The sequence below is a fragment of the Pseudomonas sp. JQ170C genome (assembly GCF_035581345.1).
Classification (GTDB): Bacteria; Pseudomonadota; Gammaproteobacteria; order Pseudomonadales; family Pseudomonadaceae; genus Aquipseudomonas.
The window spans coordinates 3,034,808-3,092,478 of the sequence record NZ_CP141608.1; the positions used below are offsets into that span (position 1 = coordinate 3,034,808).

General features: G+C 61.8%; 42 protein-coding genes and 2 pseudogenes (1 of these 44 cut by a window edge). 9 read left to right on the forward strand and 35 right to left on the reverse strand.

Annotated elements, in window-relative coordinates:
* Nucleotides 1–149 precede the first annotated feature (149 nt).
* Nucleotides 150–236, reverse strand: a pseudogene (locus U9R80_RS27330) (P-type ATPase); the annotation flags it as partial.
* 552 nt (nt 237–788) lie between these two features.
* Here U9R80_RS27330 and U9R80_RS13975 point away from each other — a divergent pair.
* The 3 genes from U9R80_RS13975 to U9R80_RS13985 are packed head-to-tail and all read left to right on the forward strand — an operon-like array spanning nt 789 to nt 6,589.
* Nucleotides 789–1,949 (forward strand): efflux RND transporter periplasmic adaptor subunit, encoded by a 1,161-nt coding sequence (locus U9R80_RS13975; RefSeq protein ID WP_301837682.1) that lies wholly within the window; start codon nt 789–791, stop codon nt 1,947–1,949.
* A 6-nt stretch (nt 1,950–1,955) separates the two neighbouring features.
* Complete coding sequence (locus U9R80_RS13980) at nt 1,956–5,024, forward strand: efflux RND transporter permease subunit (RefSeq protein ID WP_301837681.1); 3,069 nt, start codon at nt 1,956–1,958, stop codon at nt 5,022–5,024.
* Nucleotides 5,025–5,062: 38 nt separating this feature from the next.
* Nucleotides 5,063–6,589 carry an efflux transporter outer membrane subunit gene (locus U9R80_RS13985; protein WP_301837680.1) on the forward strand — a complete coding sequence of 509 codons (1,527 nt, stop codon included), beginning with the start codon at nt 5,063–5,065 and terminating at the stop codon, nt 6,587–6,589.
* Nucleotides 6,590–6,631: 42 nt separating this feature from the next.
* Here U9R80_RS13985 and U9R80_RS13990 read toward each other — a convergent pair whose 3' ends face one another.
* Nucleotides 6,632–7,108 carry a LysR substrate-binding domain-containing protein gene (locus tag U9R80_RS13990; protein WP_301837679.1) on the reverse strand — a complete coding sequence of 159 codons (477 nt, stop codon included), beginning with the start codon at nt 7,106–7,108 and terminating at the stop codon, nt 6,632–6,634.
* 189 nt (nt 7,109–7,297) lie between these two features.
* On the opposite strand from U9R80_RS13990, the pseudogene U9R80_RS13995 reads away from it, so the two are divergent.
* Nucleotides 7,298–7,915, forward strand: a pseudogene (locus U9R80_RS13995) (hypothetical protein); the annotation flags it as partial.
* Nucleotides 7,916–8,227: 312 nt separating this feature from the next.
* Here U9R80_RS13995 and U9R80_RS14000 read toward each other — a convergent pair.
* From U9R80_RS14000 to U9R80_RS14055, 12 genes are all read right to left on the reverse strand, one after another.
* Complete coding sequence (locus tag U9R80_RS14000) at nt 8,228–9,685, reverse strand: mannose-1-phosphate guanylyltransferase/mannose-6-phosphate isomerase (protein ID WP_301837678.1); 1,458 nt, start codon at nt 9,683–9,685, stop codon at nt 8,228–8,230.
* Between the two features lie 95 nt (nt 9,686–9,780).
* The gene (locus tag U9R80_RS14005; protein WP_442964909.1) at nt 9,781–10,887 is read right to left on the reverse strand and encodes a mannuronate-specific alginate lyase; all 1,107 of its coding nucleotides are present in this window, start codon (nt 10,885–10,887) and stop codon (nt 9,781–9,783) included.
* Between the two features lie 9 nt (nt 10,888–10,896).
* Nucleotides 10,897–11,544, reverse strand: coding sequence for an alginate O-acetyltransferase AlgF (locus U9R80_RS14010; RefSeq protein ID WP_274113784.1), 648 nt, complete (start codon nt 11,542–11,544; stop codon nt 10,897–10,899).
* Between the two features lie 10 nt (nt 11,545–11,554).
* Nucleotides 11,555–12,715: an alginate O-acetyltransferase gene (locus tag U9R80_RS14015; protein WP_301837677.1), complete on the reverse strand. Its 1,161-nt coding sequence runs from the start codon at nt 12,713–12,715 to the stop codon at nt 11,555–11,557.
* A 12-nt stretch (nt 12,716–12,727) separates the two neighbouring features.
* Entirely contained in the window at nt 12,728–14,215 is a 1,488-nt protein-coding gene (locus tag U9R80_RS14020; RefSeq protein ID WP_301837676.1) for an MBOAT family O-acyltransferase, read from the reverse strand.
* An 82-nt stretch (nt 14,216–14,297) separates the two neighbouring features.
* Nucleotides 14,298–15,710 (reverse strand): alginate O-acetyltransferase, encoded by a 1,413-nt coding sequence (locus U9R80_RS14025; RefSeq protein WP_301837675.1) that lies wholly within the window; start codon nt 15,708–15,710, stop codon nt 14,298–14,300.
* 11 nt (nt 15,711–15,721) lie between these two features.
* Complete coding sequence (gene algG, locus U9R80_RS14030; protein ID WP_301837673.1) at nt 15,722–17,278, reverse strand: mannuronan 5-epimerase AlgG; 1,557 nt, start codon at nt 17,276–17,278, stop codon at nt 15,722–15,724.
* Between the two features lie 36 nt (nt 17,279–17,314).
* The gene (locus U9R80_RS14035; protein ID WP_442964910.1) at nt 17,315–18,748 is read right to left on the reverse strand and encodes an alginate export family protein; all 1,434 of its coding nucleotides are present in this window, start codon (nt 18,746–18,748) and stop codon (nt 17,315–17,317) included.
* A complete protein-coding gene (locus tag U9R80_RS14040; RefSeq protein ID WP_301837672.1) occupies nt 18,745–20,130 on the reverse strand; it encodes an SEL1-like repeat protein in 1,386 nt (461 codons plus the stop codon). Before U9R80_RS14040 ends, U9R80_RS14035 begins: the two co-directional genes overlap by 4 nt.
* A complete protein-coding gene (locus tag U9R80_RS14045; protein WP_442964911.1) occupies nt 20,127–21,293 on the reverse strand; it encodes an HlyD family efflux transporter periplasmic adaptor subunit in 1,167 nt (388 codons plus the stop codon). Before U9R80_RS14045 ends, U9R80_RS14040 begins: the two co-directional genes overlap by 4 nt.
* A 64-nt stretch (nt 21,294–21,357) precedes the next feature.
* Nucleotides 21,358–22,839, reverse strand: coding sequence for a glycosyltransferase family 2 protein (locus tag U9R80_RS14050; protein WP_274113775.1), 1,482 nt, complete (start codon nt 22,837–22,839; stop codon nt 21,358–21,360).
* An 89-nt stretch (nt 22,840–22,928) separates the two neighbouring features.
* Nucleotides 22,929–24,239, reverse strand: a complete 1,311-nt coding sequence (locus U9R80_RS14055; RefSeq protein WP_301837671.1) for a nucleotide sugar dehydrogenase — start codon at nt 24,237–24,239, stop codon at nt 22,929–22,931.
* Between the two features lie 706 nt (nt 24,240–24,945).
* Here U9R80_RS14055 and U9R80_RS14060 point away from each other — a divergent pair.
* A complete protein-coding gene (locus U9R80_RS14060; protein ID WP_301837669.1) occupies nt 24,946–25,500 on the forward strand; it encodes a YdeI/OmpD-associated family protein in 555 nt (184 codons plus the stop codon).
* A gap of 104 nt (nt 25,501–25,604) precedes the next feature.
* Here U9R80_RS14060 and U9R80_RS14065 read toward each other — a convergent pair whose 3' ends face one another.
* Nucleotides 25,605–26,534 (reverse strand): malate dehydrogenase, encoded by a 930-nt coding sequence (locus U9R80_RS14065; RefSeq protein WP_301837668.1) that lies wholly within the window; start codon nt 26,532–26,534, stop codon nt 25,605–25,607.
* Nucleotides 26,535–26,760: 226 nt separating this feature from the next.
* Here U9R80_RS14065 and U9R80_RS14070 point away from each other — a divergent pair, with 226 nt between their 5' ends.
* The gene (locus U9R80_RS14070) at nt 26,761–27,483 is read left to right on the forward strand and encodes a lytic transglycosylase domain-containing protein (RefSeq protein WP_301837667.1); all 723 of its coding nucleotides are present in this window, start codon (nt 26,761–26,763) and stop codon (nt 27,481–27,483) included.
* Between the two features lie 2 nt (nt 27,484–27,485).
* Here the strand turns inward: U9R80_RS14070 and U9R80_RS14075 are convergent, their stop codons facing one another.
* The 6 genes from U9R80_RS14075 to U9R80_RS14100 all read right to left on the reverse strand — a co-directional run bounded on the left by U9R80_RS14075 (nt 27,486) and on the right by U9R80_RS14100 (nt 34,278).
* Nucleotides 27,486–28,196, reverse strand: coding sequence for a murein L,D-transpeptidase catalytic domain family protein (locus U9R80_RS14075; protein WP_442964975.1), 711 nt, complete (start codon nt 28,194–28,196; stop codon nt 27,486–27,488).
* 159 nt (nt 28,197–28,355) lie between these two features.
* On the reverse strand, nt 28,356–29,390 hold the full coding sequence (locus U9R80_RS14080) for a L,D-transpeptidase (protein ID WP_301837665.1): 1,035 nt from the start codon (nt 29,388–29,390) through the stop codon (nt 28,356–28,358).
* 80 nt (nt 29,391–29,470) lie between these two features.
* Entirely contained in the window at nt 29,471–30,727 is a 1,257-nt protein-coding gene (locus U9R80_RS14085) for an OprD family porin (protein ID WP_301837664.1), read from the reverse strand.
* 47 nt (nt 30,728–30,774) lie between these two features.
* Nucleotides 30,775–31,488 (reverse strand): sulfite exporter TauE/SafE family protein, encoded by a 714-nt coding sequence (locus tag U9R80_RS14090; protein WP_301837663.1) that lies wholly within the window; start codon nt 31,486–31,488, stop codon nt 30,775–30,777.
* A 21-nt stretch (nt 31,489–31,509) separates the two neighbouring features.
* A complete protein-coding gene (locus U9R80_RS14095) occupies nt 31,510–32,907 on the reverse strand; it encodes an amidohydrolase family protein (RefSeq protein ID WP_301837662.1) in 1,398 nt (465 codons plus the stop codon).
* A 21-nt stretch (nt 32,908–32,928) separates the two neighbouring features.
* Nucleotides 32,929–34,278, reverse strand: a complete 1,350-nt coding sequence (locus U9R80_RS14100) for a uracil-xanthine permease family protein (RefSeq protein WP_301837661.1) — start codon at nt 34,276–34,278, stop codon at nt 32,929–32,931.
* A 252-nt stretch (nt 34,279–34,530) separates the two neighbouring features.
* Between U9R80_RS14100 and U9R80_RS14105 the strand changes: the two genes are divergently transcribed.
* Nucleotides 34,531–35,553, forward strand: a complete 1,023-nt coding sequence (locus tag U9R80_RS14105) for a substrate-binding domain-containing protein (RefSeq protein ID WP_301837660.1) — start codon at nt 34,531–34,533, stop codon at nt 35,551–35,553.
* Between the two features lie 44 nt (nt 35,554–35,597).
* Here the strand turns inward: U9R80_RS14105 and U9R80_RS14110 are convergent, their stop codons facing one another.
* The 5 genes from U9R80_RS14110 to U9R80_RS14130 form a co-directional block, all read right to left on the reverse strand.
* Nucleotides 35,598–37,061, reverse strand: coding sequence for a DUF1254 domain-containing protein (locus tag U9R80_RS14110; RefSeq protein WP_301837659.1), 1,464 nt, complete (start codon nt 37,059–37,061; stop codon nt 35,598–35,600).
* Between the two features lie 192 nt (nt 37,062–37,253).
* The gene (locus U9R80_RS14115) at nt 37,254–39,647 is read right to left on the reverse strand and encodes an efflux RND transporter permease subunit (RefSeq protein ID WP_301837658.1); all 2,394 of its coding nucleotides are present in this window, start codon (nt 39,645–39,647) and stop codon (nt 37,254–37,256) included.
* A gap of 3 nt (nt 39,648–39,650) precedes the next feature.
* Nucleotides 39,651–40,601: a YCF48-related protein gene (locus U9R80_RS14120; RefSeq protein ID WP_301837657.1), complete on the reverse strand. Its 951-nt coding sequence runs from the start codon at nt 40,599–40,601 to the stop codon at nt 39,651–39,653.
* A gap of 71 nt (nt 40,602–40,672) precedes the next feature.
* Nucleotides 40,673–42,016, reverse strand: coding sequence for a DUF1329 domain-containing protein (locus U9R80_RS14125; protein ID WP_301837656.1), 1,344 nt, complete (start codon nt 42,014–42,016; stop codon nt 40,673–40,675).
* Nucleotides 42,017–42,040: 24 nt separating this feature from the next.
* Nucleotides 42,041–43,915 (reverse strand): DUF1302 domain-containing protein, encoded by a 1,875-nt coding sequence (locus U9R80_RS14130; RefSeq protein WP_301837655.1) that lies wholly within the window; start codon nt 43,913–43,915, stop codon nt 42,041–42,043.
* A gap of 276 nt (nt 43,916–44,191) precedes the next feature.
* Between U9R80_RS14130 and U9R80_RS14135 the strand changes: the two genes are divergently transcribed.
* A complete protein-coding gene (locus tag U9R80_RS14135) occupies nt 44,192–45,220 on the forward strand; it encodes an AraC family transcriptional regulator (protein WP_301837654.1) in 1,029 nt (342 codons plus the stop codon).
* Here the strand turns inward: U9R80_RS14135 and U9R80_RS14140 are convergent.
* The 4 genes from U9R80_RS14140 to U9R80_RS14155 form a co-directional block, all read right to left on the reverse strand.
* Complete coding sequence (locus tag U9R80_RS14140; protein WP_301837653.1) at nt 45,211–46,290, reverse strand: zinc-binding dehydrogenase; 1,080 nt, start codon at nt 46,288–46,290, stop codon at nt 45,211–45,213. The genes U9R80_RS14135 and U9R80_RS14140 overlap by 10 nt on opposite strands.
* Before the next feature lie 52 nt (nt 46,291–46,342).
* A complete protein-coding gene (locus tag U9R80_RS14145) occupies nt 46,343–47,365 on the reverse strand; it encodes an NAD-dependent epimerase/dehydratase family protein (RefSeq protein ID WP_301837652.1) in 1,023 nt (340 codons plus the stop codon).
* A gap of 58 nt (nt 47,366–47,423) precedes the next feature.
* Nucleotides 47,424–47,942 carry a 2,4'-dihydroxyacetophenone dioxygenase family protein gene (locus U9R80_RS14150; RefSeq protein ID WP_301837651.1) on the reverse strand — a complete coding sequence of 173 codons (519 nt, stop codon included), beginning with the start codon at nt 47,940–47,942 and terminating at the stop codon, nt 47,424–47,426.
* 203 nt (nt 47,943–48,145) lie between these two features.
* Nucleotides 48,146–49,699 (reverse strand): arylsulfatase, encoded by a 1,554-nt coding sequence (locus U9R80_RS14155; RefSeq protein ID WP_301837650.1) that lies wholly within the window; start codon nt 49,697–49,699, stop codon nt 48,146–48,148.
* 1,286 nt (nt 49,700–50,985) lie between these two features.
* Here U9R80_RS14155 and U9R80_RS14160 point away from each other — a divergent pair.
* Nucleotides 50,986–52,281 carry a DUF1254 domain-containing protein gene (locus U9R80_RS14160; RefSeq protein ID WP_301837649.1) on the forward strand — a complete coding sequence of 432 codons (1,296 nt, stop codon included), beginning with the start codon at nt 50,986–50,988 and terminating at the stop codon, nt 52,279–52,281.
* A gap of 34 nt (nt 52,282–52,315) precedes the next feature.
* On the opposite strand, the gene U9R80_RS14165 is transcribed toward U9R80_RS14160, so the two are convergent.
* The 5 genes from U9R80_RS14165 to U9R80_RS14185 form a co-directional block, all read right to left on the reverse strand.
* Nucleotides 52,316–53,101 carry an enoyl-CoA hydratase/isomerase family protein gene (locus U9R80_RS14165; RefSeq protein ID WP_301837648.1) on the reverse strand — a complete coding sequence of 262 codons (786 nt, stop codon included), beginning with the start codon at nt 53,099–53,101 and terminating at the stop codon, nt 52,316–52,318.
* 128 nt (nt 53,102–53,229) lie between these two features.
* Nucleotides 53,230–54,597 (reverse strand): DUF1329 domain-containing protein, encoded by a 1,368-nt coding sequence (locus tag U9R80_RS14170; protein WP_301837647.1) that lies wholly within the window; start codon nt 54,595–54,597, stop codon nt 53,230–53,232.
* 26 nt (nt 54,598–54,623) lie between these two features.
* Entirely contained in the window at nt 54,624–56,531 is a 1,908-nt protein-coding gene (locus U9R80_RS14175) for a DUF1302 domain-containing protein (protein WP_301837646.1), read from the reverse strand.
* Nucleotides 56,532–56,703: 172 nt separating this feature from the next.
* Nucleotides 56,704–57,480, reverse strand: a complete 777-nt coding sequence (locus U9R80_RS14180; RefSeq protein ID WP_301837645.1) for an SDR family NAD(P)-dependent oxidoreductase — start codon at nt 57,478–57,480, stop codon at nt 56,704–56,706.
* Nucleotides 57,477–57,671: the 3' portion of an acyl-CoA dehydrogenase family protein gene (locus U9R80_RS14185; RefSeq protein ID WP_301837644.1), read on the reverse strand. It continues 981 nt past the right edge of the window; the window shows 195 of its 1,176 coding nt (coding positions 982–1,176); the start codon falls outside the window, past its right edge; it ends in the stop codon at nt 57,477–57,479. Before U9R80_RS14185 ends, U9R80_RS14180 begins: the two co-directional genes overlap by 4 nt.

A 57,671-nucleotide genomic window follows, 5' to 3' on the forward strand; every position in this document is an offset into this window, starting at 1 on the left:
ATTCCGGTCAGGTGTCCCTGGGACAGTGAGCCAAAGCTTCAAATCTGACCACCACCGGCCCCCGTGCCTCTGTAGGAAGATTCGCATAATGTATATTATGTTAAATTATATGTCACGGCGCCCTCACTTGTATCCGCATTCAGTGATCCCCCGGTACCGACCATGATCGAAGTCGGTGTGGCCAAACCCATGGCGCATGGGCAAGCGATAATCAGCACCGCTACAGCATTGACCAGGATCGCTGCCGCCTGCCACGTGGCATAGCGCTACAGCGCTACAGGTATTCGTGTAAGCCTGTGCGGGAGCCTATGCCAGGGTCCCGCGCGCATCACCCGCGTCTTGCACCCTGCGGGTTATGGCTGCCCGGGTAATGCTCTAATGCGTCTATCCTTGCGCATCCGATCAACAGCCACATCAGTAATTGACAGCTTGGCTAATCGCGTCACTTCCACGGCAAGCTGTACGCCTTTAACACCTGCTAGGCACTCTAAAAACCCGCTCATCCAAGGCACCCCGGCCTTGTCGCGGCACGTACGCGCCCCGAATCCCCGCCACTCAAAGGTTTAGAAAAACTATCCTGAAAGCTCAGGAGATATCGTTTTTCCTTTTGCAAATAGCTCAATAGTATCCGGACACCACACGCTATCAGGCTTTAGCAAATCTTACCTTTAGACTGGGAAAATCATGTCCACGACATCTGTCATCCAAGCACCCCCTCGATACCGGCACGCTGCGCATTCGATTAAGCCTGGCTCATGCCAGAAGCCCATCCTGAGCCGAGGCAAATCATGAGCACTCAATCCCATCGTGCCCCACGCTTCTCTAAACCGCTGGCACTGACACTCCTCGCCCTGCTCTGCGCTATCGGCGGGCTCTATCTCTATGACAATCATCGCAAGCAAGCCGCTGAAGAAGCCGCGTTGGCGACCGGGGAAGCAGATCCAATTCCGGTGGAAGTAGCCTCGGTTCGCAGCGAGGTGTTGCCGGCTACGGTGATGACCATTGGAACAGTGGTTGCCGATCATCAAGTTCTGGTCGCTGCCGAGGTCGACGGACGCATCACCAAAGTGCATTTCACCAGCGGCCAGACCATCACCGCCGGCACACCCTTGGTTCAATTGAACGACGGGCCACTGCGCAGTGAGCTCGAACGTCGCCGGGTGGCCTTGCGCCTGGCCCAGACCCACCTTGAACGCGCCAAGCGCTTGCACGGCCAGACCATGTCCAGGGCCGAATTCGAACAGCACGTAGCGGCCTATGACGAAGCCCGAGCACTGGTTGCTCAATCGGAAGAGGACATATCCCAACGCCTGGTGCGTGCCCCGTTCACCGGGGAGCTTGGCTTGCGACGCATCAACCTTGGCCAGTACGTGGAAGCGGGTACCCCGATTGCCACGCTAACTGACAACCGCGTGTTGCACATTGATTTCACCGTCCCCGAACGCCATCGCGCAGCGCTGAAGACCGGCCTGCAAGTGCGAGTCAAAGGTGATGGCGACAGCGGCAAGACCATGGCCGGGCAAATCTCGGCAATCGACCCGCAGGTGGATAAGGAAAATCACGCCATACGCGTGCGCGCCACGCTGCGCAAAGAGGCACAGGGCACCCTGTGGCCAGGGAAATTTGCCCATGTTGCACTCGAACTGAGCCCCGGCCCCGCCGTCACCACCATCCCTACCGTGGCGCTGGAGTCATCGTTGTCCGGCGAGCGCATTTATGCCCTGCGAAAAACCGATGGCGCACTGCGCGCCCAGCTGGTTTCAGTACGTACGGGCGCGCAATCGGACAGCCGGACCGAAGTGCTGGGCGGCACCCTCAATGAAGGGGATCTGGTGGTAGTGGCCGGCCAGATCAACCTGCAGGACGGCGCCCTGGTTGCGCCCCGTCAACCCGAAGCGCTCGCTTCAGGGACCGATACTGTCGGGTCCTACATCGGTAAAAAGGAATAGACCGCCATGGCTTTCACCGACATTTTCATTCGCCGCCCGGTGTTGACGCTGGCGTTTGCCCTGCTGATTGCCCTGGTGGGCATTCGCGCATTGATGGACCTGCCGCTGCGTCAGTACCCCAAAATTGAAAGCGCCGTGATCACCGTCACAACTGAGTACCCCGGTGCCCCCGCAGACCTGATGCAAGGGTTCGTCACCACCACCCTCGCCCAAGCAGTTGCCACCACCCAAGGCGTGGAGTACTTGAGTTCATCCTCGGAGCAGGGGTTGAGCACCATTACCGCCTACCTGCGCCTGAACGCTAACTCAGATGCGGCGCTGACCGAAGTACTAGCCAAAGTCAACGAGGTGCGCTACCTGCTCCCCGAAGAAGCCTACGACCCCGTCGTCGTGCGCCAGGCTCCCGGTGCGATTGGGGTTATTTACGCCGGTTTCAGCCCTCAGCAAGGCGAACCGCTGACCGGCATCACCGACTACTTGATGCGCGTTGCGCGACCGATGCTGACCACCGTCGAAGGCGTTGCAGCAGTCAACGTGCTGGGCGGCCAGAACCTGTCGATGCGTATCTGGCTCGACCCGTTGCGCATGGCGGCTCACGGCATCACCGCTGGCGACGTTGACCGCGCCATCGAAGAAAACAACTATCAGGCAGCCCCCGGCCAGATCAAAGGCGCGCTAGTGGTTGCCAACGTTCGTATCGACACCAACCTCAACACGGTGGAAGGATTCAAGCGGCTGGTGGTGAAGAAGGGTGAAAGCCTGGTCCGCCTCGAAGATATTGCAACGGTCGAAATCGGCACGCAAAGCCGCGACCAGATCACCGGCATGAACGGTGACGCAGCGGTGTACCTCGAGGTAATGGCAACGCCAGGGGGTAACCCGCTGACTATTTCACGTCAGGCCAGACAGGTACTCGACAAACTGAACCTGCCACCTGGGGTGAAGATGGCCATCCCCTACGACGTCACCGTGTTCATTGATGCGGCGATTGACAACGTACTGGTCAAGTTCGTGATTGCCGGCCTGGAAGTGGTACTGGTGATCTTCCTGTTCTTGGGCTCAATGCGCGCGGTCGCCGTGCCTGTGCTGAGCATCCCGCTGTCGCTGCTCGGCGCTGCCGCCATCATGCTCGCCCTGGGCTTCAGTCTCAATCTACTGACACTGCTGGCCATGGTTCTGGCCATCGGCTTGGTGGTCGATGATGCAATTGTGGTGGTGGAGAATGTCCATCGACGCATGGAAGAAGGCGAATCTTCCTTGCAGGCAGCCAAGAACGGCGCTCGTGAAATTGCTGGCCCAGTGTTAACCATGGCGGCAACCCTGGTTGCAGTCTATGCGCCGCTGGGCCTGATCGGTGGACTGACCGGCGCACTGTTTAGCGAGTTCGCCTTCACCTTGGCAGCCGCCGTCGCAGTATCAGCAATCGTCGCTCTCACCGTCTCTCCGACGGTGGCTTCCAAGCTGCTCCAGCATGACTCACCCAGTCGTTTTGCGCGCATCGTCGAGTCCATCACCAACCGCCTGGTGAGTGCTTATGACCGCTTGCTGGGCAAGGTCCTCAAGGATGTTCGCTTAGCGCTGATGATTGGCCTGGGGGCAATGCTGAGCCTGCCCGTGCTGTTCAACGGCCTACAATCGGAGCTGGCCCCAGCCGAAGACCAGGGCGAAATCGTCGTCGACATGAAAGCGCCGCAAGCCAGTAGCCTGGAGTTTCTTGAAGCCCAGGCCAAGCGCGTCGAGGCAACCTTGCTGGCAATACCAGAAACCGGCACTGTCTACATGGTGGCAGGTGTAGGCGCCTCGTTGAACAAGGGCTGGGCCGGGGTAATGCTAAAACCTTGGGGTGAGAGAGAACGTTCGGCGGAAGAGATCATGGCCGAGCTGCAGGGCAACCTGGCTTCTGTGGAAGGCATTGCAGGTTCGGCCTTTCTGCCTGCCCCCCTGCCGGGATCTGTGGGTGGATTCCCCGTGCAACTGGTCGTGACGTCTGCAGCCAAGCATGAGGACGTCTACGAAAACATGGAGAAGGTCAAGGCCGCCGCTCGGAACAGTGGGTTGTTTGCCTTCGTCGACTCCGACCTGACCTTTACCAACCCCACCGTACTGGTTCGTGTCGACCGCTCCAAAGCCCATGACCTGGGCCTGGATATGAAGGAAATCGGCGACACCTTTGCCCGCCTGGTGGGCGAGTCCTATGTCAACCGGTTCGGTGCCCAAGGCCGCTCCTACGATGTTATTCCACAAGCGCCGCGAGACCAGCGCCTGACAGCGGAATTTCTCGAAAGCTACTACATCCGCACAGCCAGCGGCGGGCAAGTGCCAATTTCCACAGTGATCACGCTGGAGCAAGGGGTCGAGGCCAACGCCCTTACCCAGTTCAATCAACTCAACAGTTCGACCCTGGTAGCGATTCCAGCGCCTAACGTCACCCTCGGCCAGGCCGTGGCGTTCCTACAGCAACAAGCAGCCAAGTTACCAGCGGACTACCAGCATGACTTCCTGGGTGAATCACGCCAGTACTTGCAGGAACAGGGTGGCTTTGCGATTACCTTCGCCTTTGCCCTGGCCTTCATTTTCCTGGTGCTGGCGGCTCAGTTTGAAAGCGTGCGCGACCCGCTGCTGATCCTGACCACCGTCCCCCTCGCTGCTTGTGGTGCGCTGACGGCGATGTTCTTCGGCTTCGCGACGCTGAACATCTATACCCAGATCGGCCTAGTAACGCTGATTGGCTTGATTGCCAAGCACGGAATCCTGATCGTGGAATTTGCCAACGCCGCACAACGCAACTTGAACCTGGACCGGGTCGAGGCCGTACAAGCCGCCGCCCGCATTCGCCCGATCCTGATGACCACTGCAGCAATGATTGGCGGGCTGCTACCGCTACTGTTCGCCAGCGGCGCAGGCGCGGGCAGTCAACGCTCGATCGCGGTAGTGCTGGTGGCAGGCCTGATGGTCGGCACCTTGTTTACCTTGTTCGTCCTGCCAGCGGTGTACGCCCGCTTTGGCCGACAGTTAGCCAACAAACAACCGCAGGCGAACGAACAACCGCTGCATGCAACCCCTGACCACCTCTGACCTATGCACTCAGGAACGCTCAGCGAAAAGGATACCCAATGACAACCCTTAATAAGACGCTCGCCCTCCACTACACGCGAGTACCGATGACCTTGAGTCTGCCGTTCGCCCTGGTGATTCTCAGCGGCTGCTCGCTCACACCCGATTACTCAGCGCCTGACGAACCCGGAAGCTGGGTATACAAGGAAGCACCAGCACTTGCGCAGAGTCAGGTGGGCTCCTGGAAGCAGGCGCAACCGGCTGAAGAGCAACTCCGCGGCCAGTGGTGGCGAGTGTTTGGCGACCCGCGCCTCGATCAGTTGGAAGAACAGGCAGCACTGGCCAACCCGGGATTACAGGCCGCTGCTGCCCGACTCAAGCAATCACGCGCACTGCAGCGCGATGCATGGGCAGAGAAAATGCTACGCGTCGACGCCGCGTCCGGGCCGTCGCGCCAGCGCGAATCCCCGGCCTCCCAGGGCCTGCCCGGCGGCGGCTCAGCCAATACCTTCACGCTTTGGCGCGCAGAGCTGGGCATCAGCTACGAAGTCGATTTGGTCGGACGGGTCGACGCGCAAGTCGGAGCAGCCACTGCTGAGATGGAGAAAAGCGGTGCACTGTATCGAACCGTGCTACTGGCGCTGCAGGCCGATGTTGCCGAACATTACTTCCAGATTCGCGAGCTGGACACACAGCTGTATGTCTATCGGCGCACCCTGGAATTGCGCAATGACACTTATCGCCTGATCAAGCATCGCCACGACAATGGCGATGCCGGCGAACTCGATTTAGTGCGCGCGCGCAGTGAACTCGAAGCCGCACGCTCAGAAGCCCTGGGTGTCGAGCGCGAGCGCGTCTCAGCAGAGCACGCTCTTGCTGTTTTGCTAGGGCTTGCGCCGGCGAAATTCAGCCTCGAACCCCAGTCACTTGGCGCAAAGGACATCGACATCCCTCCCGGCTTGCCTTCTTCACTGCTTGAACGTAGGCCGGATATCGCCGCCGCAGAGCGTTCCATGGCAGCCGCCAATGCGCGCATCGGGATAGCCAAAGCGGCGTTCTTTCCGAAGCTGGAGCTCACCGCCTCGGGGGGCTTCGAGTCCAACGAACTGGGCAATCTGTTCGAGTGGTCCAGTCGAACGTTTCTGCTCGGCCCACTGGCTGGCGCCGTCATGACACTGCCATTGTTCGATGGCGGGCGACGCCAGGCGGGCGTGGACTACTCACGTGCAGCCTACGAGGAGGACGTGGCCCGCTATCGGGAAGTGGTACTCAAGGCGTTCGCAGAAGTCGAAGACAATCTCGCACTCCTGCGCATTATGGGCGAGCAGAGCCGTGCGCAGCAGATAGCGCTGTCAGCGTCAGAGCGAGCAGCACAGCTTTCCCATCTGCAATATCGCGAAGGCTCACACACCCAACTCGACACCATTGATGCCGACCGCACCATGCTCACCCAGCAACTGGCCAGCGCTCGCCTCAATGGGGACAAAGCGCGCTCGACCGTGCGTCTTATCCGGGCCCTGGGTGGCGGCTGGGAAGACGCCCAGCAAAGGCAGCAGAGCATTGTCAGCAACACCCGAGGGGAATGACCGAACGCCGCTCCGGTCAACAACTGGGGCGGCTCTCTCAGCTCACAATGCAGGCAGCGTCGATATACTTTGGGCCTCGGCAACGATCCAGTCGACGAACGCTTGCACTTCTGGACGCTGCCTGGCATCAGGACGGGTGACTGCGTAATAGGCGAAGCGTGAAGGCCAGGGCTTGTCCAAGGCCACAACCAATCCTCCGGCATCAATGTCTTCCTGGGCATGGGTGTCCTGGACCAGGGCAATTCCCTGCCCCGCTGCTGCCGCACGTAGCAGCAACAGGTCCTCTTCAAAGCTCATCCCACGCCGTCCCTCGTCCCCCACTTGCACGCCATGGGCTTGCAACCACAGCACCCAGTCAGCTCGATCACCATCCTGCAGCAGGGGATAATTGAGGCAATCGACCGGCTCACGAATCAAAGGCCCTTGGGCGAGTAACTGTGGGCATGCAACCGGTAACAATACCGGCGCCATCAACCGAATCGACTCCAACCCCTTGTAGTTGCCCAGCCCGTGTCGCAACGCTAACTCCTGGTGATCAAGGACTGATGTCCGTCTAGAGTACATTTGTACTCCAGCACCAATAGACGTTTGTACAGAGTGATACACGACAGCCCTTTCCGGACATATCCCGGATAAAGCCCGTTGGCACCATGGCGCTTCAAACCGCGGTGGCATCCCGCACGCCGCGTTCAAGCTGTGGAGCCACCCATGAACCCTCCCACCGAAAACGCCAACCTCAAGGGTTGGCGATTGTTCTTCCTGCTTTCATTGCTGGTGCTGATCGTCACTTCGCTCGCCCTATGGGCCCAACCACAGTGGCTGGAGGCGCTGCGCAGCGCGATCCGCACCACGGCACGTACTTCATTCGTGCTGTTCCTCGCCACCTTCCTCGCGTCATCTCTGGCAGTTCTGGTGCCGAGTAGTTTCACCCGCAGACTATTGAGCGAACGGCGCTTTCTGGGCCTGGCCTTTGCCTTTTCCCACGCCGTTCATGCGGTGCTGATATTCCTCTATGTGAAGTTTTTCCCAGAAACCTTCTGGCATGGCCGTAGCGCTGCCGCGAACATTCCCGGTTCCATCGGTTATGTATTCATCATCTTGCTGACCATCACGTCCTTTCCCGCTGCGGTGAAGATGCTCGGCGCCCGGCTTTGGAAAGGTCTGCACAGCACCGGCAGTTGGGTGATTGCCGGGGTGTTCTTCCTGTCGTTCTACAAGCGCATTCCCTTGGGTTCCTGGTACCCGCTGGGCTTTGCACTGATCTTCAGCGCCATTGCCTTCAAGCTCATCGCCAAGCTGGCCGTACGCATGCGCCGAATCGCCCGCCCGGCCGTGATCGCGCAGCGAACGGGCGTCGTTGGCAATGTAGACAAACAGAACGCGCAGACGATCATCCATCGGACATTTCCTCGGTCTGTTGGAGGTCTCCACCCGCTTGGACTTCCCTCCCCCTCGGCAATTTCTGTAAGGAAAATTTAATCCGCTGGGTGGCCAGGCCGACGACAGAACGCAAAAAGCCGGGTACAGCTGCAACGCTGCGCGCGCTCAAGCGCTGCATTGAGCAGCACCTGACGCGCAGCGGTATTCAGCCAAGGGTTCGGCGTGCACGAGCCTGCTGGCTCGCTCCAGTGCTTTGGCTCAAGCGCCGGCGACCAGTTTGGCAGCCACGAGCGCCTCGCCGGTCCGTCCATAGACATCCTCCAGGCGCTCGATGTCGTCCTCGCCCAGGTAGCTGCCGGACTGCACCTCGATGATCTCCAGCGGGATCTTGCCGGGGTTGGCCAGACGGTGCACCGAGGCGATCGGGATGTAGGTGGACTGGTTCTCGGTCAGCAGGAACACCCTGTCGTCACAGGTCACCCGGGCGGTGCCGGATACCACGATCCAGTGCTCGGCGCGGTGGTGGTGCATCTGCAGCGACAACTGCGCGCCGGGCTTCACGGTGATGCGCTTGACCTGGTGGCGAATGCCGTTGTCCACCGAGTCGTAGCAGCCCCAAGGACGATTTACCGCACAATGGCTCTGGGTTTCCGTGCGCCCCTGCAGATCCAGGCTATTGACCAGTGCCTTGACGTCCTGAACCGAATTCTTGTGGGCGATCATCACGGCATCCTTGGTTTCTACTACCACCAGATCGTCCACGCCGACCAAGGCCACCAGCTTGCCGCTGCTGTGTACAAAGCTGTTGCGGCTGTCGTGGCTCATCACATCGCCCTTGAGCACGTTGCCAGCCTGGTCCTTTTCATGCACTTCCCACAGGGAGGACCAGTTGCCCACGTCGTTCCAGCCGGCGGCAAGCGGCACCACGCAGGCGTGGGAGGTCTTCTCCATCACCGCGTAGTCGATGGAGTTGTCCGGGCAGCACTCGAAGGCGTCGGTATCGATGCTCATGGCATTGCCGAAGCGATGACTGCGCTCCATGGCCAGCGCACAGGTGTCATAGATGTCCGGCGCGTGCTTGAGCAACTCGTCCAGGTACCGGCTGGCACGGAACAGGAACATGCCGCTGTTCCAGTAATAGCCACCCGCGCGGACGAGCTCGCGGGCCAGTTCTGCATTGGGTTTCTCAACGAAGTGGCTGACCCGGTAGGTGCCGGGATAGGCGCCGCCGGCGTCACCTGCGCGGGTCGCCTTGATGTAGCCGAAGCCGGTATCGGGACGCGCGACCGGGACGCCGAACAACACCATCTCCCCTTCTTCGGCCGCCCCGCGCGCCACTTCCAGTGCCTGGTGCAGCGCTGGCGTGTCTTCGATCACATGGTCGGCCGGCAGCACCAGCATCAGCTCGTCGCGACCTTCGGCCAGCAGTTGCAAGGCAGCCATCGCCACGGCTGGCGCGGTATTGCGGCCGAAAGGTTCGAGCAGTGTCGAGTGCCCCTCGACGCCGATCGCCTTTAGTTGCTCGTTGACGATAAAGCGGTGCTCATGGTTGCACACGATCAGCGGGCTCTGCATACCTTCAAAGGCCAGGCGCTGCAGGGTCTGCTGGAACAGCGAGAGCTCGCCGGTCAGGGCGAGGAACTGCTTGGGGTACTGCTTGCGCGACAGGGGCCACAAGCGGGAACCACTGCCACCAGAAAGGATTACCGGAATCATGGGAGACGCCTCCATTAAAGTTCCATTTCAAATTCATACGTGTCCCCGCCGAGGCCGTGCCTCGGAAAACCGGGAAATTGGATGCATCGATGCAATCAGGGGTTGAACAGCTGGGTGACATTCCCTCCTAGCCGATAGGTCTCCAGGGGTTCCAGGGATCGCCGCCAGGCGTCGGTCTCGGCCGAGCAGCGATAAAGTGTGCAATAGGGTTCCAGCCAGGCGAACTTGCCGTCCTCCTGCAAATCTTCCAGCTCCTGCAGGTAGCCGGTCCGGGCCTGGAAAAGGCGTGGGTTGTGCACGCCCGTTTCGACCCGCCGGGCGAGCCGCTGCAAGGCGCCGCCGTTGACGCCACGCAGGTCTACTCCATTGGCCTGGGCGAATGCCGAGATCATCATCAGCGGCCCCAGGCTGTAGTTGTGGTAGGCCAGTGCCCGGGTGTGCCGGGACAGTTCCAGCGGCAGGTAGCCCTCGACGTCGACCTGCTCCACGCCATGGCGGTACTGCTCTACCGCCCAGTCGAACAGGTCCTGGCGGTCGAGCACCACGGCACTTGCCATCACCGCCCAGGCGGCCCAGTACTGGTGGTTGTTACGCCGCTCGCGCGGTTGCTCGTTCCAGTCCTGCACCACCTGGTCGGCGAGCCGGGCGAACCACTGCTCGATGGCGCGCGTTTCGGCCTCATGCCCACGCAAGGGTTCGGAGCCGGAGAACTGCAGCCGCAGATAGGCGGCGGACAGACTTCCCAGCGCCCATTTGCGCACCGACTTGCCGGTGTGGTTGTAATTTCGGCTGAGCAGCGCGTCGGCTTCGGCCCATGTGTTCAACCAGGCCAGGGCGCAGTCGGCGTATTCCTGGCGGCCGTCCTCCAGATACTTGCCGACCAGTTTGTTCACGCCGCTTTCCAGCGCACGCACCTCGCCGGTCAGCCGCTTGTAGCGCGCCGCGGCCTGCGGGTTCAGCTTGTCCCTGGCCGAGTCCGAGCCTTCGTACTTGCTCGGAAACTGCAAGTCACCCGTGTAGGGCTCGGGTGCCCCGGCACAGGCCGGTTTCTTGCCCGTGGGGGGCGGCGCGGCCAGGTAGTAGCCGCTGGGCGGCACCAGGCGGGCACCAGCGTTGTCTTCCAGGGGCTTGCTGCAGCCGGCGACCAACAGCAGGCCCAGGCCGGTCAGCGCCATCCGCGAACAGATCAGGCTGGGTTTCATAGCCATTCCTCAGTTGGTCGCGACCGGACGCTTGACCCAGGCCGGTGACAGCTTGTCGGCGGAACCGGTGACGAACAGGCTGACCACTTCGCCGCGCTCCAGCACCAGCGGGTCAAGGTCACGAATCTTGCGGTCGCCGGCGTACAGCGTCAGGCGCACCTTGACCGGGTTGATCTCGCGCTCGCCTCGGGCGTTGGCCGATACCGGGCGGATGACCTCGGTACGACCGTCGGCGGTTTTGATCGACAAGGCGGTGTCAGAAAGATTCTGCAGGCGCAGCAGCGACTTCTGGCGATTCTTGAACGGCGGCTCCTCCACCAGCTCCAGCTTTCCACTCGGCATCTGCACCAGTGTGTAGTAGCGCTCGGCGTCGAGCTTCACGGCCAGGCTCTTGCCGTCCGCGCTGGCGGTGTAGCTGCCGGCCGGCAGAAAGGCGAAATCGCTGCTGCTTTTGGCGCCCAGGTCGTTGATGCGGACAGGGCCGAGGTTGGCGTCAAAACTGCTGCTTGCGGCGTTGAAGCCGCGCACGAAGGCCGAGCCGTTCGGTGCCGCCGGACCGTAGAGCGCCGCTTCGTCAGCCATCGCCCACGGGGCGGACAGGCCAAGCAGCAGGCTGCCCAGGCGCAGGGTGTAGGACATCGAGGAAAAAAGGGACATACAGGTTCTCCTAAGGTTGAGGGCCAGTGGCGGTTTGCAGCGCTGCGCGGCTGGCCGCTTTCTCGTCGTTGCGCAGCCGGGCGAGCCAGGCCGCGTCGAGCTTGGACAGGTCGCTGGGTAGCATCAGATAGCGCTCGGGAAACTCCCAGATCACCAGGCGCAGCCCGGCGAGCTCTTTATCCCCCTGTTGCAGCAGGTTCAGCATGGGCACCAGCGGGCCCCTGCCCTCCTCGGCGTAATTGAGCAGATCGCTGCCCAGGGCCTGTTTCAGGGCACCGGCGAAGTTCCAGTTCGCGTTGGCGCTGTAGCTGGTCCCGACCAGGGCGATCGCCGGTTGGGCGTCGACGAACAGCGCATCCTCGGCGCTCTCCTCCTGCCCCTCGGCGGCCCGGGTCAGGCGCAGGCGCAACTGCTCGGCCGGTAGCTGCCGGTCGGCGAAGTACGGCTCCAGGGGCAGGAAACTCAGCAGGTCACCTTTGTGCTCCCGGCTGTCGACAGCCTCGGTGACGAAGGTCTGGTCGCCATGCTGCCAGATACCCTGCCGCGCCAGATGCTCCGCCAGACTCCTGGCCGCGACCTCTGCGCCGAACGGAGTCCAGTGGGTATCGGTGCGCAGGAACACCGGTTCCTGCGCCTTCGCCTCCCGCAGGGCAGGCAACAGATCCGGCCCGTTCACCCCGGTTTGGCGCATCATCTCGTGGGCCTTTGGGTACAGGCGCTGCTGGGCCAGCGCGGGGCGATCGTCGTTCAGATGCTCCGGATAGAGCCGGGCCTTGGCTGGCAGGAGCGCCAGCACCAGTGTTACCCCACGACGCTCGAGTTCCAGCCGTACCGCGTTCACCAATCGCCAGTTGTCCTGCAACTGATCGGGTTGGGTCGCAGGCTTGAACTCCTCGTCCGAGAAGAGCCAGCCGTCCTGGCCGATGACCACGCCCTGGCGGCCTTCGCCGAACAGCGTGTAGCTCGCCAGCGCCCAGAGGTTGGTGCCCAGTTGCTTGACCGGGAATTCGGCGTCGTAGTGCTTCTCGAAGGCCTGCGTCAGTTTGCCGTCCAGCACGCTGGTTTCGCTGGCTGCGGAAAAGCCCAATACCGCGCGCAGCGACCACAGGCACAGCGCCAGCAACAAACTGCAGAAAAGCAGGCTGTAGAGCAGGTTCAGGGTTCTGTTCATCGTCGGTTCCCCTCAGAACTGGAAATACAGGAAGGGCGAGAAGCTTTGCGCCGAGAGCTTTAACACCGAGACGGTGAACAGCAGCAGCACGGCAGTGTGGAAGGCCACGGCGCCGATCCGCAGACGCGCCACGGCGGCGCTGCCGTTGGCGTTGATGGCGATGCCGTCGTGGTCTTCACGGATGCTGGCTTTGGGCGCGCCGGCCAGTGGCTGGGCGTGGAACTGGCGGATGCCGAAGATGGCCAGCACGACATAGGCCAGCACCAGGGTGGCGATCTGCAGGCTGGTGAGCTGGGCGCGCAAGAGTTCGGAGAGCTGCCAGTCGGCAAAGCTGAACATGGCCGCGTACATGCGCCAGGCCACGTCGAGGTTCTCGGCGCGGAAGATCACCCAGCCGATCACCACCAGCAGGAAGGTGAAGGCCCACTTCAGCGGGTAGAGCACCCGTGGCGCGGCGTCCACGCCCAGGGCACGCTCAATGGCCAGCCAGGCGCCGTGCCAGGCGCCCCAGAGGATGTAGGTGAAGTTGGCGCCGTGCCACAGGCCGCCCAACAGCATGGTCAGGAACAAGTTGCGGTAAGTCTGGAAGGTGGTGCCGCGGTTGCCGCCCAGGCTGATGTACAGGTAGTCGCGCAACCAGGTGGAGAGGCTGATGTGCCAGCGTCGCCAGAACTCGGTAATCGACTGGCTGATGTACGGCTGGTTGAAGTTCTCGATGAAGCGAAAGCCCATCATCAGACCGAGGCCGATGGCCATGTCGCTGTAGCCGGAGAAGTCAAAGTACAGCTGCGCGGTGTAGGCCAGCGCGCCAAGCCAGGCGTCGCCCATGCTGGGGTCGGAAAGCGCAAAGCAGTGGTCGGCGATGGGCGCGATGCTGTCAGCAATAAAGACCTTCTTGATGAAGCCTTGCATGAAGCGCGTACAGCCTTCGGCGAACTTGTCCACCGTGTGGGTACGGTGGTTGAACTGGTCCACCAGGTCGCGAAAGCGCAGCACGGGGCCGGCGATCAGGTGCGGAAAGATCGCCACGAACGCGGCGAAGTCGATCAGGTTGCGGGTGGCCGGGGTGTCGCCGCGGTACACGTCGATGATGTAGCTGATGGACTCGAAAATATAGAACGAGATCCCGATCGGCAGCAGGATGTGCGTGAGCACGAAGGGCTCCATGCCGAACGAGGTAATGATGGCATTGAGGCTGTCGACGCCGAAATTGGCGTACTTGAAGTAGCCGAGGACGCAGAGGTCCACCGCCACGCCGAGGAGCAGCCATTTCTGCGCCGTTTTCGTGCGCACCCCGGCCGCGCCGATGCGCAGGCCGATCCAGTAGTTGAACACGGTCACCACCGCGAACAGCGCCAGAAAGTCGATGCGCCACCAGGCATAGAAGATGTAGCTAGCGACCAGCAACAGCAGGTTTCGATAGCGCGTCCCGACCAGGTAGTACAAGCCGAGGAAAATCGGCAGGAACAGGAACAGGAACACGTTGGAAGAAAAGACCACGCCCTCAATCTCCGTTTGAATGATCATCGTTGCCCTGAGGAGCCCATGCGCCAAGCACAACCCGGCGCAAGGCGCCCTCGGGTCAATTGGCCTTGGCTTGCATCACGTTTTCAGGTTTGTCCGCCCTGCGGCAGATCTTCGCTTCGACCTGCAGGCCCTGGGGCATGTCTGCCGGCATGTCGATTTCAAGGGAGAGCAGCGTCTGCCCTGCCCACTCGGCGTCCTCACGCAAGCGAAAAACAAAGCGGCCGTTGGGCTCGACTTCCCGTGCCCGGCTGATCAACAGGTTTTCCCTGGAGCCGGTCATGTACCAGATGGTGCTGCGCAACTCATTGATCACGGGTTTGCTGAACTGGATCTCGACGACGGAGTCCTCACTGCGGATCGGCTTGACCCCGGTGTTGACCAACACCTCGTTCTTGCCGGGCCGCAGGGCCATCTTCTGGCCCAGGGTCGCCGCTACGTTCCGGCAACCGTTATCCAGCAGGGGCATGACCTGGCGGTAGAACGTCGCCATGGCCAGGTCGTAATAGCTGTTGACCTCCCAGATGAGCACCTTCGGCGGCTTGTGCTGGAAGTCCTGGCTGCCGAGGTACTGCAGCATGGCACTGTGGAAGCCACCGCCTGTCACCGAGCGGTTGTCGACGTCGACGCGGGCGTACTGCTTGAGGAAACCGTCGAAGTTGTACTGCGCGGAACTGAAACTGGTGCCAACCAGCACCACATCGGGCGTTTCGGTATCGCCAAACAGCTCGGCGCTCTCCTCCTTGGGCTCGGTCACTGCGCGAGTGAAATACTCGTTGGCGTAACCACTGCCACAGATTTTGCCGAATGCCTGGTTAAGGGAGCCGACCTTGTACAGGTTACCTTCCGTGCGCGTGGCAAACTCCTTGCGCGCAATCCCCATGAAGACGTCCGACTTACTCAATTCAGCGGCCAGCAATTGCGCGGCCAGCTCAGCACCTTGCGGGGTCCAGTGGTTGTCGCGCTTGAAGAAGAATTTGCTGCGCACCTCGGCCGGATGGGCCAGCAGCGCGGAGAGGTCCGGCACACGTATGCCCAGGCCGCGCAGATGCTCGATGGTCGCCAGGTAATTCTTGCGCGACAGTTCGGCATTGAAGCTGCTGCGGTCCTGGGGGCGGAGCATTTCAGTGACGAGCAGGCCACGGGGTGGCAAGTAGACCATCACCAGCTCCACGCCCCTGGCTTTGAGCGCATCACGCAGATCCTCTAGCAGCTTGAAACCCTCGGGCGTGGTCCCGATGTTGGTCATGAAGTCGATCTTGCTGCGAAACAGCCAGTCCTCCTGCCCCTGCACCAGTTGGCGGAAATCGCCCAGATCACCGGGGTAGCTGCTGTCCTGCAGCGCCTGCGGGCAGATCTGGCAGCAGCGCTCGATCGCGTATTGCGGCGCCTCGGCGGCCAGGCTCAGGGAACTGGCGAAAAGCGTCGCAACCGCTGCGGACATCCGCCAGGCCTGGGCGAAGCGGCTCATTGAACACCCTTTCATTGTTTGTCACTCACTTGAAGTTGAGCCAACTTGTCGAGCGGCAGCACCTGCACGGCCCGCTTCTGTCGTACCAGCAGGTCGATGATTCGGCTCTGCTCCTTGGCCAGTGCACCGAATATGCCGATGCCGCTGGGCTGGCTCGGCATCAGCATTTCCACCCCGTAGAGCTTCACGCTCTGCGGTGACACCACGGAGATGGCGCCCGACTCGTTACCGATCAGGCGACCGCCAACCACGGTCAGGGAGAGGTTCATGTCGAAGGGGTCGAGCGTCAGGTCGCGGGGCGTGTCGGTGAGGTCCTTGACGTGCCCGTAGATGCCGAGCAGGCCGTTGGCCACCGCGAGGTTTTCATAGAGCCCGACATTGGCGCTGTTGCGCACGCGTATGCCGTGCCGCGAGTTGTTGAACGCCCGGTTGCCCCACAGCAGGTTATCGCCACTCTCATAGATGGTGATGCCATCGGAGCCGTTGCGATAAACCTCGTTGTTGGCCACCACGTTGTTGACGCTGCTACGGTCGACCACGATCCCGGAGAGGGTGTTCTCATAGGAGCGGTTGTTGAAGATCCAGCTGTCGTTCACCTCGCGGGAGACGATGATGCCGTGCTTCTCGCGGGTGCCATAGGCGGTGTTCTCGGCGATGATCAAGCGCCGCGAGCGGTCGTGCGGGTCGATACCGTAGACCAGGTTGTTGCGATAGGTATTGCCCTTGAGTACCACGTCATAGGCTTCGTAGCAGTAGAAGCCGTACCACATGTCGTCGAACATCGAGTCAATCAGCCAGCCGCTGGGATGTTCGCGCTGCATGATCGGGTGCATTGCCGGGCTGTACTGGGAGATGGATACGCCATAGGACTTGCTCGCGGTGTAGCCAAGACTCGATACCACCGAGTTGACGATGTAGGTCTCGGTACCGCCCCAGGCGTTGAGGAAGGGGCGGAACTTGCCCTTCTTCTTGAACCAGTCCTGCTGGTTCTCCTCCTCGCTCCAGGCGGTAAGGCGGGTGTCCATGATGAACAGCTTGCCGTCGTTGATCAGGAACGCGCCGCGCTCGCTGGAGAGGCGCAAGTCACGGGTTTCCACGCCGATGTGCAGGGTCGCGCCCCGGCTGACGACGATCGGCAGGCGAGCGATATAGATACCCGGCTCGGTCTCTTCGAAATATTTCTTCGGCAGGCTGCGGGCCAGATCCGTCAGCGTGACATAGCCGCCCTCGATGAAAATCGCCTGGGGCATTTCACCCTGGCGTTTCACCCACTCCCGCAGGCGCTCGTCACCACCGGTGAACTCCACCAATTGGTCCACGCCGATCATGCGCTTGAGCACCACGTTGCCAGTGGGCTTGCTCACGATCCGGGCCTTGGCCGCCTCGGCCGTATAGGGCGACAGATCGGGCAGCTGCGGCGGCGCGATCAGCAGCGGCTCGGCTGGAATGCTCGACACCTGGTAAGCGGGTGCGGCGTCCCCGGCCGGCGCCACGGCCGCCCACGCGAGGCTACCCGCGAGGAGCAGGCCGGCGGTCCAGCGCTGCCTGTTTCTTGTGTGTGAATACATAGCGTCCAACTCCATGGTCAGCTCGGCAGGCGGCACTCAGTAACGCCAGACAAAATCAACGACTGCGCGGTGCATGCTCGAATCCGTGCCTTTGCCGAAGGCATCGCCCGGAAAGAACAGCCCGCCACGAAAGCGCACCAGCGCGGAGGATGCCCTCAGCCACTCCAGCCCGGCCGGAATCTGCCCGCGGTTCAGGTAGCGCGTCACCACCAGGTCGACTTCCTGGCCGATATCCTTCTCGCCGGGCACCAACTGGGCCTTCAGGCCGCTGCTGCTGTCGGCCTGGTCATCCACCCGCCAGAAGCGGTGGTAGACCAGGCTGGCGTCGTAGTCCTCACCCAACTGCCAGCCGGTGAACACGCTGGCCGCCTGCAGGTTGTTCAGCTCGCCGCGATAGGCTTCGCCGAAGCGGTTGATGCCACTCCCGGTGCCGGTGAATTTGGCGCGGTTGCTCTCCAGCCCGGTCTGCCTGAACTGTTCGGAGTCGTCGCCGTCGGAGCCGCCGCTGGTACGCGCATAGGTGGCGCCGACGCGCCAGTTCTGGTCGATGTTCCAGCGCAGCCCAAGGTCGACCGCCCAGGCGTCGAGGTCCTGGCTGAGCTGGCCGTCGGCCTGGCGCTGGCCGGCTACGGTACTGGTGCGCAGGGTGTCGATATTGCCGGTCAGCCAGGTGGCAGCGACCCAGTAGCTGAGTGGCAGGTTGCTGCGCTCGTTGTAGAAATCCCCATTGAGTTCGGCCCCTAGCCAGGTGAGTTCGCCTGTCGTGGTCTTGCTCAACTGATCCACTGCAGCCCCCTGCCCGGGCAGGTTGCCGCGATCGTCGCTGTGATGGAGCTTCAGCCCGGCCCAGTGACCCGGCTGCCACTGCCAGGACAGGTCGGCGAGCAGGTGCAGGCGATCCTCGTCCTCGGGCGCCAGCTCATCCAGGTCAGTGCGGTAATCACTGAAACGTTCGGCAATGCCGATGTGGGCACTGAGCAGGGTTGTCTCGAAGTTCCAGCGCAAGGCTTCGATATTGCTGTCCCACCACAGGCCGTCAGCACTGCGGATCTTCTGCCGACCGAGGCGCAGGGACTCCCCCGGGTAAGCGGTCAGGCCGCCATAGTCGACCCAGAACTCGTGCAGGGCGAGGAACTTGTCCTCCCGATCACGGGCGTCGTTGGGGTCGAAGGTGTCGGATTCGCTGGTATCCGACTCGATGGTGTCGCTGGCAAGGAACGCCTCGCCGAGCGCGAAGGCGCTCCAGTCGCCCTGCCGCGTGTAGATCCAGGGCCGCACGCTGAGGCCGGCGCCATTGAAGTCGCCACCGTCGCGGGTACCCAGATCGAGGTCCTCGATCGACTGCGCGGTGAACTTGAGATTGGCGCCATAAGACAAGCCGGGCTGCGGTTGCGCCCCAAGGGCGACGGAGCTGGCCAGCAATCCGGCCATGCAGGCCAGCGTGGTGGCGGGACGGTATTTCAAAGTCATAGCACTTCCTGCGCTTGATCAGCTTGATTCCTGGCGGTGACCTGCTGGCCACCGCGTGCCTCGATTTCACGGGCCAGCAGGCTCTCGACCTGCTGGTAGTCCTGCGCCTGCAGCCTCGGCGCCAGGCGCTCCATCAGGACCTGCCCCTGGGCCATGCCCTGGTGCGAGGCGAGCTTGGCGAAGGTGTAGCTGTAGACGGGGTTGATCCGCACGCCCTTGCCCTCGCCAAACAGCTGGGCCAGCGCGATGTTGGCGCTCGGGTCGCCCGCACGGGCGGCAATCAGCAGATGCTCCAGCGCCTTTTCCGGCTCGATGTCGCCCAGCGCGCCATCGCGGTACAGCCGGCCCAAGAGCAGGTGCGCCTTGGTGTGGCTGGACGCGGCCTGCAGCAGGTACTGCTCCGCCGCCCGCGGGTCGGCCGGCACGGCCTGGCCCTTGAGGTACAGCTGCCCGAGCATCAGCGCGGCGCGGCTGGAACCGGCGTCCATGCCCTTGTTCAGGTACCCGGTGAGTACGCTCGCATCCCCCAGGTCGGGGAAGCGCAAGACCAGCTCGGCCAAACCGCACCAGGCATCCGGGTAGGCCGGCGCAATGCGCGTGTAGAGCGCCTGGGCAGCCTGCGGATCAGCTTCGCCAAGGCTGCTGTCGGCCAGTACCTTGGCAACGCCCTGCACACGTTCAGGCGACACCAGGCCGGCCTGATAGGCGGAGTCCAGCCGCGCCAGCAACTGCTGTTGGCTGCTTTTGTCGCCACGTCGCTGGTAGACCTCGGCCAGTTCGACATAGCACTCACTGGCCTGGTCCAGCCAGCCGGCACAAATGGCTTCGATCTCGTCCAGCTTCTGTTCGTAGTTGCCACGCACACGGTACAGGAGCACCTTGCCGAGCCGAGCTTCACCGATGCCTTGCGCCTGCCATTGCTCCAACTCGCGCTCCAGCTCGCCGCTGGCAAGCTTTTGCGGATCCTGCAGTTGTACCTGCACCAGCGGCAGCAGTGCGCTGTTGTCGCCGGCCGCCAGGCTCTGGCGCAACAGCTGCTCGGCCTCGAGACGCTCGGCAGGCGTCGCCTGTGGCTTGTTCGCCAGCCATTTACCCAGCCGCGCCGGCGCCGCCGCAGAGCGATCGAGGGCCTGGCGATACAGCGTCTCGCCCTGCATCCGTTGCTCCACCGAAGGGCTGCGTACCAGCAGATCGGCGAGGCCGATCTGGGCGTCGACATAACCCTGGCTGGCGAGGATGCGGTAGTTCTGTTCCGCGGTCGCGAGGTCACCACTGCCCCTGGCCTGCTTGGCCAGTTGCAGATCGGGCAACGCCACGCAACCGGCCAGCAGGCCGAGGCTGAGCGAGCTCAGCAGCCCGCATGCTAGTCCGGTCCTGTTCATTTTTCAGACGCCAGGCTGTTGTTGACGAAGACGCCGTTCAGCGGGCGAATGCGCACTTCCACCGGGCGCTTGGCCAGATTGCTGGCAAGCGGCTCGTTCGGCTGGATCTGCACACGGATGTCGGAGGCCAGGCCGCCGTCCTGCAGGGCCATGCTGACGATCCGGCCGCCGCGCTCGGTGGCTTCGCCGCCCACCAGGAAGGTCACCGGGGTGCCCGGTTGCAGCTGGCTGAACGCGCGGTAAGGGAAACGGGCTTCGACGGTGGCGACGCTGTCCACCGGCGCCAGCAGGAACACCGGGGTGCCCTTGGGCGCCACTTGGCCATCACCCACCAGCTGGCTGACCACTTTGCAGTCGCAGGGGCTGGTCAGGGTGCCCTGGAAGGTCTTGTTGAACAGGCGCTCCAGGTTGTCCGGGGTCATCTCCGATTCCGGCAGCGCGCCCTTCAGGGCATCCAGCATGTTCGCGGTGAAGGTGGCCACTGGCGCGCCTTTGCTGACAGTGCTGCCGACGGTGACCAGGCTTTGCACGGTGCCTTCGCGCGGCATCGCGACCTGCGAGCCGGGCACACTGACCTGGGCCGAGTCGGCGTGGGTGACGAAGTAGATGTCGTAGAACTGGTACAGCACATAGGCGAAGGCGCTCAGGCCGGCGACGAGGATCACCAGGGTTAAACCCATGGCACGCAGGCGGCCGACCAGGCTGAGTTTTTCATTCCCTTTGCCACCCCGGGCCTTGGTGAAGTTCTCGCGCTGGAGAATGCTGATCAGGCCACCGACGTTGACCAGCTCGCCGCTGACGAAGGAGCTGATCAGGTAGCGCAGCGCCGACACCTCGCGCGGACGCAGGTTGTGGAATTCGCAGCCGACGCGCTTGCCGCCGATGATCGAGCGCACCTGGAATTCGACATCCATGGAGAAACCGATGCCCTCCACTTCAAACATCAGCTTGCCGCGATAGAGCTTGCCCTCGATCACCGACTGGCCGCCCTGCTCGAAGCTGAAACCGCCTGCGGAGAGGTCCAACAGCTGGACTTCCTGGACGCCCCCCTGCTGGCCCTGGAACCGGACCTTCGCCGGCAGCTTCAGGCGCGCATACTGACGCTGCGCCTCGGACTCGTGCACCACATTGGCGTTGCCCACCGGGCTGATCACTGCACTCATAACGTTTCCCTTTCGAATTAGTAAGTTGAACCTGGTTTCAAGGCTTCTTGGGCAATTTCGCCGCTCACACCACAAACATCAGCAAGGCCAGAAAGACGCTGCCCGCCGAGAAGGTCATGGCGCGTGAAGACCAGGTGTTGAACCAGCGCGAGAAGCTGGCCAGGTCGCGATTAAGCTTGGTGTTCTGGCGAGTCCAGGACTGGCGGTCGAGGCGGAAGAACACGTACACCTTCACCAGCGCGCCCATGATCTGGTTGTAATAGAGGATCAGCGGATAGGCCGGCCCCACCTTGTGCCCGGATGCCAGCAGCAACAGCGTCAGCGCCAGGCGGGTAATGCCGATCCACAGCAGGTACAGCATCAGGAAGCCGAAGCCGTACTTGAGGCTGGCGATGATCGCCACGGTGGGCCCCAGCAGGCTGGTCCACATGGATACGCGCTGGTCGGCCAGCACCAGGCAGGTGAACCAGCCCAGGCAGTTGGGGCCAAGGCCCAGGGCGCGGGAGTTCTGCCGCAGGTTGTTGCCGTACCAGCGGAACATCAGCTTGCGGCTGGCCTTGATGAAGCTCTTCTCCGGCGGGTGCTCAACGGTGTTGATGGCCGCGTCCGGCACGTAGAACGTGTCGTAGCCCAGGCGCATCAGGCTGTACCAACTGGACTTGTCGTCGCCGGTGAGGAAGCGGAAGCGTCCGAGGCGCCAGTGTTCCAGGTGGTCGCTCTCGACATCGGCGATGAAGCCGGGGTTGGTCACCACGCTGGCGCGGAACACCGACATCCGCCCGGTCATGGTCAGCACACGCTTGGAGAGCGCCATGGAGCACATGTTGAGATGGCGCTGGGCGAAACGCAGCTTGTGCCACTCGCTCATGATGTAGCTGCCCCGCACCTCGCAGAACTCGTTGGTGGTCAGGCCACCGACAGAGGGGAAGAGCTTGAACCAGGGCACAGTCTTCTTCACCACGCCCTGCTCCAGCACGGTATCGCCATCGATCACCGCCACCACCGCATCATCGTCAGGCAAGTGCCGGGAAATGGCGCGGAAGCCATGGGCCAGACCATCGCGCTTGCCGGTACCGGCGATGCGCACGAAATCCAGCCTGACCCGCTCGGGTGGGTTCATCTGTCGCCACAGGCTCTCGATCAGCAGCTCGTCCGAACGCTCGACAATGGAACACACCACGGTGGTCGGGTAACCGCAGGCAATGGCCTCGCGCAGCACCGATTGGTAGACCTGGGCGGTAGTCAGCGCTTCGATGCGGAAGCTGGTGACCAGCAAAAACACATGGGACGGGGCCGCTGCCGCACCGAGCTGCCGCACTTTGCGCCGATACCAGGGGAACACCAGATAGAGGAAGATCATCCCCCGCACGAAATGCACGGCGCCCATGGAATAGCGCCAGATGCCAATGACACCCAGCAATAGAATGAAATCGGTGGACTCCGGGTCGAAGGTGCTGCGCGGCAGCAGCAATGCCATCCCCATGAGCGTGATTACCAGCAGTAACCACCCTGCGGCGGTGCGCAGGCGACTCTGAAAAACATCCATGTCTCGGACCTGTATGACTTATCAACAACACGGCAACAGGGGCGCCGCGCCTGTTACCAGGGCGCCCCGCGAGCATCACTCCACCGGTTCTACCAGCAGATACCTTCGAGTCCGGCACCGCTGGACTGACGCATGAATCCCACCAGGTCGAACACCTGCTTGTCGGCGGGAACCCGGTCTACCAGGGGCGTGAAGGCTTCATCGCTGTTGCCCAGGACGATCACGTCGGCATTGGCGACCACTGCGTCGAAATCGGAGCGCAGCAACGACGACACATGGGGAATCTTCGACTCGATGTAGTCGCGGTTGGCACCGTGGACACGGGCGTACTCGACGTTGCGGTCGTAGATGCTGAGGTCGAAGCCCTTGCCGATGAGCATCTCGGCCAGCTCCACCAGCGGGCTTTCACGCAGGTCGTCGGTGCCGGCCTTGAAGGACAGCCCCATCAGCGCGACCTTGCGCTTGTCGTAACTGGCGATGATGTCGAAGGCCTTGCGCACCTGCGCGGCGTTGCTGCGCATCAGCGAGTCGATCAGCGGCGACTCGACGTCCAGCTGGCCGGCGCGGTAGCTCAGCGCGCGCACATCCTTGGGCAGGCAGGAGCCGCCGAAGGCGAAGCCCGGGCGCATGTAGTACTTGGACAGGTTGAGCTTGTGATCCTGGCAGATCACCTCCATCACCTCGCGGCCGTCGACACCGACCGCCTTGGCGATGTTGCCGATCTCGTTGGCGAAGGTGACCTTGGCCGCGTGCCAGACGTTGCAGGTGTACTTGATCATCTCCGCGACTTCGATGGTCTTGCGGATGATCGGCGCATCGAGCTCGCGGTAGATCTCTTCCAGCAAGTCGCCGGAGGTGCTGTCCAGCTCGCCGATCACCGTCATCGCCGGATAGTCGTAGTCATTGATCGCGGTGCTTTCGCGCAGGAACTCGGGGTTCACCGCCACGCCGAAGTCCACGCCGGCCTTGAGCCCGGAATACTGCTCCAGGGTCGGAATCACCACCTTGCGCAGGGTGCCCGGCAGCACCGTGCTGCGTACCACTACCGTGTGACGGGTGGTCTTGAGCGGTAGCACCTCGCCGATCTGCCGGCACACCTCTTCGATGTAGGTCACATCGAGGTCGCCGTTGCGCTTGCTCGGCGTCGGCGGTGCGAGGAAGGAAATATCGGTTTCGAGGACGGCCTCGCGGGCATCCAGAGTGCCGCGCAGCCTGCCACTGGCGACTCCTTGCTGCAGCAGCTCGCCCAGACCCGGCTCGACAATGGGCGACTTGCCACTATTGATCAGATCAATCTTCAGCGCCTGAACATCGACCCCGATGATCTGATGCCCTCTTGCCGACAAACATCCGGCACATACCGCGCCGACGTAACCCAGACCAAATATGCTGATTCGCATGCGACGAACGCTCCTTGCAACTTAAGGCCATGGAATGTCCCTATAACATTCCCGTATCCATTTACAGGCAACTTCAACCCACAACCTGTAATACAGCAGGGCTGCGCTACTTGCGCCGCCCTTGTAATTCAATTTGAACAACTTCAACTTTCTTGTGAGCACCCACGCAGGCGCCAACTACCGCTATAAATAATAACGGTGTCAACAAGCACAAGACGTACGACAGAAAGAGTAAGTGCAGCAACGCCAACGCTACGACACCCGTCCTCAGGGCTTATGGGCCGAGACATGTGGCGGACGATTAGACAGCAGCGTTGCTCAGCAAGGCAATAGGAAATTCAAAAATTAATAATAAATAAATACCCTGACCTTATGGCGCCAAAATAACAGCAGGAGAGAAACTTAATTTAACTGCCACGCCCTATGCCGACTTTATGGCGACAATATAATTGCGCCAACAGAGACACTTTTGCGCGCCAAATACTTCGCCACATTAATGGCGCTTAAAGCATGACGGGCAATGCAGTTTCTATGGCGCCGAAAATATGACTTGCGCTGCTGGTTTTATGACGCCGCGCTTTCGTCAACGTTTTATTGCCAAAGCGTTGAAGCGCGCGGCGAGCAGGACGAGACAATCACGCTGCAGGCTGTTTAACTTTGAGATTCACCAGGGGAGTAGCCAGGCGCATTAACCGGAGGCGTTGTAATGACAGCAGTCGATGTGAAATCCCGATTCCAGGCAACGCTTCTTCGTCCGGCAAAGCCTGATAGTGAAACGTCGTGGGCGTTCGTCGTATTGCCAAGAGACACCAGTGAACAGCTGCCGAGGCGAGGACGGACGACCGTTGAAGGCACCCTCAATGGGCACCCTTTCCAGGCAACCCTTGAGCCGGATGGTCAGCTGAGCCATTGGCTGCAGGTAAGTACCGCATTGCTCGAAGCTGCAGGTGCGGCCGTCGGGGATAGGGTTACGCTGGAACTGGCCGCTGTGAAGAAGGAACCCGAGCCTGACATCCCGGCAGATTTTCAAGAGGCACTGGCAGCCAGCCCTGAGGCGCGTAAAACCTGGAACAGTACAACGACCATCGCACGCGTCGACTGGATACACTGGATCACTTCAGCCAAACAACTCAAGACGCGGGCAAAACGAATTGATAATGCCTGCGACATGCTTGCTTGCGGCAAGAAGCAGGTGTGCTGTTTCGACTCGTCCGGTTACTACAGCAAGGCCTTCCGTGCGCCCGAGGCAGAAAACCTCTGACCGGCAATGGCTATTGGAAACAGCCCGGCCTGGATGAAGGTGCTGCGGGCAACACCACGCCCCCCAAGCGCCAGGGTCCGGCGCCCTGCTCCCCACTGCCCCACTCACAACGCATTCATTTCAGCAATATCACGCGCCACCTGATCGGCAGATCGGTCGAACATCGCCTGCTCCTGCGCATCCAGAGACAACTCGATCACCTGCGCAACCCCCTCCGCTGCCAGCACACAGGGGACACCCATGGCGATACCTGTACGCCCGTACTCGCCTTCGAGAATCGCGACCGTCGGCAGAATGCTGTTTCGCCCGTTGGCGATGGCATCCACCATCTGTGCAATGGCCACGCCCGGCGCATCGCAGGCGCTCCCGACCTTCTTCAAACCCAGGATCTCGCCGCCACCCTGCCGTGTGCGCTCCACAATCCGCTCTATTTGCTGATCGGACAGGAAGTGGGACAGCGGCACCGAACCGACCGCGCAATACCGCATCAGCGGCACCATGCTATCGCCATGCCCTCCGAGCACCAGCGCCGTGATATCCCGAGCAGAAAACCCTGTTTCCTCGGCAATGAAGCACTTCATGCGCGCTGTATCCAGTACCCCCGCCTGCCCGAATACCTTGTTGCGTCCCAGCCCGCTGAGACTCCAGGCCCGATAGGTCAGTACGTCGACCGGGTTCGACACCACCAGCACAGTCGCCGCCGGAGCATGACGTTTGATATCCCGCATGATGCTATCGAGAATGGGCAGATTGATACTCAATACATCCTGACGCGACTGGCCAGGTTTGCGCGGCACACCCGCCGTGATCACCACCAGGTCGGTGTCCTGCAACAACTCGGCGTTGGACCCGCCGTACACCCTGGTATCAGAGCCTGACTCAACGGCCGCCTGCCAGACGTCCAGTGCCTTGCCCTTCGCCAACTCACCCTGCACATCAATCAACATCAACTCACGACAGAACTCTTCCCGGGCGATGATCTGAGCCGCCGCCTCACCGACAATGCCGGCACCCACAATGGATAGTTTGTTCACGTCACACCTTCCCGCGGTTCGCACCGCCAGCAAATCCCCCGCCTATAGAAGTATTACCCGCTAAAGCGAAAAGGCCACCCGAAGGTGGCCTGTACCCGCCGTACGTCCATGCAAGTTCCAAGGCCGTTTACAAGAGGTATAACTACTAGGACAAACGGCGGATCACCCAGACTACGCCCTCCAAAGGCAACGACCGGGCCAGGCGCCAGCGGTGTGGAGCGATGTGATGAGTTCCAGAGTATGGCGATGGGCTCGCAAGCGCCTTTTGGGCTGCATCCAGCTGGCCTTGCTGGTCGCTCCACTGTACGCCAGCGACATGGCGAGCGCCGCTGTCGGCACCAAGGCAATGGCCCAGCCACGGGTGGTGCGCGAAGACGACCCCGGCGCGGTGCGGGTGCGGGTGTTCACCTTCGTCCACCGGGGTGTTCGGCAATATGTGAGCCGGCGCCCCGTGGGGATCTCCGCACGGGTCGATGTCCTTGAGCTCTATTACATCAAGGGCTGCTATCTGTGCAGGGCGCCGAAGGATTTCAAGGTCGCCTCACTGCGCCTGGACACCCATTCCTATCGGCGCGAGATCGAAGCGGCTTCGGGTCGGTATGGTGTCGACCGGGCGCTGGTCCGCGCAGTGATACATGCCGAATCGGCGTTTCGCCCCAACGCCATTTCCGTTGCCGGCGCCCAGGGGCTGATGCAGTTGATGCCCGCCACCGCCGAGCGCTTCGCCGTGGACGATCCGTTCGACGCACGACAGAACATTCATGGCGGCGTGCGCTACCTGGCCTGGCTGCTCAAGCGCTTCAACGGCAACCAGATGCTGGCGCTGGCAGGTTACAACGCCGGCGAAGCGTCCGTGGTCGAGTACAACGGGGTGCCCCCCTACGCCGAAACGCAATCCTACGTCACCCTCGTGCAGTCCCTGGCCGAACGCTATCGCAGCCATCGGTAGTACTACTTGCGAGCGAGCGTCTGATTCGCCATCGGGCAGCTCTGGGCGTTGAGGAAGCGCGATGTTTTCAGCCAGTCGCCCTGTGGGTAATAGGCGAACACATAGCTACCGCGCCCCAGCGTGTCGATCAGCTTGCCGGCAATGGCCGGCCGGACGGCAGGACAACCCTGGCTGCGACCCAGGCGACCGAGACCGGCAACGACCTTGGGGTCGGCATACGCGGCGGCATGCATGACGATCGCCCGCGACATGCTGTTGTCGTTGAACCCCGGCTCCAGCCCCTGCAGGCGGAGCGAACGGCCGTGCTTGCCGCTGTAGGTCTGACCGGTCTCATACAGGCCGATGGAAGATTGGTAGCTGTTCGGGGTGTTGGAGAACGTCGTCGGCACATCGGCGCCGCTGTTCTTGCCATGGGCAACCCATTCCTCGAACAACAGTTTTTTGGCGCGCAAGTCGAACACCCACAGGCGTTTGTCACGCGAGGCCTTGGAGTAGTCGATTACCGTGAGCAACTTGTCCGCGTCGCTGTCACTGGCGCAGGCATAGGCGGTAAGTGCCAGGGTCAGGGTCGAAAGGCTGGCGCTCGGCGCCAATTGCTGCAGTTCGGCGGCGCTAGGCAACGCTTGCGCGTGGGCGGTGTGCCAAACGCTGAGGAAAAACAGGCCAACAGTGGCCGCTGAGAGCCGGATGGCTCCCCGCAATGGTTTGAACATCGACATGGATTACCCTGTTGGCACCTGTCTTCAATCGAAAGCCGCACGGCGCTGGCTGGCGAAGTCGTCAACAGGTGCTAAGTCCTAATGGTCGGTTTTGCGTTGCGTTGTTTTGAAGCCAAAGGCCACTACTTTGCTTGATATTCACAGGATTGCCGATCATTTCTTGACCAATGGTTTAACTTCTTCGCTGTCTTCGGTGCTGACCACCGTGAATTTTCCATCGCTGCGGGTATCCCGGGTGGACGCCCAGTCGGTGATCACCAACATTGTGCCGATGTCCATCGCCGCGCGTAAATGACGGCGGAACTCCGGATTCATGGTCAATTGGCCCAATTGGTCATACGGCGTATCCCCGTATTCCGGATTGCTCAGCCCCACCACCGACCAGCGTAATGGCAGCGAAGCCTCGAGCGCCAAGGCAGATGGCCTTTGCAACAACGAATAAACCGCCATGCCACTGCGATGTTTGCTGCTCTCAAGCGAGAGTGCTGGCGCCGAGCCGATCAACTGGCCACCGCGAAACACGTAGGCACGCAAGTCGGCGCGACTGATCAGGATCGACAACGGCCCCGCCGTCGGGTCCGGATCGTTCCAGAACTGTTGCTGGTTCAATACCAGCGGGCCCTGGGCCTTGCCCTCGTTGACCGTAGGTGCGAGCACACCGGGGTGGTAAACCTCCACCGGTGCACTATGGGTATCGGAAACGATCACGGTGGTCGAACTGAAACCGGTGACTTCGTACAGCTTCTTGGCGAAAGCCAGCGGCAGGCGCACGCAACCGTGCGAGGCGGGGTAGCCCGGCAGATGGCCTGCGTGCAAGGCAATGCCGTCCCACGTCAGCCGCTCCATGTAAGGCATCGGCGCGCTGTTGTAGAGGCTGGATTTATGCTCGACCTTCTTCTGCAGAATGCTGAAGACCCCGGTGGGGGTTTCCCGGCCGGGCTTGCCGCTGCTCACGGTGCTGACACCGATGGCGATGCCATTGCGATAGACGTAGGCACGTTGCTCGGTGAGGCTGACCACCACGGTCACCGGCCCCACTGGCGACACCTGCGGGTACCAGAGAAACTGGCCAGGCTTGAGACTGTCGAGCTGGGCCTTGAGTTCGGCCGGGGTAGGCACCTGCACCGGCGCCGCTTCGACCACGGCAGCGGCAAGTAACAGGCCCAGAGCGAGCGGTAGATGCATCATCGAATCCATCCTCAGAGAATCATGCCGCCAGCTTAGCCCGAAGCGCTTGGCGCGACCATGCGAATCGAGTTGCGCAAAGGCTAAAAGAGCTCGACCGGCAAACTCACGATCAATCGATTCTCAGTAAAGTCATTCACCCCAAAATCCCGCCCCACCTCAGCGTTGATCCAACGAACGCTGAGCCCCTGAAGCGCACGGAACTGAAAGGTGTACGTCAGCCCCACATCACGTTCCCACTCCCGGCCATGGGTTGTCTCGACGGTGTTGATATGGTCGCCGTGGGTGTAGCGCATCAACAGCGTCAGCCCCGGTATGCCCAGCGCGGCAAAGTTGTAGTCGTAGCGCAGTTGCCAGGAGCGCTCGTTGGCGTACACAAAGGTGTTGGCGAACATGTCATTGGCCAAGGTGCTGCCCAGCGAGCGGTCAATCGTGACCCAGCCGTCCTCCCCGTACATGCGCTGCAGCCCCAGGTAAAACCGGTGCCCCCCATGGGCGGCAGACAACAGCAATGACGCGGCCTGGTTGTCCAGCGTTCCTGCCAGCGAGCGGCCGCTGTCGCGGGTGTCGAATGCCCCCAGCACGCCGCCGACGGTCCAGCCGCCCGCCGGCTGATAGTGAGTCAGGCTGTAGTAGTTCTGGCGGTAGACGTCTTCCAGCTCTGCCGTCCAGACGCCGAGCGCCGAATCCTTGCCCAGGCTGTATTCGCCGCCTGCGTAGGTGAAGCGGTCAGAGCTGGCGGTGGCAACGGTACGACCGCTGACCGAGGGGTACAGGTCTTCGCTGTCGGCGGCGCTGCGCGGGCTGAAAGAGTGGATCTGGCCGGCATGCAGGGTAAGACGATCCAGTTCCCTGGAGGTCAGCATGGCGCCTTGAAAGGTCTGCGGCAGCAACCGGCCGTCATTGAAGCGCAGGATGGGCACCTCGGGCAGCAGCTCACCCAGGCGCAGTTCGGTGTGCGACAGGCGCACCTTGGCGGTCAGGCCCAGTCGGCCATAGCTGCCCGGCGCGCGGCCATCGTCATGGTCGTAGGGCAGCAGCTCGGTACCCGTGCGATCGGGGCTGCTGTCCAGCTTGACGCCCACCAGGCCCAGTACATCCACGCCCACGCCGACGGGGCCCGGGGTGTAGCCGGAGGTGCCCTTGACGATGAAGCCCTGGGCCCATTCCCGGCGCTGGCTTTGCACCGCACCGCTGTCACTGTAGTCGCGGTCGAAGTAGTAGTTGCGCAGCAATACCGTGGCCTTGCTGTCATCGATCAAGCCTGCATCAGCCATTGCCGACCAGGCAGTCGTGCACAGCAGTGCCGCCCGGGTAATCGGGTTGTTCAAAGCAAACATGGCGAATTCCTTTTTTGTACTTGTTGTGGAATGCGATGGATCGTTGCTTATTGCACCAGCAGAAGCGCCCCGGAGACGAAGGCGAAGATGAGTACGAAGCGGCGCAGCCGCGTCTCGTTGATCAGGTTGCGGGCCCAGTGGCTGGCAACCACACCCAGTGCCAGCGGCACGCACAGGGCCAGCACCGGTGAGACCTGCTCGGTGTGCAGATGCCCGCCCAACGCCAGCACCACCAGCGAGATGATCTCCCCCACCAGGAAGCACAGGGCCACAGAGCCCCGCAAGGTGGCCACCGGCGAGTGCTGGTACACCAGGGCAAGCGGCGGGCCGCCCACTCCGGTGGCGGTTTCAGTGATGCCGGTGATCACCCCGGTCGAGATCAGCGCCCGGCGCCCGGGCACGAACGACGGCGCCATCCAGGTAACCAGGCAGGCGGCGATCGTCGACAGCCCGATCAGCAGGTTCAGCTGAGAAAGCGGCAGCAACAGCAGGATCCAGACCCCACCAAAGGTGCCGGCAAAACGCCCCAGGGTAATCCACGAGCTGCCTCTGAAATCGATGGCACTGCGCTCGCGCCAGGCAACGGCGGCATTGAGCGGCAACATCAGTATCAGCAGGCTGATGGGCAAGGACTCCGGCGCCAGTAAGACCATTACCGGCGCCACGATCAGAGCAAAGCCCATGCCCGTCGTACCCTGGACAAGCGCACCGCAGGCGACGGCCACAGCAATGATGTACAGGGGGTCGAAGGGTAGATTCATCGTTGTCTCGTTCCAGATCAGTCAAGCCACAGTCGGCAAAGGGTGCACTTTATGGATGGGGGCCTGGTCAACGACGCGTCTGGCCAGTGCATCGACCCGGCGCATCAGATCGCGTGCATCCCAGTCGGTGGGCCAGCCTTGCCACAGGCGTACCCTGCCCTGCACCACCACCGCCTGGATCTGGTCGCGGTTGGCGAGCCTGACCAGGTCCCAGGGCAGGTTCCAGGACGGCACCAACTCAGGCACCGCCAGGTCCACCAGCAGGAAATCCGCAGCCTTTCCCGCCGCGATGCGCCCGGTCACCTTGCCCAGCCCCAGTACATCGGCGGCGTTCTGGGTGCCCATGTCCAGCCACAACTGGCCGCCGCCGCATACCGAGTCACCTACCGGCAAACCATGGGCGAAGCGTTGCGCGGCTTCGGCGTAATCGAGCAGCCGAAAGCCATCACCACGGGTGCCGTCGGTGCCCAGGCCCTGGGGAATGCCCAGGCAGTGCATCAGGTGCGCCTGGGCAACGGCATTGCCTTTCCAGGCGCTGGCCACCGGGTTGTAGCTCACGGCTGCGCCGCTATCGCGCAGCAGGCAGAGTTCGTTGGAAGTCAGCAGTGTGGCGTGGGCCAGCAGTGCCCCCGGCCCCAGCGCGCCCGCCCGGTGCAGTTGCTCAAGCGGCCGTACGCCGTAACGCTCAAGGGAACGTTCGACTGCAACCAGGTGCTCGTTGACATGGCTCTGGAACACCCTGCCCGCCTCATGGCACAAACGGTACGCAGCGCCCAGGGTGGGGTCGGTGGCAATCTCGGGGATAGGGATTGCCAGTGACGGGGTAATCAACGGGTCGTTGTCCCACGCCGCCAGGTGCTGCTCCGCCACCGCGAGCACCTGGCGCGCATCGAGAACGCGCGCGCCTTCCAGGTCGTTGCAGGTTTTCGCCAGTACGCAGCGTATGCCCACTTCATGCACCGCCTGGGCGATCGCCTCCACCCCTTCCTTCGAGCGGGTACCGGCATCGCACACCGTGGTGAAACCGCCACGCAACGATTCAAAGGCGGCCAGTTTACTGGTCAGGTACAGCAGGTCGGTATCCAGCGATCCCTCAAGGGGAATCCACACCCGGCGAAAAATCTCCGACGGCTCGCCAAACACCAGGCCTTTGCCAAAGCTCTGGCTGAGGTGGTGGTGGGTGTCGATGAAGCCTGGCATCAACAGCTGGTGCTCAAGACGCAGCACGGCATGGTTGGGATAGCGGCCTTGCAACAACTCCAGCGGGCCGACATCGGCGAAGTGGCCATCGACAATGCGTACGGCGTGATCGCGACGCGGCCCTTCGGGCAACAGCAGCCAGTCGGGGGCCAGCAGTTGACCGGGCGCGGCAAGGTGCTCTGGCGAAACTGCCAGGTGATTGGTAACAGTGCAGTTCATATAAAAGCCTTAGTGTGCGGGTCAGGAGTTGATCAGCTTTGCCTTGGCGTCCACCGCGGTGTGCTGGCGGCCAATGCAATGGAAAAGAAAGTTCATGACGGCCGCGGTCAGCGCGCCCATGGCCACGCCATTGCCGAGCAGCCCGGCGATGCCGTTGGGGAACTGGCTGTAGACGCCAGGTACAAGAATCGGTAGCAGGCCGACGGCCAGGGCGATGGACACCACATACATGTTGCCGTGGTTGCGCAGATCCACTTTGCGCAGCATGTCGATGCCCATGGTGCCGACGATGGCAAACACGATCAGGCTGGTGCCGCCGACCACGGCTTCAGGAACGCCTTCGATCAACCGTGCCAGCGGCGCAAGCAAGGCGAAAATCAGCAGCAGCACGCCGGAAACCGCCGTCACATAGCGTGAGCGCACGTGGGTGGCGCGGATGACGCCGATGTTTTCGCCGCTGGTGATGATCAGTGACGTCCCCATGAAACCACCGAGTATCGACGTCAGCGCATCGCCGCGGATTGTCCGCACCACGTCTTTGTCGACGTCCAGGGGTTTGTCTACGGCTTCACTGATGGCCACGGTCTGGCCGGTGGCTTCTACCATCGAAACCAGGCAAAAGAGCATCAGCGGGATCGAGGCGAACACATCAAAGTGCGGTACACCGAACGGCATGAAGGTCGGCAGGCTCAACAGGGGGTAGACGCCGAGGCCGGAGCTGTCGAATGCGCCGATGGCTACCGCGAGCAAACTGCCGCCCAGCAAACCCAGCAAAATCGACAACTGGCCCAGCGTGCCACGCAATAGCCGTGCGCAGAGCACCGTGATAACGATGGTGGCAAAGGCCAGCAGCAGTTGCTGGGGCGCAGCGAAGTGCGCACTGCCGGGCGCCCCGACAATCAACTGGCCCGATAGCTTGACCAGATTGACCGCGACCAGCAGCAACATGGTGCCCACCACCACCGAAGGGAAAAACCGCAGCAGGCGCCGGAACACCGGCAGCACCAGAAAGTAGAAGATGCCCGTCAGGATCACCGCGCCCGAGGCTGTCGCCACCCCGTTCTGCTGGGCGATCAGGATGAACAGCATGATTGGCGCGCCGCCGGGCAGCATGATGAACGGCAAGCGTGCGCCGCAGCCGCGCAAACCCAGTGACTGCAACAGTGTGCCCAGCCCGCACACCAGAAAAGTGGCGCTGAGCAACTGCAGCGTCAGCTCACTGGAAAAACCAAGCGCCGTGGCCATCAGGAACACCGACGCAATCGGCGATGCCGCCATCACCAGCACATGCTGGGCACCAAACATCAGCAACTGGCGCCAGGGCAGGCGCTCATCAACAGGGCTAACAGGGTTCTTTTCGATATCCGGCATATCCCACCTCGACCTGGGCCGTCACCGACAGCCCATTGAATTATTGTTATTTGGATCTGGACGAGCCTCGGCGGGAAAATGCGCACATCTACCCGACCAAATCGATTTGTACATTCACCCAAATCGATTTGGGCAGAATGTATTCCTGTTCTGGAGGGCTGTCAACGCATCCCTCACCCCTCTTTGCCTCAGTAGCTGATAGCCTTCAGGCAGCGTATAACTGCCGCCATCGCTTAAAGAGCCCATCTGTCTATGCCCAACAGCCCTTCTCGCCGCCTCACCATTGCCGATGTCGCCAACGCCGCCGGGGTGTCGCGCACCACCGTGTCCCACGCGCTCAATGATCGCGGGCAAGTCGATCCGGTCACCCGGGCACTGGTGAAAGAAGTTGCTGAACGCCTGGGCTACAGCCCCAACCTGCGTGCCCAGCGCCTGCGCACCGGACGCGCCAACGCCATCGCCCTGCTCTCCTCCATGCCCTTTGCCGTGGCCGGTGGTTCGTCGCGCCTGGGCTTTTTGATGGAAATTGCCGCCACCGCCACCGAAGCGGCGCTGCGCCGAGGCGTGGCCCTGGTGCTGGTGCCGCCCATGGATGAGGCCAGGGAGCTGCTTGATACGCTGGATATCGACGGCGCGGTGATCATCGAGCCGGTGGCCAACGATCCAAACGTTGCGCGCCTGCGCAAACGTGGCGTGAAGCTGGTGTCCATCGGGCGCCAACCCGAGGCCCAGGCCTTGCCGTACATCGACATGCATGGCCAGGCCACCGGCACACTGCTGCTCGACCACCTGCAACAGCAAGGCGCGCGGCGCATCGGCCTGGTGATCGGCGTGCAATCCCGGCACTCCTACCTGGACATGGAGCAGGCCTACCGGGCCTATTGCGCGGCCACCCACCAAGAGCCGGCGATTGTTCGGGCAGATGAAGGGGGTGGCGAAGCTGCCGGTGCGGCGGCGTGTATGGAGCTGCTGCAAGCGCACCCCGGCATCGATGGCCTGTGCGTGCCGGTCGATGCCTTTGCCACAGGCGCTGTGCGAGCGCTGCGGGACAAAGGGCTCAAGATCCCCCAGGACGTGAAGGTGGTGACGCGCTACGACGGCTTGCGCGCACGCGAAAGCACCCCGCCCCTGACGGCGTTGAACATGCACCTTGAAGAAGTGGCAGCCCTGGCCATCGAACTGCTCTTCGAGCAGATCAATGACACCGGCGAGCGCCAACGCATCGACGCCCCCCTGGCCACCCTGATTCCACGCGAATCGACCCTAACGCCGTAGTTGCTGCCCCGCCGTAATACACAATCCCGGCAGTGCAACCTGAACTACTTGGCGCGCACCGCTGCCGGCGGCGTCCAGGCACCGGACAGCACCTCGGCTTTGGGCCAGTACGTACGGATGGTCAACTCGAAATCGCTTCTCGGCGCCGGCAGCCAGTTGGCCTCCTTGTCCTTGCCGGGTGAGTCATGCTGCACGTAAAGCGTCAACGAGCCATCGGCGTTGTGCTTCATGTTCTTCAAGTTCTTGGTACCCAAGGAATATCGCTGCAGGTCATTGGCTGCGAAGAAATGCTGGGGGTCGTACATCGTCAGCGACCAGAAGCCATCGGCCGGCGGTGTCTGGCCCTTGTCGAAGGTCACGGTGTAACGGTGATTGCCGTTCAGTCGCTCACCCTTGCCGTCCACTTCCAGGAAGAAGTAGCGGGTTTCCTCCGGCTGGTTGGTGTACATGTTCGATTTGGCAGTGGCGACCCGGGTCAGGTAATCGTTGCCCCACCGGGCCACATTGGTCGGCGAGTTCCAGCCATTGGGCAGTCGCGACCCGTTGGTGCGGAAGTTGAACAGCTCGCTGATGACCTTTGTTTCGGTCTCGTTCGCGGCCTCGAGCATTGCCTGCTTCACCGCAGGGTCCTGTTTTGCAGCTTCGAGCAGGGCTTTCATCATTGCGTAGCGACTTTCCTCCCCCGCCAGCGGCGGGACCTTCTCCAGTACTTCCGGCAGCTGGTCGAAGAACTTCGCCGGGTCTACCCACTTGGTTTCGCTTGAGGAATTCTTACCCGCCGGAAAATGCGGCAGGGCCTTCCAGTCGGTGGTCACGGTCTTGCCGTCGTAGCGGCTCAGCGGATACACCGCTACCTGATTGAGTACGGTGTGGATAGCCTCGCGGTCTTCCTTGCTGTCATCCATGAACACCCGTGGCCCCATGGCGACCAGTTCGGTCGGTGCCTTGATGACCGCGGTAATGCCGTCGGGCACCTTGCCATTCCAGTTCGGACCGACCAGCAAGTAATTGCCAGGCTTGGTGCCGTACTGTTTACCCAGCTTCGAGAATTCCTCGCTGCGCGCGTCATAGATGGCATACACCCAGAATCGGTCGCCGAAGTCGGGCACTTGCAGCACTACCGGCTCCTTGTCCACGGCGCCATAGCCAAAGCCATAGACCACGTCCTGGTTAGGGTGGGCCACCCAGCGTTGCTCCGGGGATACGTAGGTGCTGAGCATGGTCACATAGCCGGTCGGTGCTGCCGGCAAGATACCGCCAACCAGCCCCTGCTTGGGCGCGGCGGCGAAGGAGGCACGGCGGTTGAAGGCGTTGACCAAAGGCCAGCCCCAGAGGTAAGTGTCCTGAGCGATGACCTTGGCACTCGCTGGCGTCATCACCGTTCCCGCAGGAATGCCTGGCACCTCCCCGGCAGGCTTGCCGGAAGCATTGCCCGCAGCCTGCACGCCGCCCACCATCGCGCCGCAAAGCGCTAACGCCAGCAACGAATGCCGAAAAGTACTCTTCATAGCCTTCAAACTCCGTGTGGAATGAACAATGGCAGTCACATTGACCATCGGGTGCTTCCAGACTGAAAAAAAGTGCCCGACTCAAACCTGGGCCAGGCACTTCGGCAATCTCTCCGATAAGGTCGATGATCCTTTACAGGCGCCCTCGCCCGCCGCCGGCCAGCGCTCGGCACGCACAGCGGGCAAAGTCGATCAACGTTGGCGTGTTGCGGGCGCGCGCAGCAGCCAGGCTGCCAACGCGGGCAGCAAGAGGATTGCGCCGAGCAGATTGACCAGGAACATGAAGGCCAGGAGGATGCCCATGTCGGCCTGGAACTTCAGTGACGAAAAGGCCCAGGTCGCGATAGACAGCGTCATGGTCACTGCGGTGAATACTGACGCCGTCCCCCGTTGCTTCAGCGCCTCGACAAAAGCTTCGCGCAGATCGGCGCCACCCTCGTGCATTTCATGCTTGATCCGCTCGAACAGGTAAATGCCGTAGTCGACCCCTACCCCCACGCCCAATGCCACCACCGGCAATGTGTTGACCTTGACGCCAATGCCCAGCACCGCCATCAGTGCGTTGCAGAGCACGGTGACCAGTGCCAGCGGCAAGATCACGCACAGGGTGATACGCAGCGAGCGGAACATCCACAGGCACAGCAGCGTGACCGAGGCGAACAACGCGCTATTCACCAGTCTGTCACCGGCATGTACCACCTCGTTGGTGGCCGCCATCACCCCGACGTTGCCGGACGCCAGCTCAAAGCTGACCTGATCGCTGTCGTAGGCGGCTTTGAACGCCTTGATCTTGTCCATCAGGGTCGTGATGGTGTCGGCCTGGTGGTCGCGCGTGTAGATGGAAACGGGGATCGCATTGCACGCGCTGTTCATGTACTCCGTACCGACTCGCGTAGCGAACCCCACGCCTTGGGCAATCTGCGCGGTGGGCTCGGGCAACACTCGCCACTTCAGATCGGTTTCGGCATAGGCCTGAGTGATGTTGCCGACGAACCCTGCCAGGCTGCGAACCGAAGAAACGCCATCGTCCTGACGCAGGTACAACTCAAGCTCGCCGATAGGGTCGAGTACTTCCCGTTTCACGCAGGGCGTCTCTTCATTGCTTTTGGCCCGTGCCACCACTTGCAGCAAGTCAACGCCAATGGCGAAATCGCCGGTGATAACCGCCACATCCTGGTTGTAGCGCGAGTCGGCGCGCAGTTCCGGTACCCCGGCGCCGGTATCGCCCACATGCAGGTTGCGCGCTTCATACAGCCCACCCACCAGCAACAGCCCAGCGCACAACAGCACGCCAAGCGCACCACGTCGGGTCGCCAACACCCCCAGACGCTCCCACAGGCCGGCTCCCAGGGTTTCCTTGCCGCGCAGCTTCTGGGCGTCGGCAGCACTCAAGCGCATGAATGACAGCAGAATCGGCAGCAGCATCTTGTTGGTGACGATCATCACCGACACGCCGAGAGTGGCCGTAATGGCCAGCTCCCGAACCATCTCGATGTCCACCAAGGCAATGACCATAAAGCCCAGGGCGTTGGCCAGCAGTGCCACGGCACCCGGAATGAAGAGTTTCTGGAAACAGTTACGCGAAGCCGTGACACCATCGGCGCCGTTGAGCGTTTCGAGCTTCCAGGCGTTGGTCATCTGCACCGCATGGGACACACCGATCGAAAAAATCAGGAACGGCACCAGGATCGACATCGGGTCGAGTGTCAGTTTTACCAGCGGCAGCAGACCGAGCAGCCAGATCACCGGCACCACCGCACAGATCAAGGCCCAGCCGGTCAGCATCAACGACCCGCAATACCAGTACAGCAGCGCCGCGGTGATGACAAAGGCGATGATGAAGAACACCAGCACGCCGGAGGCACCTTCGGCGATATCGCCAATCGACTTGGCGAACCCGATGATGTGGATGCTGATGTCATCGCTCTGGTTCTGCTGGCGAATCTGCTCCAGTTTTTTTGCCACGCTCTGCAGGTCCAGGCGCTCACCGGTGGTCGGATCGGTTTCCTGCAAGTTGGCTACAACCATGGCGGCAGACAGGTCGTTGGAAACGATCCGCCCGACCCAGTCCGACTTCAGCGTACGCTCGCGGACCTGGGCGATTTGTTCAGGGGTGCCGGCGTAACTGGAATCGACCAGGTTGCCGCCGGTGAAGCCGTCTTCCACCACTTCGGTGTAGCGCACGTTGGAGGTGAACAGCGACGTCACCGAACTGCGCTCCACGCCATTGATGAAAAACACCTCATCGGAGACTTTGCGCAAGGCCGCCATGGCCTGCGGCGTAAAGACCTCGCCCTGGTTGTTCTTCACCGCCACCAGCACCTTGTTGGCGCCGCCGAAGTCCTTCTGGTATTCGAGGAAGGTCTGCATGTACGGGTGGTGCAGCGGAATCATCTTGAAGAAACCCGCCTCCACCTTGAGGTGACTGGCGCTGTACCCCAGGCCCAGGGTGATGAGGATGAACAACGCGAGCAGCGGCTTGCGTTGATGGAAGATCCAGTAGGACACCCGGCCCACCAGCCCGCGGGAGAAATCCTGGCGCCCCAGACGATCGTCTTGCCTGGCGAAATGTTCCTGCTTGCTCATGAATCAATCCTGCCCTTTCGCTGCAACCGGTGAGAGCGTCATCACGCCGTGATCGCCAACGGCCAGTAGTTGGCCGTCGCTTCGTTCAAGCGCCCGCGCGAGGCTGGCGTGGGTGGAAGGCAGGGTCGAGAAATGCTCGCCCTGGTCGTCGCTGGCCAGCAGCAAGCCACTGTTGCCCAGGATCAGTACGCGCCCGGACTTGAGCTGCAGCGCGCCATTGAAGGCAAAAGTGGTGTGGCTCGGGCGTTGCGTCCAGCTCTGCCCGGCATCGGCGGAATACCAGAGGTTGCCGCGCATGCCATAGATCAGCAGGCCACCCTCGCGCAGTTGCAACGCACCGAACAGGCTGCCGCCGTATGGGCTGCTCAGTGCCTGCCAGGACTCGCCCAGGTCGCTGGACCGGGCCAGGGTGCCGCTCTCCCCCACCATCAGCCAGTCACCGTTGGCCAGTGCAATGACCTGCGAGATGTGGCGGTCGAAGTCTTCGTCCATCACCCGGCGACGTTGCCAACTGGCGCCGTTGTCGGTCGACAACAGGTACAGACCGAAGGCCCCCCAGGCGGCCATCCGGCCCCCGCCCAGTGCGGCGACACCCAGTAGCGCGTCACCGTTGGTATCGGCTTCGACTTCGTGCCATTGGCGCCCGCCGTCCTCGGTGCGCAACAGCGTGCCGCCATGACCGACGGCAACGCCCCGGTTGGCGTCGACAAAGGCCACACCCGCCAAGGTGCGCGAAGACGACGTGCGGATACTGCTCCAGGGCCCGTCTTGCTGGTCGGCGCGCAGCACGACGCCGCGTTCGCCAACCGCCACCAGGCTCTCGCCTGCCTGAGTGACGTTGAGCAGGAACACCCGCTGCGGATGAACAGGAAAATCCAGCGCCGGCTGTTGCGCCTGGACGTGAGCGGCGAGCAGGCACAGGCCTGCCAGCACCGGTATGTGGCGTAGCGACATGAACGTAACTCCAGCGAACGGCAGGGCCACGGTGGGTGGCCGCTGCCGGAATCAACCCAGGTGATGGCAGGTCACTTGCCCATGCGGCGCAGTGCGTCAGGCTGGAAGTCGACAAACCGTCCTTTGCTGCCAAAGCTCCAAGGCTGTGCCTCTTCGTTGGCCAGGCCCGCGACGTAGTAGCTGCCGTTGCTCAGGTCGTGCCAGATATTGGCGCGGTACCACGGCACCTGGGCGTCATAGAACTGCACCAGCGGGTGCACGCCAACGCGCCACAGCGTGCCACGGGTGTCATAGGCGTCGCTGGCCAGTACGGTCCAGGAGTCCTCGTCGAGGTACATCACGCGCTTGCCGTAGACATGCTTGGCGTCCTTGCGCAGGGTGCCTTCCACCACCCATACCCGATGCAGCTCATAACGCATGACCTCGGGATTCGGGGTGTTGGCGGTAAGGATTTGCTTGTACGGGGTGGCCTGGGCGCCGAGCTTGTAGTCGTTGTAGGGCACATACATCTCCTGCTTGCCCACCAGCTTCCAGTCAAAGCGGTCCGGGGCGCCGTTGTAACCGTCAAAGTCGTCGGTCACACGCAGGCCTTCGGTACCGTCGTTGACGTTGTCGTAGGCCAGGTCCGGAGCCCGGCGAACACGGCGTTGGCCAACGTTGTAGATCCACGCCGAGCGAACTTCCTGGACCTGGTCGATCGGCTCGTGAACCAGCTGCACGGTCCCCGCCAGGGTGGCCGGCGAAATGAACCGGGCGGAATAATTGAGCAGACGGTTCTCCGACTGCTTGTCCATGTTCATGTCAAAGACACGGTTTTCCTGAATGCGTACGGTGTAGAAGTCACCGCTGCTGCGTACCGGGAAGGAGGCGTAGGTTCGCTGCAGGCCACCGCCGAGATAGCGCAGGTTGTGGTTCCAGATGGCTTCCAGGCCGTTTTTCGGAATCGGGAACGGCGTGGTGGTGCCGTTCAGGTCACTCACGGCAAACCCATTGAGCTTGGCGTTGACGGCTTCCTGGCGGACCTTCTCGGCAATGGCTGGCGGCACCATGGCGGTACGGTGGGTGGTATACACCGGCATGTTGAAATTGGGGTATTTGGCCAGCAGCGCCTGCATGCCTGGCGTCACTTTGTCTTTGTACTGCGCAAGGTTTGCAGCCGTGATGGTGAACAATGGCTTTTCACTGGCGAACGGGTCGATGTAGCCCTGCGCCGCACTCCAGCCCGCAGGCGGCTGAGCCAGGCCGCCGGTGTAAGCCGGTATCGAACCCTCGGCATTGCCTGCCATCTCGCCCCCTAGCGGGGTGAGGTCCTTGCCCAGGCGGGCAGCTTGATCAGCGGAAATTTGTGCATGGGCCTGGCTGCTCAGGGCAAGCAGGATGGCCGCCGTAGCACCGGCACGGAGTGATGTTTTCATCGGAAAAACCTCTTGTTGTTCTAATTAGAAGCTGTAGCTGTAGCTGGCGGCGTAGAAGTCGCGGTCGTGCAGCGGGTCGTACTCGGCGCTGTTGTCAAAACTGACGTAGCTGAAATCGAGTTTGTGCTGTTTGTTGTAATCGAAGGTGATACCCAGCGCCGAGGTAACCCGGCCTTCGTTGAACTGGCCGTCCATCGACACACCGTCGACGTCCTGACCAAGGAAGGTGTACGGCGAGGCCGTTACACCGGTGCCCAGAACGTTGTTGTAATCCAGTTGGGCGCGCAGGCGATAACCCCAGGCGAAGTCGGTGGTGTAGCCGTCGTCCTTGCAACCCGCCGGGCTTGAGTTGACCAGGCTGGCCACCGGGTTGCTGCAGGTACTTCCACCGGCAGGAATGGTCGAAGACGAGCCCAGCCCGTAGATGAATCCGCGACCGTAGCGTCGATCGCCCTCACCCTGAGGCGTGCTGTTCCACTGAAAACCGACTTCGGCGACCACAGTCAGGTTGTCGGCCTTGAGGACATTGGGGAACACATTCACACCGTTGACCTGAAGCTGCGTCTTCTCGTAGCGGTCCCAACCGGCGGTAAAAGGTGAGCTTTGCAGTTTTACCTGCTGCAGCAGTTCCCCTGCCGGGCCGACGCCGGCCAATGCACCGTTGAGCAGGTCGGCGCCGTTGATCTGCGCAGGCTGGTTAGGTGAATAGCTGAGCTCCGAACCAATCGACCAACCGCCCGCCGTGGTGGTAAAGCTCAAGCCGAACAGGCGGATGTTCTCCGGGTATTCCCAGCTTGGGCCGACAAACTGGCCTGCAGCGTTGCGCCCCACCGGGCCCGGGATGCCGGCGTTGGGGAATTGCGTGAGTGACACCGAGTCAGCGCTGCGCATGCCCAGGTATGGCGTACGCGAGTGGTAGTTCATGTAGTACAGGCCAAGCTCGCCGTCCACCGCATCGACCGGCAAGCGAAACGCCACCCCCCACTGGCCGCTGTCATGGGGATCCTTGCCTTTGACCTCAGGCAGATACGCACCCGCAGCAATCTTGTCCGGCGAGGACGGGCTGGTACCGCCGAGGAAGGTCCCCAGCTGGCAATCGCCAAAGTCCTGCCCGATCGCACTTTCGGTGACGGACCAATAATGACCACAGCCCTCGATGGCCGTACTTTCATACTTGAGCTGGTAGAACGCTTCCATCGAAATACCGGCCGGCAGGCCGACGTTCATGTACCCCATCCACACCGGAATCAGCGCTTCCTTGAGCTCGGTGCCTGGCCGGCGCAGCGCCGGGACGTCCAGCGGGTTTATCTGGTTGATGCCCTGGATAAAGATGCTCTCCCCCCAGTTCACCACCTGGCGCCCGAGGCGCAGCTGCACCGGGGTATTGTCGAAGTAGAAGGTGTTGTAGACATAGGCATCGAGCAGGTAGAGACCACTGAACTTTTGCAGGTCGTCGTAACCGTTGTCATTGAGCGGCTTCTTGCGGTAGCCGTTGGAGGCGCTGCCAAAATTGACGTCTTCATCCATGAGGGCGTAGTCATACCAGCCCTTGACCCGAACCAGGCCGCCCAGGTCGCCGCTGCGCAGTGACAAGTCCGTCACGAACTTGGCGATACTGGAAAAGCGATCACCTTTGTCATAGTTCAGGTTGCCAGCGTCGACCGAACCGCCGGTGCCGCCGGACTTGCCGCGCAGTGCACCGTTGGCGCCGCTGAACAGCGCGTTGTCCTGGTCCTCGGCCCGCCATTGGGAACCGACGGACAAGGTGGTGTTCCACTCACCTTCTACGCCGTTTTCCAATTGGAACGGCAACGCATTTGCTGATCCGGCCGAGGCAATAGCCACGGCCAGGGCCAGCGGTTTAAAGAGCGCACGGATAGTGACGTTATTGTTATGCATGCAGGTCTCCGACATCGCCCTTGCCACGCAGATCCGGGCTTGGTCGGCGGGGTGAGCGTTCTTGTTGGTTTACGCAAGGATGCCCACAGGCCACTCAAATGCATTTGTCGGTTGATGTCAGCAATTTGTCATATGACGTCAGGCGAAGAATAATTCTGTCGTTGCAGAGGTAAAACTGGAGAGGATATAACTGCTCGACAGCCAGGGCGTTGCGCCTGAGATTGCGGGCTGAAGCGGTGATGGCCGCGCGGTTGAACCCAAAAGAAGAATAAGACTATGACTGCCCTGATCAGAGCGACGTCGCTCACCGGATTTCCCGAGCTTGTTCGTGACCTGGGAGGCGATCCCGAAGACTTCCTGCGTCAGATGCAGATTGAACCGGCCATGCTCGACAACGGCTCTGCGGTGATTCCCTACCGTGCCTTTATCAACCTGCTCGAGTTATGTGCCGAGCAGTTGCACTGCGTCGATTTCGGCCTGCGTCTGGCCGAACGCCAGAGCATCATGATCCTGGGGCCATTGGCGGTGGTGGGGCAAAACGCACGGAATGTCGGCGAGGCGCTGACTGAAATCATCCGCTTCCTCCACACCTATAGCCCCGGTGTGCTGGTGTACCTGGACCGCGAAAGCGACCCCCAGCGGCTGCATCTGATCTACGAACTGCGCCTGCGCCCCGCGCCACGCCAGGGACAGATCATCGAGCTGTCGCTGGGTGTGATGTTCAAGACCCTGCAGATGCTGTTCGGGCCAGGGTTTCGACCGCATTCGGTGCTGACACGGACCGAGGCACGCCTGCCGCAAAGCCGCTACCAACGTTTTTTCGGCGCTCGCACCTACTTCGGCCAGGCCCATAACGCGCTGGTGCTATTGCCCGAGCACTTGAGCAAACCGATTGACCAGCACAATCGGCTGTTGCACGACACCATGATGGATTACGTCAGCAGCCTGGGTGCCGCCAACCCGCTGCAAATCCACACCCAGGTCGAAGACTCCATACGCCGACTGTTGCCGACACAACGCTGCGCGCTGCCGCTGATCGCCGAGCAACTGGGCATGCGTGAACGGTCCCTGCAAAGGCGCTTGGCCGAGCATGATCAGGTGTTTGAGGAGATGGTGGAGAATGTGCGCCGCGAACTCGCCGACCTGTACCTGGCCGAGGCGCAAATGCCCATGGCGCAGATTGCCGGCTTGTTGGGCTATGCCGAGCAGAGTTCATTCAATCGCGCCTGCCGACGCTGGTACGGCGCGCCGCCGCGGGAGCGGCGAGCGCAATTACGCGCTGCCGCGGCGGTGACTCAATCGTAGGTGATCATGATCTTGGCGTGCTGGTCCGGCTGGGCCAGGGCACCGAAGGCTGCACTGACACCGTCCAGTGTTACCCGCTGGGTAATCATCGGCCCACCGTCGAGCGTACCGTCGGCCAGTGCGTGCAGCGTCTGGGCGAACTCCTCACCGGTATAGCCGAAGGAGAAATGCACGTTCATTTCCTTGCTGATACCCATCAGCGGTTCGATCCGATCGCTCTCCATGCACACGCCCACCACAATAAGGCGCGAGCGCGGCGGAGCATTCTGTATGACCTGCTGGATCATCCCCGGTATGCCGACACACTCGAACACGACGCAAGGTTTTGGCTGCGGCCCCAGCCCCAGCAGCGCCATGGGGCCGTTGATGTCATAGCCCGAGGGGGCGGCCACTTGTAGCCACGAGGTGTACGGCGACTGCTCAGCCGGATTGACCACCACATCGGCCCCCATCTTTTCGGCCAGCGCACGGCGGCCGGCGCTGAAGTCTGCGGCCACAATCGGGCCGATGCCCCGCGACTTCAGAATGGCGATCATGGCCAGCCCAATAGGGCCACAGCCGATCACCACCGGTACTTCGCTGCCGTCCAGACGCGCACGGTTCACCGCATGGGCAGCTACCGTCAGCGGTTCGGTGAGCGCGGCGATGTCTGCTGGCAAATCCCCCGGCACGGGCAGCAGCATCTGCTCGGCCAGCACCATCTGTTCGCCGTAGCCGCCTGGGTAGCGGTTGGAAAAGCCAACGTGATGGAAGTGCTGCGGGGTAATCACGAACGGCAACGAGCAGACCCGAGTGCCCACTTTGAGCTGCTTGTCGCTGCCCGGGCCGTGATCAAGAATCTCGGCGCAATACTCATGACCGAACACCACGTCCTGACGGTCATCGAATGCAATCGGGATATTGCCGCGTTTGAAGTTCGCCAGAACATGCTGGCAGTGGTGAAACATGTGCAGGTCTGAACCGCAAATACCGCAGGCCAGGGTTTTGACCAGCACTTCGCCCTGCCCCGGCTGCGGGGATGCGATGGAATCGACCTGCAGCTTCTGGTCACGCATGACAACAGCTTTCATGGCTTGCCTCCGAGTTCAGTAATGCGCCGTCCGCCTGAACGGCACGCAAGGATCAGTTCAATTGGCCGGTTTCACGCAGCCAGGCTTCGGAACGGCGCAGCCCTTCCTCCAGGGCAACCTTCGGCGCATAGCCGAGCAGGCGCCTGGCCTTGTCAATGGAGATGCCGCCAGTGCGGGAGAACATGTACATCGCGTCCGGGGTGACTTCGTTGGCCCGCCCCAAGGTGCGATTGATGTACCAGAGGCCATGGGTCAGAGCGACCGCCAGCGCCAGTGGCAGGCTGCGTGGCGAGCCAGTGCGCCCGGCCCAGTGCCAGTGATGACTGAAAAACTGCTGGCAACTCACCGACTCGGCCGCGCTGATGTGGAAGATCTGCCCACGGGCCTGATCGAGACCCGCCGCGAGCATCACGCCATCGAGCAGGTCCTCGATATACACCGGCGTCCAGCGCCCCGAACCACCCGAAGGCAGAATCAATGCCCCGGCCTTGGCCATCTTCAGCGGTTCACTGAGCCAGGCCCGGGAGCCCGGACCATAGACATCGCCAGGCCGGACGATGGTGCACTCGATCTCGCCCGCCGCATGGGCGGCCAGCACCAGGTGCTCGCTGGCCCCCTTGGCGACGCCATAGCGGTATTGCTCACCGATGACCACGTCACAGCGCTCATCGGCCTGCTCCGGGTATTGCCAGCCAAGGGCTGCAATCGACGAGAACTGCACAAAGCGCCTGGCACCGCCAGCAATCGCCACATCCAGGCAGTTACGCACACCGCGCACTGACACCTCGCGGTACAGCTTCCAGGGCGCCGCCAGCGAAACCACCGCAGCGGTGTTGATGAACAACTCGCAGCCACGGGCGTGTTCGGCCCATTGTTCCGGCCGTACCAGGTCGCCGGCGACGACGTTGTTGATGGGGTCGGCATGCAGATCCATACCGCGTACTTCAGCGCCCAGCGCGCGATAGCGCTTGACCAGCGCCTGACCGATGAAGCCACTGGCCCCGGTAATGAAAACTGAACGTGGCACTTGGGGGGTTTGCCCCTGTGCACCGACCGGCATATTGGAATGGCTCATCGAGCACTCTCCAGCAAGTATCGTGAAGGGCGGGCGCCTGGGCGCCCGCGCGTGCTGATCAACCGACGGTGTAGCCGGAGTGGCCCGGACGAATGTAGCGGGCCGGCTCCAGACCGCGCTCTTTCACCAGTCGATCAATGATCTGGATGATGTCGGTGGCATCCATGACGTTCACAAAATTGCCGTCCTGATCGAAGTTGATGTTCGCGCCATAGACCACCATCACCGTGTCGGTCGGCTCGGTGTTGTCGGCAGGCACACTGAAGGTATGGACCGAGCCGCCTGGCTCATAGAGGTAGCAACCGGCGGTTTGCGGCTGGTCCGGATACTCCACGTAGTTCCACTTGCCGGAGAGCGTGAACAGGTGAACAGGGCCGGTGTGGTAGTGGCATGGCAGACGCACGCCGGGCTGGAAGATGACCCGGAGCGTCCATACGCCAACGTTCGGGTCCAGGTACAAAGGCTGCACATCGACGCCCGGAAAGTGCGGCGCCAGGGCGTCCCGGTAAACCGGCAGTTCGTGGGTATTGAGGGTCAGCAGTTCGTGGTGTTCAAAAACCGGGATGGGCATGGGCATGGTTGTCGTCCTCTTACAGGCAGATTGAAATTGTTATGTGCCACCGCCGTCATACTGCGGCTCCGCCCTCACAACGAATTGCCATTTCATGCCACCGGTTTGTCATTTGCCGTCACGCCCATGCGTTCCCCACCATGAAAACGGCCCGCAGGCAAAGCCGGCGGGCCGTAGTCACGTCCGAGGGTGGGCGGCAAATCTGTTCGTCAACGCGCCTGGAAGTGCATGAACTTTTCCATCATTTGATCGACCGTGAAACTCGCCGGGCGTTGCCGTGGCGAGAACTCCTTGAAGGTTGCCAGGAACTGTTGCACACGGATCATCGCCGGCAGCGCGACCACTGCAACTTTCTTGTCCCACCAGACGTTGTAACTGTTGGAGTCCGTATCGGCGCGCTCGAACGGATCGCGGCGCAAGTTGAACACCTTGGGCACCCGCAATTGAACGAAAGGGTCACGCCAGACATCGAAGCGCTTGGCCCGCTGTTCAGCGAATACCACTTTCCAGTCGCCATCGCGCATGCCCAGCAACTGGCCGTCATCGCTGAAATAGTAGAAGTCGTTACGTGGCCCCTTCTGTGCCTGCCCTTGCAGGTAGGGCAGGAAGTTGTAGCCATCCAGGTGCACTTTGAATTGCTGGCCCCCCACCTGATAACCCGCCAGCAAGCGTTCTTTGACATCCGGCACGCCGGCGGCGGCCATCAGCGTCGGCAGCCAGTCCTGGCTGGACATGATTTCGTTTGAGATCCGTTGCGCCTGGAAGTGCCCCGGCCAGCGCACAATCGCCGGTACGCGGAAGCCGCCTTCCCAGTTCGTGTTCTTCTCACCCCGAAATGGCGTGATCCCGGCATCGGGCCACTGATTGAAATGCACACCGTTGTCCGTGGTGTAGAGCACGATGGTGTTATCGGCAATGCCCAGGTCGTCGAGCTGCTTGAGCAGTTGCCCGACATGGCCGTCATGCTCAACCATGCCGTCGTTATAGAACCCCTGCCCCGACTTGCCTGCGGCTTTGTCGCTGATGTGGGTGTAATAGTGCATGCGGCTGGAGTTGAACCAGACGAAGAAGGGTTTGTCGGCCTTTGCCGACTTGTCGATGAAGTTCATTGACGCCTGGAGAAACTCTTCGTCGATGGTTTCCATGCGTTTGCTGTTCAACGCGCCCAGGTCCTCGATCTTGCCATCGGCCCTGCTGTGGATCACCCCGCGTGGACGGATCAGCTTGTCGATGGCCGGATCCCGGGTCCAGTCGGGATCTTCCGGCCCTTCTTCCGCGTTGAGGTGGTAAAGGTTGCCGAAAAATTCGTCGAAGCCATGGTTGGTCGGCAGGAACTCGTCACGGTCACCCAGATGGTTCTTGCCGAATTGCCCGGTTGCGTAACCCAGCGGCTTGAGCAGTTCGGCGAGGGTCGGGTCCTGCTTCTGGATACCCACAGGCGCCCCGGGGACACCGACCTTGGTCAGGCCGGTGCGCACCGGATGCTGGCCCGTGATAAACGCAGCACGACCGGCCGTGCAACTCTGCTCACCGTAATAGTCGGTGAATATCGTGCCCTCCTGGGCCAGGCGATCAATGCTGGGTGTCTGATAACCCATCATTCCAAGGCTGTAGCGACTGATGTTGGTGATGCCGATGTCATCACCAAAAATCACCAGGATATTGGGTTTGTCTGCCGCCAGGGCCAGAGGGGGTATCGAGATACCAGACATTGCCAGTACGGCCATGCCGCACAAGCGCAGGAGTCGTGCACCGAGCTTCATCGTTCTGCTGTCCTTGTTCGTTGAGCGCAACCGGAGCGTTTCGTCATGACGCGTGAAAGCGTTTGAAGAGGTCGCCGTCGCTCACGGGGTTGCTCGCCATGACCGCACTGATGCGGGCCGGCGCTTAGTTATTGTTCGGGCTCACAGTTTTGGCGGGGGGGGCGGCGAAATTCTTGGCATTTCACGTCACGCCTTTGGCATTTGATGCCAGCCAAAAATTTGCCTGACGCCCTTGCAGGTATGCCTTTACTTTCGTCGATGCGCGGTGATAACTAAAAAAAGGTTATTCACGGAGGTCCGGGGATTGTGATTCTTGTGTTGTTGGTGGTGGTGTGGGCTGTGGGCTTATCCATTTTATGCGGCGACGCTGAGGGCCCCTTCCGCCCTTACGGCGGGTCCCTTTTGTCTTGGCAAAAGGAACCAAAACCGCTCGCTCCTACATACGGCCCTACGCTGCGCTTCGGGTTCCCTCGCTTCGGTGTCCTCCAGGGGCCTCGCGGCCTACGACTTGCTTCGCCAAGTCTACGGCTCGCGACTTCGGCATCCGCCGAAGGGTGCTGCGCACCTGCCCCCTCCAGACACCTACGCTCGGCCTCCTGAAGTCGCGAAGTTACGGGCGGCGCCTGTACTGGCGCATCTTCGAGATCAAAGTCCACTGCCAACAGCCAGGTGGAGCGGGCTCGGTGGGAGCGGGCTTGCCCCGCGATAGGTCCCCTGAGTCGTGCACATCCAGCTGCAACGCTGAAGTGCGATCACCGGCAGTTATGGATCTATCGGCAAGATTCAAAATCCATCGCGGGGCAAGCCCGCTCCCACAGATTGGGCCTGTTCCCACTGGCGGGAGCCCGCTCTTGATCTTGATCTTCATGCACGAAGGTTCAGGCGCCGCAGAGTGCGACTTCAGGAGGCCGAGTGGAGGTGCCTGTAGGGGCATCGGCGTAGACGAAGACGCGAGACGTAGACTTGGCGAAGCAAGTCGTAGGCCGCGTGGCCCCGGAGGGCGCCGGAGCGAGGGGACCCGGAGCGCAGCGTAGGGCCGTATGCAGGAGCAAGCGGTTTTGCCTACTTTTCCCAAGAGAAAAGTAGGCCGCCGTAAAGGCGGAAGGGGCCGTCAGCGTCGCTGCACGAAATGGATAAGCTCACAGCTCACAGCATCAACACCAACACCAACACAAGAATCACAACCCCCAGGCCCCAGCGAAGAACCCAAAAAACGCCGTATACCGAATAGCTCCGAACGCCAGCCATAACAACTCAAACAACACTCCTGTCGCCAAGGTAACTTCATGAAAACCACTGTTCTTGCCGCATCCTTGTTTTCACTCGCCCTTCCCGCGTTTGCCCAGATACCCGACACCCTGGCGAAGGACGCCTATGTCTATGGCTACTCGATTGACGAGGCCTACAAGTTCTTCTACGAGACAGCGGTAAAAACAGACACAGCGCTTAACCGTTTCCAGAACATCCGGCACCTGGCCGACGATACCTACACGGCGCACCCGACCATCAACAACGACACACTGCACCTGATGGGCTGGCTCGACGTCGCGGCCGAGCCGGTCATCGTCAGCGTGCCGAACATGGACAAAGGCCGTTACTGGATACTGCACACCATGGACATGGGGCACTACACCACCAGCATGATCGGCTCGCGCACACGCGCCAACCAGGGCGGGCATTTCATGTTCGCCGCGCGCGACTGGAAAGGCGAAGTGCCGGACAGCGTCACCGAAGTGATCCGCGTCGACTCCAACCTGGTGAAGTTGATGGGCAGGATCATGGCCACGGGGCCAGCAGACGAAAAAGTCGCACTCAACTACATGGACGACTGGAACGTGCGCACGCTCTCCGCCTACCTGGGCGTGCCCGGTCCAAAGGCCAAGCAGCGCACCTACCTGGACCCGGCGAAAACCACCTGGCTGCAACGGGTCAACTTTGTCCTCTGCGATGGCAGCATGGGCCAGGCCGACAAAAAATGGCTGGACCAGTACAAAGCAGTGGGCCTGGCGCCCTGCAAGGAAGACTTCACCCAGGAGCAACTGGCTGCTGCCAAACAAGGTGAAGTGCTGGGCATGCAGCACATCAAGGCGCTGGCCCCGAAGATGACCACCTCCGGCAAACTACTGGGCACCCGTGAACAACTCGGCGAAGGCGAGCGCGATCTGTTCGCCGAGGGCACCTACATCGGCCAGTGGGGCCTGCCGCCGGATGAAACCGTTTACCTCCAGGCCGTCACGGGCAGCGATGGCAAGGCCATCAACGGTGCCGCTGGCAAGGCCTATCGCATGCACTTCAAGGCACCCAAGGTCAGCGAGTTCTGGTCGTTCACCGCCTACGCGTCGGACAATCGACTGATGGCGCATAACGACATCAACCGCCATAGCCGGGGCGACCGCACCTTGACCCCGGATGCCGAAGGCAACTACACCCTCGAGCTCAGTGCCAAGGGCGACGCCAGCAACCCGAACTGGCTACCGATTCCGGAAAAAGACGCCTACGTCGTGCTCAGAATGTACGGTCCCAGCAAGGATGTGCAGCAAGGCAAGTACAGTTTCCCGGTTCTTGAGGTGGTAAATCCTTGAACCCGGGTTAGTTGTACCGCTGGCCTTCATCGAATCATTTCAACGTCGGCCAGCGGTACAGCGACGGCTCTTTGCGCATGAACCTTTCAATGGCATCGGTGAAGTACTGATCATTCATCGCCACCGCCTGCGCACTGCCTTCTGCTTCCAGTTGTGCCGCCAGGTTGCTTTCAAAGGTGCGCCCCAGCAGACGCTTGGTCAGAGCGAATGCCACAGGCGACATGTTGGCCAGACTGCGTGCCAGTTCTTCTGCGCGGGCAGCCAGGCGCTCGGGCGGGTGAATCTCCAGGGCAATTCCAAGGGCCAACGCCTCATGCGCAGCAACCTCGCGGGCGCTATAGATGATCTCCTTGGCCTTCTGATAACCGACAATCCGCGGCAGTGTGTACGTTGCGCCCAAATCCACCATGGCACCGATACGCGCAAACGACATGCACAAGCGTGCACGATCCGATGCGATCAGAAAGTCGCACGCAAGGGCCAGGCTGAAGCCGGCACCGAATGCGACACCGTCGACGGCCGCTATCACCGGTCGGTCGAAGTTCAACAACGTCGACACCAGGCGATTGGCTGACGCCATCACCTCGTTCAGTACAGACGCATCGGTCGAGCTGCCCATCATGCTGATGTCGCCACCGGAGCAAAAATCGTCGCCGGCGCCGGTCAGCAACACCGCGTTGACCTGCGGATCGTCGCGCAGGCGGCCAAATGTTCGTTCAAGTTCACCTATTGCTTGCCAGGTGAGGGCATTCTTGCGGCCCGGGCCCGAGAGTACGAGCGTTGCCAGGCCGTCTTCTACGGTAAGCACAACAGAGGTCATGTGATTTCTCGCGCTGGATTGTTGATAACGGTCCCATCCTGCTGTGTCCTTCCCGCTGGCCGATGGCGTTGCGCCAAGGGCCAGCCGGGAAGTTCAAACAGCAAACGTTGAATGAGGAATCAGCTCGCTCAGCGGATACCGGCGTTGCGCAACGCCGCGGGGGTGAAATCGACCATGGTCGGGCGGTAGGCGTAGTTCTGCCCGCGCTTGTTTTCATTCTGCATGTTGGAAACGATGTAGCGGCCAGCGATCAGGTCGTACACCGTAATGGCGGCAAAGTTGGCAGTGCCCTGGACATAGTCGTTGACCAAGTGCCCCTCTCCTACCCGCCACAGCTGACCGCGCGAATCGTAGTGATCGATCTCAACGGCAGCCCAGGTGTCCTCATCGAAATACATGCGACGCTTGGCATAAATGCTGCGCTCATTGGGCAGCACAGTCGCCTCGACCTCCCACACGCGGTGGAGCTCGTAGCGGGTCAGGTCCTGGTTGATGTGGCCGGGCTTGATGATCTGGTCGTACTTGAGCGTGGGCGAGAACAGCTTGTAGTTGTTGTACGGGATGTACATTTCCTTCTTGCCGATCAGCTTCCAGTCGTAACGGTCTGGCGCACCGTTGTACATGTCGGCCTGGTCAGCCACGCGCAGGCCGTCGGCGGCAGTGCCCGGGCCGTCGTAGGCGACCTGCGGGGCACGCCTGACCCGGCGCTGGCCGGCGTTGTAGGCCCAGGCCATGCGCGGGTCCTTGACCTGGTCGATGGTCTCGTGAACCAGCAACACATTGCCCGCCAGGCGTGCAGGCGAGGTTACCGTCTGCTTGACGTAGAACAGGATATTGGCGCTTTGCTCGGGATCAGTGTCCTTCATCAGCCAGGGAAAGCCGGTGCTCTGTTCGACGTTGACGATGGTGTAGCTGCCGTTGACCTGCGGCGTGGCCTGGGCAAGCTGCTGGATGAAACTGGCACCTCGATAGCGGGTCAAGTGGTTCCACACCACTTCGACCCCGTTCTTGGGAATCGGGAACGCGTAGTAGTGCGACTTCTCGAAGTCCTTCAGGCCGTAACCGTTGTTCACGGCCTGGGTCGTCAGGGCGCTGTTCTTTGCCGCGTCGTATACCGCCTGCGGAGCGGACGCCGTGCGTTGGGTCTTGTACACCGGCATCTTGTAGGTGTCGGGGTAGCGCTTGAACATTGCCAGCTGGCCGGCACTCAGTTTGTCCTTGTACTGCTCTGCGTTGGCTGCCGTGATCACAAACTGGGGTTGCTCGCCTTCAAAGGGGTTGCCGATGAAGTCATTGACCGCTGGTGCCGCGTTTTTCTTCAAGCCCCCCGTCCAGGCCGGGATACTGCCATCCGCGTTAGCGGCCTTCTCCCCGCCCAGCGGCGTGAGGCTGGTACCCAGCCTGGCCGCCTCTTCGGGCGAAACAGCGGCCATCGCGCTGCCTGCCAGCAGGGTTAACGTCAACGAGCCCATGCGCATCATTATTGTTGTATTCATGCTGTTTTCACCTTGTTGTGCGGGTATCAGAAGTTGACGCCGAAGCTCAGCGCGACGTAATCGCGATCACCGTTGGTGTTGAAGTCGCCGCCGAAGAAGTCCGTGTAACTCAGGCTGGCGGTGTATTGGTTGGCGTACTCGGCATCCACGCCGAGGCTGATGGCCTTGAGACCTTCCTCGAAGTTCGGGCCGTTACCTTCCACGTCATGGGACCAGGCCAGGTTCGGCGACAGGTTGATGCCGGCAATCACATTGGGGTAATCCAGTTTGCCGCGCAGGCGGTAACCCCAGGAGTCGGTGGTGTAGTAGCCGTGGCTGTTGCACTTTTGCTGCGGGTTGCTCGGGCGGGTGTCCCCAGGCGCCGCACCCGGCACCTGGCTCGGTGCGCCCGCGCAGGTTTGCGCTCCTGTCGCACCTGGCCCAGGGGCTGTCTGCAGCTCGCCGGCACCGAAGATCGTGCTGCGGCCGAAGCGCAGGTCCGCGCCATCGGAATCACCCAGGCCATTGATGCGGTTGTAACCCACCTCCCCCACTACGGTCAGGCGACTGGCGCCCATGACCTGGTCGAAGAACTGTGTGGCTGATACCTGGGTTTGCAGCACCGGCATGCGCTCATAACCCTTGAGCTCCGCGCCGGGTGCGCTGTTGGAGTGGCCGGAAATGAACAATGGCGAGTTCTTGTTATCCAGCGCCGCCAGGTTAGTGTCAGCGCCATTGAGCTGCAGCGGCATGTTCGGCCGGAAGCTGATCTCGCCGCCCAATGCGGTACCCGCGAGGTTGGTCGAGAAACTCAAGCCATAGAGCCGGATGTCTTCGGGGTAGACCACGTGGTAACTGGCCGTGCGGATCGCGTTGATGGCGCCCGGTACCGTTGCCAGGCCGGTGCCGCTACTGGCCGTGTTGGTGGCACGGGTAAAGTCCAGGTTGGGGTTGCGGCTGTGGTAATTGAGGAAGTAAGCGCCAAACTCGGTGTCGTTGACCTGCGGCACAAACCAGCGCAGCGCCACGCCGAACTGACCGCTGTCCTTGGCGTCCTTGGTTTTGGTGCGCGGTATGAAGGCATCGTCCACCCCACCGCCCTGTGTGCCCGCCCCTCCCACTGCCAACCCCGAGCCGGTGTTGCTGGCCACACCCGGGGGCAGATCCAGGCCGGCGATCACCACTCGATCGTTGCAACCTTCGGGGGTCACGTCATTGCCGAAGAAGGTGCCGCAGTTATCAATCACCGAGCTCTTCCATTCCAGCTGGTAGAAGGCTTCTGCTGTCAAATTCTCCGACAGGCCCTGGGATACATAGAGCAGATTGACCGGGATCAGACCTTCCTTGACTTCGGCCCCAGGGCGCCGCAGGGCCGCCACGTCGATAGGGTTGATGCTGTTGATCGAGTTGCCGATGAAGGTGCTCTCGCCCCAGCTCACCACCTGCTTGCCCAGGCGCACGTTTCCCGCAAGGTCCGCGAGGCTGTAGTTGTGGTAGACGAAACTGTCGAGGAACATCGCCCCGGACGACTTGGCGGCACGGTCGCGACCCTGGTCGTCGATGTCGTAGAACGGCCGGCTTTCATCCATCAGCTCAGCGTCATACCAGTATTTGCCACGGACAAACGCACCGCTGTCGCCGTACTTCAGCTCCAGGTCATGCACGCCCTTGAAGATTTTCGAGAAGGTCTCGCCCTTCTTGAAGTTCAGCCGGTTGTCGTCGCTGGTACGCGACGAGGCATTGCCCCTGACGCCTTGTGAGTTGAAGTTGGAGATGAAGTCAGGGTCCGGGCTGCGGACAGACCAACTGGCCCCTACCGACAGCGACGAATCAAAGCTTGCCTCGATTTCCCCGACACTGAAATTGATGGCGTGCGCCTGTGCGCTGATGCCCACGGCAATGGCCGAGGCCAATAGATGCGGCCGAAAAATTCCGCGCGTTGTTGTTATTGTCATACGGCGCTCCAAGTACAGATGAGTGAACATGAACAAGCTAAAGGGATGCTATGAGACGCTGGTGTGCCACCCGCCCACTCACATGGAGGGGAAAGAGAGTGGGTGGGTGATCGATGCATTCAATTGACCGATGCAGGGTGGGCGGCCCGCGAATCAGGCCGCCCTTCGAGCGTCAACAGGCCGTCCAGCCGCCATCGACGCCGAGGGATTGGCCGGTCACGTAACTGGCGGCGGGCGACGCCAGGAACAGGCAGGCGCCGACGATTTCTTCGGGGTCGCCAAAGCGCCGCAACGGTGTCCGTTCGGTAACGCGCTGGCTCAGCCCTTCGTTCTTGCGCATGCCTTCGGTAAGGTCGGTGGAGAAATACCCCGGTGCGACGGCGTTGACCCGCACGCCGCGCGTTGCCCAGTCCATGGCCAGTTGCCGCGTCATGAGCTCGACGCCCCCCTTGGCGGCGCAATAGGCGGTGGTCCGGCTCAGGCCAAGGCGCCCGGCCACCGAAGTGATATTGATGATCGCGCCCTCCCCGGCGGCCAGCATGTGCTTGCCGGCGTGCTTGCAGGCGAGGAATACGCCGGTCAGGTTGACGTCGATGATCGCCTGCCACTGCGCAAGCGGTGTGTCCTCGGCGGCCTTGTACCAGGGGTTGATACCGGCGTTGTTGACCAGCACGTCAATGCGCCCCCAGGTGGCAACCACGGCCTCGCACATCGACTGGATAGCCGCCTCGCTGGACACATCGGCGGCGAAGGCTTGGGCCTCGCCGCCGGCTTCGATGATTTCGCGCCGGGCCTGCTCGAGGGTCTCGGCGTCACGCCCTACCAGCGCCACCCTGGCGCCCGCCTGGGCAAACCCCGCGGAAATCGCCCGGCCCAGACCGCGTCCACCGCCGGTAACGATCACCACCTTGCCTTGCAGGCCGTGCGCCTGCACCAATGCACCGCTCATTGCCCGGCCTTCGCGAGCTTGCGGGCAATGCTCCAGCGGTGCACTTCCGACGGGCCATCGTAAATACGGAACGCGCGCACATCGCGAAAGATCCGTTCGACTTCGGTGTCGCGGGTGATGCCCAAGCCACCAAGAATCTGCACACAGCGATCGACAACACGCCAGATCGCTTCGGCCGAATTGACCTTGAC

What these genes read in the sequence shown, in the direction of transcription:
- U9R80_RS14080 (WP_301837665.1), bottom strand. Translation starts at nt 29,390, where the DNA reads ATGATGCATCTACCGCTCGCTCTGGGCCTGTTACTTGCCGCTGCCGTG.
- U9R80_RS14005 (WP_442964909.1), bottom strand. Translation starts at nt 10,887, where the DNA reads ATGAAACCCAGCCTGATCTGTTCGCGGATGGCGCTGACCGGCCTGGGC.
- U9R80_RS14155 (WP_301837650.1), bottom strand. Translation starts at nt 49,699, where the DNA reads ATGAAGCTCGGTGCACGACTCCTGCGCTTGTGCGGCATGGCCGTACTG.
- U9R80_RS14140 (WP_301837653.1), bottom strand. Translation starts at nt 46,290, where the DNA reads ATGAAAGCTGTTGTCATGCGTGACCAGAAGCTGCAGGTCGATTCCATC.
- U9R80_RS14045 (WP_442964911.1), bottom strand. Translation starts at nt 21,293, where the DNA reads ATGAGTGCAGTGATCAGCCCGGTGGGCAACGCCAATGTGGTGCACGAG.
- U9R80_RS14160 (WP_301837649.1), top strand. Translation starts at nt 50,986, where the DNA reads ATGAAAACCACTGTTCTTGCCGCATCCTTGTTTTCACTCGCCCTTCCC.
- U9R80_RS14165 (WP_301837648.1), bottom strand. Translation starts at nt 53,101, where the DNA reads ATGACCTCTGTTGTGCTTACCGTAGAAGACGGCCTGGCAACGCTCGTA.
- U9R80_RS14095 (WP_301837662.1), bottom strand. Translation starts at nt 32,907, where the DNA reads ATGAACTGCACTGTTACCAATCACCTGGCAGTTTCGCCAGAGCACCTT.
- U9R80_RS14025 (WP_301837675.1), bottom strand. Translation starts at nt 15,710, where the DNA reads ATGAGCCGCTTCGCCCAGGCCTGGCGGATGTCCGCAGCGGTTGCGACG.
- U9R80_RS14055 (WP_301837671.1), bottom strand. Translation starts at nt 24,239, where the DNA reads ATGCGAATCAGCATATTTGGTCTGGGTTACGTCGGCGCGGTATGTGCC.
- U9R80_RS14125 (WP_301837656.1), bottom strand. Translation starts at nt 42,016, where the DNA reads ATGAAAACATCACTCCGTGCCGGTGCTACGGCGGCCATCCTGCTTGCC.
- U9R80_RS13980 (WP_301837681.1), top strand. Translation starts at nt 1,956, where the DNA reads ATGGCTTTCACCGACATTTTCATTCGCCGCCCGGTGTTGACGCTGGCG.
- U9R80_RS14085 (WP_301837664.1), bottom strand. Translation starts at nt 30,727, where the DNA reads ATGTTTGCTTTGAACAACCCGATTACCCGGGCGGCACTGCTGTGCACG.
- U9R80_RS14170 (WP_301837647.1), bottom strand. Translation starts at nt 54,597, where the DNA reads ATGAATACAACAATAATGATGCGCATGGGCTCGTTGACGTTAACCCTG.
- U9R80_RS14090 (WP_301837663.1), bottom strand. Translation starts at nt 31,488, where the DNA reads ATGAATCTACCCTTCGACCCCCTGTACATCATTGCTGTGGCCGTCGCC.
- U9R80_RS14070 (WP_301837667.1), top strand. Translation starts at nt 26,761, where the DNA reads ATGAGTTCCAGAGTATGGCGATGGGCTCGCAAGCGCCTTTTGGGCTGC.
- U9R80_RS14150 (WP_301837651.1), bottom strand. Translation starts at nt 47,942, where the DNA reads ATGCCCATGCCCATCCCGGTTTTTGAACACCACGAACTGCTGACCCTC.
- U9R80_RS14040 (WP_301837672.1), bottom strand. Translation starts at nt 20,130, where the DNA reads ATGAACAGGACCGGACTAGCATGCGGGCTGCTGAGCTCGCTCAGCCTC.
- algG (WP_301837673.1), bottom strand. Translation starts at nt 17,278, where the DNA reads ATGTATTCACACACAAGAAACAGGCAGCGCTGGACCGCCGGCCTGCTC.
- U9R80_RS14105 (WP_301837660.1), top strand. Translation starts at nt 34,531, where the DNA reads ATGCCCAACAGCCCTTCTCGCCGCCTCACCATTGCCGATGTCGCCAAC.
- U9R80_RS14110 (WP_301837659.1), bottom strand. Translation starts at nt 37,061, where the DNA reads ATGAAGAGTACTTTTCGGCATTCGTTGCTGGCGTTAGCGCTTTGCGGC.
- U9R80_RS14050 (WP_274113775.1), bottom strand. Translation starts at nt 22,839, where the DNA reads ATGGATGTTTTTCAGAGTCGCCTGCGCACCGCCGCAGGGTGGTTACTG.
- U9R80_RS14010 (WP_274113784.1), bottom strand. Translation starts at nt 11,544, where the DNA reads ATGTCCCTTTTTTCCTCGATGTCCTACACCCTGCGCCTGGGCAGCCTG.
- U9R80_RS14060 (WP_301837669.1), top strand. Translation starts at nt 24,946, where the DNA reads ATGACAGCAGTCGATGTGAAATCCCGATTCCAGGCAACGCTTCTTCGT.
- U9R80_RS14035 (WP_442964910.1), bottom strand. Translation starts at nt 18,748, where the DNA reads ATGACTTTGAAATACCGTCCCGCCACCACGCTGGCCTGCATGGCCGGA.
- U9R80_RS14130 (WP_301837655.1), bottom strand. Translation starts at nt 43,915, where the DNA reads ATGCATAACAATAACGTCACTATCCGTGCGCTCTTTAAACCGCTGGCC.
- U9R80_RS13985 (WP_301837680.1), top strand. Translation starts at nt 5,063, where the DNA reads ATGACAACCCTTAATAAGACGCTCGCCCTCCACTACACGCGAGTACCG.
- U9R80_RS14075 (WP_442964975.1), bottom strand. Translation starts at nt 28,196, where the DNA reads ATGTTCAAACCATTGCGGGGAGCCATCCGGCTCTCAGCGGCCACTGTT.
- U9R80_RS14180 (WP_301837645.1), bottom strand. Translation starts at nt 57,480, where the DNA reads ATGAGCGGTGCATTGGTGCAGGCGCACGGCCTGCAAGGCAAGGTGGTG.
- U9R80_RS14120 (WP_301837657.1), bottom strand. Translation starts at nt 40,601, where the DNA reads ATGTCGCTACGCCACATACCGGTGCTGGCAGGCCTGTGCCTGCTCGCC.
- U9R80_RS14115 (WP_301837658.1), bottom strand. Translation starts at nt 39,647, where the DNA reads ATGAGCAAGCAGGAACATTTCGCCAGGCAAGACGATCGTCTGGGGCGC.
- U9R80_RS14000 (WP_301837678.1), bottom strand. Translation starts at nt 9,685, where the DNA reads ATGATTCCGGTAATCCTTTCTGGTGGCAGTGGTTCCCGCTTGTGGCCC.
- U9R80_RS14135 (WP_301837654.1), top strand. Translation starts at nt 44,192, where the DNA reads ATGACTGCCCTGATCAGAGCGACGTCGCTCACCGGATTTCCCGAGCTT.
- U9R80_RS14015 (WP_301837677.1), bottom strand. Translation starts at nt 12,715, where the DNA reads ATGAACAGAACCCTGAACCTGCTCTACAGCCTGCTTTTCTGCAGTTTG.
- U9R80_RS14175 (WP_301837646.1), bottom strand. Translation starts at nt 56,531, where the DNA reads ATGACAATAACAACAACGCGCGGAATTTTTCGGCCGCATCTATTGGCC.
- U9R80_RS14100 (WP_301837661.1), bottom strand. Translation starts at nt 34,278, where the DNA reads ATGCCGGATATCGAAAAGAACCCTGTTAGCCCTGTTGATGAGCGCCTG.
- U9R80_RS13975 (WP_301837682.1), top strand. Translation starts at nt 789, where the DNA reads ATGAGCACTCAATCCCATCGTGCCCCACGCTTCTCTAAACCGCTGGCA.
- U9R80_RS14145 (WP_301837652.1), bottom strand. Translation starts at nt 47,365, where the DNA reads ATGAGCCATTCCAATATGCCGGTCGGTGCACAGGGGCAAACCCCCCAA.